The sequence below is a fragment of the Streptomyces sp. 378 genome (assembly GCF_030124145.1).
Taxonomy (GTDB): Bacteria; Actinomycetota; Actinomycetes; order Streptomycetales; family Streptomycetaceae; genus Streptomyces.
Window position 1 is genome coordinate 115,105 of record NZ_JASKMS010000006.1, and the last position, 55,921, is coordinate 171,025.

Annotated in this window: 52 protein-coding genes, 1 tRNA gene, 2 pseudogenes and 1 riboswitch (2 of these 56 running past the window's edge); of the genes and pseudogenes, 31 read left to right on the forward strand and 24 right to left on the reverse strand. The window is 72.5% G+C overall.

Features of this window, described 5'->3' with window-relative positions; translation table 11 throughout:
• The 5 genes from QNO09_RS10945 to QNO09_RS10965 form a co-directional block, all read left to right on the forward strand.
• Positions 1-279: the 3' portion of a hypothetical protein gene (locus QNO09_RS10945; RefSeq protein WP_283969923.1), read on the forward strand. 9 nt of this gene lie to the left of the window's left edge; the window shows 279 of its 288 coding nt (coding positions 10-288); the start codon falls outside the window, past its left edge; it ends in the stop codon at positions 277-279.
• A 62-nt stretch (positions 280-341) separates the two neighbouring features.
• Positions 342-1,292, forward strand: a complete 951-nt coding sequence (locus tag QNO09_RS10950; protein ID WP_283969924.1) for an N-acetylmuramoyl-L-alanine amidase — start codon at positions 342-344, stop codon at positions 1,290-1,292.
• Between the two features lie 158 nt (positions 1,293-1,450).
• Positions 1,451-2,308 carry a DUF5336 domain-containing protein gene (locus tag QNO09_RS10955; protein WP_283969925.1) on the forward strand — a complete coding sequence of 286 codons (858 nt, stop codon included), beginning with the start codon at positions 1,451-1,453 and terminating at the stop codon, positions 2,306-2,308.
• A gap of 96 nt (positions 2,309-2,404) precedes the next feature.
• On the forward strand, positions 2,405-3,415 hold the full coding sequence (locus QNO09_RS10960) for an LLM class F420-dependent oxidoreductase (protein WP_283969926.1): 1,011 nt from the start codon (positions 2,405-2,407) through the stop codon (positions 3,413-3,415).
• A gap of 46 nt (positions 3,416-3,461) precedes the next feature.
• Complete coding sequence (locus tag QNO09_RS10965; RefSeq protein WP_283969927.1) at positions 3,462-3,755, forward strand: hypothetical protein; 294 nt, start codon at positions 3,462-3,464, stop codon at positions 3,753-3,755.
• 79 nt (positions 3,756-3,834) lie between these two features.
• On the opposite strand, the gene QNO09_RS10970 is transcribed toward QNO09_RS10965, so the two are convergent.
• Genes QNO09_RS10970 through QNO09_RS10980 form a run of 3 tightly spaced genes read right to left on the reverse strand, consistent with a single transcriptional unit; the run spans position 3,835 to position 7,402 of the window.
• Complete coding sequence (locus QNO09_RS10970; protein ID WP_283969928.1) at positions 3,835-4,905, reverse strand: prenyltransferase/squalene oxidase repeat-containing protein; 1,071 nt, start codon at positions 4,903-4,905, stop codon at positions 3,835-3,837.
• Positions 4,902-5,651, reverse strand: a complete 750-nt coding sequence (locus QNO09_RS10975) for a class I SAM-dependent methyltransferase (protein WP_283969929.1) — start codon at positions 5,649-5,651, stop codon at positions 4,902-4,904. The genes QNO09_RS10970 and QNO09_RS10975 overlap by 4 nt, the downstream gene beginning before the upstream one ends.
• The gene (locus QNO09_RS10980) at positions 5,645-7,402 is read right to left on the reverse strand and encodes a glycosyltransferase family 4 protein (protein ID WP_283969930.1); all 1,758 of its coding nucleotides are present in this window, start codon (positions 7,400-7,402) and stop codon (positions 5,645-5,647) included. Before QNO09_RS10980 ends, QNO09_RS10975 begins: the two co-directional genes overlap by 7 nt.
• Positions 7,403-7,614: 212 nt before the next feature.
• Here QNO09_RS10980 and QNO09_RS10985 point away from each other — a divergent pair, with 212 nt between their 5' ends.
• Entirely contained in the window at positions 7,615-8,274 is a 660-nt protein-coding gene (locus QNO09_RS10985; RefSeq protein ID WP_283969931.1) for a TetR family transcriptional regulator, read from the forward strand.
• 291 nt (positions 8,275-8,565) lie between these two features.
• Here QNO09_RS10985 and QNO09_RS10990 read toward each other — a convergent pair whose 3' ends face one another.
• Positions 8,566-8,799 carry a ferredoxin gene (locus tag QNO09_RS10990; protein ID WP_283969932.1) on the reverse strand — a complete coding sequence of 78 codons (234 nt, stop codon included), beginning with the start codon at positions 8,797-8,799 and terminating at the stop codon, positions 8,566-8,568.
• A gap of 2 nt (positions 8,800-8,801) precedes the next feature.
• Complete coding sequence (locus QNO09_RS10995) at positions 8,802-10,253, reverse strand: aldehyde dehydrogenase (protein ID WP_283969933.1); 1,452 nt, start codon at positions 10,251-10,253, stop codon at positions 8,802-8,804.
• A 159-nt stretch (positions 10,254-10,412) separates the two neighbouring features.
• Between QNO09_RS10995 and QNO09_RS11000 the strand changes: the two genes are divergently transcribed.
• Both QNO09_RS11000 and QNO09_RS11005 read left to right on the forward strand, forming a co-directional pair.
• A complete protein-coding gene (locus tag QNO09_RS11000; RefSeq protein ID WP_283969934.1) occupies positions 10,413-11,438 on the forward strand; it encodes a Strvi_7410 family MBL fold metallo-hydrolase in 1,026 nt (341 codons plus the stop codon).
• 220 nt (positions 11,439-11,658) lie between these two features.
• Positions 11,659-12,564 carry a Sco1979 family transcriptional regulator gene (locus QNO09_RS11005; RefSeq protein WP_283969935.1) on the forward strand — a complete coding sequence of 302 codons (906 nt, stop codon included), beginning with the start codon at positions 11,659-11,661 and terminating at the stop codon, positions 12,562-12,564.
• Between the two features lie 3 nt (positions 12,565-12,567).
• Here QNO09_RS11005 and QNO09_RS11010 read toward each other — a convergent pair whose 3' ends face one another.
• Positions 12,568-13,383, reverse strand: a complete 816-nt coding sequence (locus QNO09_RS11010) for an SAM-dependent methyltransferase (RefSeq protein WP_283969936.1) — start codon at positions 13,381-13,383, stop codon at positions 12,568-12,570.
• Positions 13,384-13,829: 446 nt separating this feature from the next.
• Positions 13,830-13,918, forward strand: a riboswitch (adenosylcobalamin-variant (AdoCbl-variant) riboswitch).
• A 122-nt stretch (positions 13,919-14,040) separates the two neighbouring features.
• On the opposite strand from QNO09_RS11010, the gene QNO09_RS11015 reads away from it, so the two are divergent.
• The 5 genes from QNO09_RS11015 to QNO09_RS11035 are packed head-to-tail and all read left to right on the forward strand — an operon-like array spanning position 14,041 to position 19,489.
• Positions 14,041-15,252: an SCO2321 family membrane protein gene (locus QNO09_RS11015; protein WP_283969937.1), complete on the forward strand. Its 1,212-nt coding sequence runs from the start codon at positions 14,041-14,043 to the stop codon at positions 15,250-15,252.
• Positions 15,249-15,884 (forward strand): SCO2322 family protein, encoded by a 636-nt coding sequence (locus QNO09_RS11020; protein ID WP_283969938.1) that lies wholly within the window; start codon positions 15,249-15,251, stop codon positions 15,882-15,884. The genes QNO09_RS11015 and QNO09_RS11020 overlap by 4 nt, the downstream gene beginning before the upstream one ends.
• Complete coding sequence (locus QNO09_RS11025; RefSeq protein ID WP_283969939.1) at positions 15,877-16,968, forward strand: energy-coupling factor transporter transmembrane component T; 1,092 nt, start codon at positions 15,877-15,879, stop codon at positions 16,966-16,968. Before QNO09_RS11020 ends, QNO09_RS11025 begins: the two co-directional genes overlap by 8 nt.
• Positions 16,965-18,632, forward strand: a complete 1,668-nt coding sequence (locus tag QNO09_RS11030; protein WP_283969940.1) for an ABC transporter ATP-binding protein — start codon at positions 16,965-16,967, stop codon at positions 18,630-18,632. Before QNO09_RS11025 ends, QNO09_RS11030 begins: the two co-directional genes overlap by 4 nt.
• The gene (locus tag QNO09_RS11035) at positions 18,629-19,489 is read left to right on the forward strand and encodes an ECF transporter S component (RefSeq protein WP_283969941.1); all 861 of its coding nucleotides are present in this window, start codon (positions 18,629-18,631) and stop codon (positions 19,487-19,489) included. The genes QNO09_RS11030 and QNO09_RS11035 overlap by 4 nt, the downstream gene beginning before the upstream one ends.
• A 274-nt stretch (positions 19,490-19,763) precedes the next feature.
• Here QNO09_RS11035 and QNO09_RS11040 read toward each other — a convergent pair whose 3' ends face one another.
• Positions 19,764-20,999 carry a cytochrome P450 gene (locus QNO09_RS11040; RefSeq protein WP_283969942.1) on the reverse strand — a complete coding sequence of 412 codons (1,236 nt, stop codon included), beginning with the start codon at positions 20,997-20,999 and terminating at the stop codon, positions 19,764-19,766.
• A 218-nt stretch (positions 21,000-21,217) separates the two neighbouring features.
• Here QNO09_RS11040 and QNO09_RS11045 point away from each other — a divergent pair, with 218 nt between their 5' ends.
• Complete coding sequence (locus tag QNO09_RS11045; RefSeq protein ID WP_283969943.1) at positions 21,218-22,387, forward strand: steroid 3-ketoacyl-CoA thiolase; 1,170 nt, start codon at positions 21,218-21,220, stop codon at positions 22,385-22,387.
• On the opposite strand, the gene QNO09_RS11050 is transcribed toward QNO09_RS11045, so the two are convergent.
• Complete coding sequence (locus tag QNO09_RS11050; RefSeq protein WP_349636964.1) at positions 22,371-22,472, reverse strand: DUF397 domain-containing protein; 102 nt, start codon at positions 22,470-22,472, stop codon at positions 22,371-22,373. The two genes, QNO09_RS11045 and QNO09_RS11050, sit on opposite strands and share 17 nt — an antisense overlap.
• 43 nt (positions 22,473-22,515) lie before the next feature.
• Positions 22,516-22,839: a hypothetical protein gene (locus tag QNO09_RS11055; protein ID WP_283969944.1), complete on the reverse strand. Its 324-nt coding sequence runs from the start codon at positions 22,837-22,839 to the stop codon at positions 22,516-22,518.
• Positions 22,840-22,937: 98 nt separating this feature from the next.
• Between QNO09_RS11055 and QNO09_RS11060 the strand changes: the two genes are divergently transcribed.
• Positions 22,938-23,609, forward strand: a complete 672-nt coding sequence (locus tag QNO09_RS11060; RefSeq protein WP_283969945.1) for an O-methyltransferase — start codon at positions 22,938-22,940, stop codon at positions 23,607-23,609.
• 9 nt (positions 23,610-23,618) lie between these two features.
• On the opposite strand, the gene QNO09_RS11065 is transcribed toward QNO09_RS11060, so the two are convergent.
• Complete coding sequence (locus QNO09_RS11065) at positions 23,619-24,011, reverse strand: FHA domain-containing protein (protein ID WP_283969946.1); 393 nt, start codon at positions 24,009-24,011, stop codon at positions 23,619-23,621.
• A 98-nt stretch (positions 24,012-24,109) separates the two neighbouring features.
• On the opposite strand from QNO09_RS11065, the pseudogene QNO09_RS11070 reads away from it, so the two are divergent.
• Positions 24,110-24,553, forward strand: a pseudogene (locus tag QNO09_RS11070) (DnaJ family domain-containing protein).
• An 18-nt stretch (positions 24,554-24,571) separates the two neighbouring features.
• On the opposite strand, the gene QNO09_RS11075 reads toward QNO09_RS11070, so the two are convergent.
• Together QNO09_RS11075 and QNO09_RS11080 are read right to left on the reverse strand one after the other, a co-directional pair.
• Positions 24,572-25,222, reverse strand: a complete 651-nt coding sequence (locus QNO09_RS11075; RefSeq protein WP_283969947.1) for a hypothetical protein — start codon at positions 25,220-25,222, stop codon at positions 24,572-24,574.
• Between the two features lie 4 nt (positions 25,223-25,226).
• Positions 25,227-25,934: a hypothetical protein gene (locus tag QNO09_RS11080; RefSeq protein WP_283969948.1), complete on the reverse strand. Its 708-nt coding sequence runs from the start codon at positions 25,932-25,934 to the stop codon at positions 25,227-25,229.
• Positions 25,935-26,104: 170 nt separating this feature from the next.
• On the opposite strand from QNO09_RS11080, the gene QNO09_RS11085 reads away from it, so the two are divergent.
• Entirely contained in the window at positions 26,105-26,596 is a 492-nt protein-coding gene (locus tag QNO09_RS11085; RefSeq protein WP_283969949.1) for a GNAT family N-acetyltransferase, read from the forward strand.
• 2 nt (positions 26,597-26,598) lie between these two features.
• Here the strand turns inward: QNO09_RS11085 and QNO09_RS11090 are convergent, their stop codons facing one another.
• Positions 26,599-28,650 carry an MDR family MFS transporter gene (locus QNO09_RS11090; protein ID WP_283969950.1) on the reverse strand — a complete coding sequence of 684 codons (2,052 nt, stop codon included), beginning with the start codon at positions 28,648-28,650 and terminating at the stop codon, positions 26,599-26,601.
• 159 nt (positions 28,651-28,809) lie between these two features.
• Between QNO09_RS11090 and QNO09_RS11095 the strand changes: the two genes are divergently transcribed.
• Both QNO09_RS11095 and cpt read left to right on the forward strand, forming a co-directional pair.
• On the forward strand, positions 28,810-30,456 hold the full coding sequence (locus tag QNO09_RS11095) for a peptidoglycan-binding protein (protein ID WP_283969951.1): 1,647 nt from the start codon (positions 28,810-28,812) through the stop codon (positions 30,454-30,456).
• Between the two features lie 27 nt (positions 30,457-30,483).
• Positions 30,484-31,038, forward strand: a complete 555-nt coding sequence (gene cpt, locus QNO09_RS11100; protein WP_283969952.1) for a chloramphenicol phosphotransferase CPT — start codon at positions 30,484-30,486, stop codon at positions 31,036-31,038.
• 172 nt (positions 31,039-31,210) lie between these two features.
• Here cpt and QNO09_RS11105 read toward each other — a convergent pair whose 3' ends face one another.
• Complete coding sequence (locus QNO09_RS11105; protein WP_283969953.1) at positions 31,211-31,870, reverse strand: HAD-IA family hydrolase; 660 nt, start codon at positions 31,868-31,870, stop codon at positions 31,211-31,213.
• 208 nt (positions 31,871-32,078) lie between these two features.
• Positions 32,079-32,660: a TMEM165/GDT1 family protein gene (locus QNO09_RS11110; RefSeq protein ID WP_283969954.1), complete on the reverse strand. Its 582-nt coding sequence runs from the start codon at positions 32,658-32,660 to the stop codon at positions 32,079-32,081.
• 391 nt (positions 32,661-33,051) lie between these two features.
• On the opposite strand from QNO09_RS11110, the gene QNO09_RS11115 reads away from it, so the two are divergent.
• From QNO09_RS11115 to QNO09_RS11140, 6 genes are all read left to right on the forward strand, one after another.
• On the forward strand, positions 33,052-33,696 hold the full coding sequence (locus tag QNO09_RS11115) for an HNH endonuclease family protein (protein ID WP_283969955.1): 645 nt from the start codon (positions 33,052-33,054) through the stop codon (positions 33,694-33,696).
• A 74-nt stretch (positions 33,697-33,770) separates the two neighbouring features.
• Positions 33,771-35,408 carry an alkaline phosphatase D family protein gene (locus QNO09_RS11120; protein WP_283969956.1) on the forward strand — a complete coding sequence of 546 codons (1,638 nt, stop codon included), beginning with the start codon at positions 33,771-33,773 and terminating at the stop codon, positions 35,406-35,408.
• Positions 35,409-35,699: 291 nt separating this feature from the next.
• The gene (locus QNO09_RS11125) at positions 35,700-37,592 is read left to right on the forward strand and encodes an FAD/NAD(P)-binding protein (protein ID WP_283970103.1); all 1,893 of its coding nucleotides are present in this window, start codon (positions 35,700-35,702) and stop codon (positions 37,590-37,592) included.
• 83 nt (positions 37,593-37,675) lie between these two features.
• Positions 37,676-38,128 (forward strand): DoxX family protein, encoded by a 453-nt coding sequence (locus tag QNO09_RS11130; RefSeq protein ID WP_283969957.1) that lies wholly within the window; start codon positions 37,676-37,678, stop codon positions 38,126-38,128.
• Between the two features lie 286 nt (positions 38,129-38,414).
• Positions 38,415-39,011, forward strand: coding sequence for a DedA family protein (locus QNO09_RS11135; RefSeq protein ID WP_283969958.1), 597 nt, complete (start codon positions 38,415-38,417; stop codon positions 39,009-39,011).
• Between the two features lie 130 nt (positions 39,012-39,141).
• Positions 39,142-40,428 (forward strand): phosphatase PAP2 family protein, encoded by a 1,287-nt coding sequence (locus QNO09_RS11140; protein ID WP_283969959.1) that lies wholly within the window; start codon positions 39,142-39,144, stop codon positions 40,426-40,428.
• Positions 40,429-40,452: 24 nt separating this feature from the next.
• Here the strand turns inward: QNO09_RS11140 and QNO09_RS11145 are convergent, their stop codons facing one another.
• Positions 40,453-40,683: a DUF2277 domain-containing protein gene (locus QNO09_RS11145; RefSeq protein WP_283969960.1), complete on the reverse strand. Its 231-nt coding sequence runs from the start codon at positions 40,681-40,683 to the stop codon at positions 40,453-40,455.
• 102 nt (positions 40,684-40,785) lie between these two features.
• Here QNO09_RS11145 and QNO09_RS11150 point away from each other — a divergent pair, with 102 nt between their 5' ends.
• A complete protein-coding gene (locus QNO09_RS11150; protein ID WP_283969961.1) occupies positions 40,786-41,682 on the forward strand; it encodes a ketopantoate reductase family protein in 897 nt (298 codons plus the stop codon).
• A 51-nt stretch (positions 41,683-41,733) separates the two neighbouring features.
• The gene (locus tag QNO09_RS11155; protein WP_283969962.1) at positions 41,734-42,087 is read left to right on the forward strand and encodes a DUF8825 domain-containing protein; all 354 of its coding nucleotides are present in this window, start codon (positions 41,734-41,736) and stop codon (positions 42,085-42,087) included.
• A gap of 12 nt (positions 42,088-42,099) precedes the next feature.
• Here QNO09_RS11155 and QNO09_RS11160 read toward each other — a convergent pair.
• A pseudogene (locus tag QNO09_RS11160) lies at positions 42,100-42,746 on the reverse strand (DUF305 domain-containing protein).
• A gap of 167 nt (positions 42,747-42,913) precedes the next feature.
• A tRNA-Val gene (locus QNO09_RS11165) sits at positions 42,914-42,985 on the reverse strand.
• Positions 42,986-43,195: 210 nt separating this feature from the next.
• On the opposite strand from QNO09_RS11165, the gene QNO09_RS11170 reads away from it, so the two are divergent.
• Positions 43,196-43,969: a DUF4097 family beta strand repeat-containing protein gene (locus QNO09_RS11170; protein ID WP_283969963.1), complete on the forward strand. Its 774-nt coding sequence runs from the start codon at positions 43,196-43,198 to the stop codon at positions 43,967-43,969.
• Positions 43,970-44,043: 74 nt separating this feature from the next.
• On the forward strand, positions 44,044-45,444 hold the full coding sequence (locus QNO09_RS11175) for a coiled-coil domain-containing protein (protein ID WP_283969964.1): 1,401 nt from the start codon (positions 44,044-44,046) through the stop codon (positions 45,442-45,444).
• Between the two features lie 19 nt (positions 45,445-45,463).
• Here QNO09_RS11175 and QNO09_RS11180 read toward each other — a convergent pair whose 3' ends face one another.
• The 3 genes from QNO09_RS11180 to QNO09_RS11190 form a co-directional block, all read right to left on the reverse strand.
• The gene (locus QNO09_RS11180) at positions 45,464-46,618 is read right to left on the reverse strand and encodes an amidase domain-containing protein (protein WP_283969965.1); all 1,155 of its coding nucleotides are present in this window, start codon (positions 46,616-46,618) and stop codon (positions 45,464-45,466) included.
• Positions 46,619-46,740: 122 nt separating this feature from the next.
• Positions 46,741-48,018: a polysaccharide deacetylase family protein gene (locus QNO09_RS11185; RefSeq protein WP_283969966.1), complete on the reverse strand. Its 1,278-nt coding sequence runs from the start codon at positions 48,016-48,018 to the stop codon at positions 46,741-46,743.
• Between the two features lie 54 nt (positions 48,019-48,072).
• Positions 48,073-50,229, reverse strand: a complete 2,157-nt coding sequence (locus QNO09_RS11190) for a transglycosylase domain-containing protein (protein WP_283970104.1) — start codon at positions 50,227-50,229, stop codon at positions 48,073-48,075.
• A gap of 242 nt (positions 50,230-50,471) precedes the next feature.
• Between QNO09_RS11190 and QNO09_RS11195 the strand changes: the two genes are divergently transcribed.
• Both QNO09_RS11195 and QNO09_RS11200 read left to right on the forward strand, forming a co-directional pair.
• Positions 50,472-50,684: an FmdB family zinc ribbon protein gene (locus QNO09_RS11195; protein ID WP_283969967.1), complete on the forward strand. Its 213-nt coding sequence runs from the start codon at positions 50,472-50,474 to the stop codon at positions 50,682-50,684.
• 56 nt (positions 50,685-50,740) lie between these two features.
• Positions 50,741-51,523: a DedA family protein gene (locus QNO09_RS11200; RefSeq protein ID WP_283969968.1), complete on the forward strand. Its 783-nt coding sequence runs from the start codon at positions 50,741-50,743 to the stop codon at positions 51,521-51,523.
• Here QNO09_RS11200 and QNO09_RS11205 read toward each other — a convergent pair.
• The 3 genes from QNO09_RS11205 to QNO09_RS11215 all read right to left on the reverse strand — a co-directional run.
• A complete protein-coding gene (locus tag QNO09_RS11205; protein ID WP_283969969.1) occupies positions 51,444-52,253 on the reverse strand; it encodes an HAD family hydrolase in 810 nt (269 codons plus the stop codon). The two genes, QNO09_RS11200 and QNO09_RS11205, sit on opposite strands and share 80 nt — an antisense overlap.
• Positions 52,253-54,844 (reverse strand): phosphoribosyltransferase, encoded by a 2,592-nt coding sequence (locus QNO09_RS11210; protein ID WP_283969970.1) that lies wholly within the window; start codon positions 54,842-54,844, stop codon positions 52,253-52,255. Before QNO09_RS11210 ends, QNO09_RS11205 begins: the two co-directional genes overlap by 1 nt.
• Positions 54,845-54,912: 68 nt before the next feature.
• Positions 54,913-55,921, reverse strand: partial view of an HpcH/HpaI aldolase/citrate lyase family protein gene (locus tag QNO09_RS11215; RefSeq protein WP_283969971.1) — the 3' portion only. 158 nt of this gene lie beyond the right edge of the window; 1,009 of the gene's 1,167 nt are visible here — the last part of the coding sequence; its start codon lies off the right edge, out of view; it ends in the stop codon at positions 54,913-54,915.

Sequence of the window (55,921 nt, forward strand, 5' to 3'; positions counted from 1 at the left end):
ACCTTCGCAGAGCTCGTGGAGAAGCAGCGCGCGGCGGACGAGGCGTACGCGCGCGTGCGTCACCTCCAGGACGCGTACGGGCCGCCCACCCAGACCCAGTGGAGCGACCAGCAGACCACCACGTGGGAGACGGCCTGGCGCGCCTGGCGCGACCTGGCCCGGGACGTCCAGGCGGCGGTGACCGGGTACGCGAGGCAGGAGGGCACACCGCGTCCCGAGGTCGAGTCCCGGGTGAAGGAGGCGGTACGGCACGGGGACGCCGACGGGAACGGGGCGTAGCCACCGCTGCGTCGGACCGTCCTCGGCCCCCGGCCCCGCTGACGGCCGCTAGGGTGACAGGCGTGTCGTACGTAGGCCCGGACTTCGAACCCCCCCAGCCCCGCCGCAACCGCCGCGGCCCCCTGACCGTGGCGCTCGCCGCGCTGGCGCCGGGGGCGCTGCTCGGCTGGCTGGTGTACGAGACGGTGGGAGGCTCGGGGGACGACGGCGGTTCGGGTCGGGCGGCCGTTCGGTCCTCGCCGCCCACCGCGTCGAGCGCGCCCTCCGACGACGCCAAGGAGCCGGGCCCCTCCCCCGAGCCCACGGCCCCGTCCTCGGCCGCCGCGCCCGCCGCCTCCGGCCCGCTCAAGGGCAAGGTCGTGGTCATCGACCCGGGGCACAACCCGGACAACTTCCAGCACGCGTCCGACATCAACCGCAAGGTGGACATCGGAACGAACTGGAAGGAGTGCGACACCACGGGCACGTCCACCAACGACGGTTACACCGAGGCCGCGTTCACGCTGGACGTGGCGCACCGGATGCGCACCCTGCTGGAGAAGCAGGGCGCCACGGTGAAACTGACCCAGGACGGCGACCGGCCGTACGGGCCGTGCGTGGACGAGCGGGCCCGGATCGGCAACCGGGCGAAGGCCGATGCCGTGGTCTCGATCCACGCGGACGGCTCGGGTGCGGGCAACCGCGGCTTCCACGTGATCCTGCCCGGCGCGGTCGAGGCGGGCGCCGCGGACACCGGGGCGATCGTCGGTCCCTCCCGCGATCTCGGCCAGGCTGTCGCGGGCCGCTTCGTGGCCGTCACCGGCAGCGCGCCCTCCAACTACCTCGGCGACGGCGGCGGTCTCGTCACGCGTAAGGACCTGGGCGGTCTCAATCTGTCAACGGTTCCCAAGGTGTTCATCGAGTGCGGCAACATGCGCGATAGCAAGGACGCGGCGTTGCTCACCAGCGGCGCGTGGCGACAGAAGGCGGCGCAAGGAATCTCCGAGGGAATCGTGAGTTTCCTGCGCGGGTAGTCCGAGGCCGGCAGATCCCGGCGGACACCCTGATCGGGCGGACGATAGGGTCCTCCTTACGATGAGGGGCCACCCCCGCGCTTCACACCGAGTCCGGACGGCGGCATGGTGTCAGCGACGCCTCTACCGACGATGAGACGACCTACGAAGGACCTGAAGTGAATATCCGCTCCCTCACTCGGGGCGACGGCGTGGTGATCGGAGCAGCGGTATTGCTGTTGATCGCGTCGTTCCTCGACCTCTACTCGTTCGACAATGTCCCGGACAGCGTCGACCTCCCCAGCCTGTGGGGCAGCGGCCCGGTCCTGTTCAGCGTCGTGCTGGCCGGGATCATCGGCGCGGCGCTCGTCGTCGTCTCCCGCGGCCTGCCGCAGGCCCCGAAGGTCGCGGGCATCGAACTCGGCCAGTTCGGCGCCGCCTTCACGGTGTTCGCCGCGTGGAGCGCGCTGGGCAACATCTTCGATGTGCCCGGTGGCTTCGACAACATCGGTGACAACGCGAGCGACGGCGCACCGAGCCCCGGCATCGGCATGATCCTCGCCCTCGTCGCCACGCTGCTGATGGCCGCCGCCGCCCTCGCCACCCCTCTCGTCCCCGCCCTCAAGGGGGCCCTGCTCCCGGCCCCGCGTCCGGCCTCCCCGCAGCCCTACGGCGCCCAGCCTCCCGGTGGTTACGGCTACCCGGGCGCGCAGCAGCCCGGCGGCTACGGCCACCCGCAGCCGGGGCAGCCACAGCCGGGGCAGGCGCAGCAGCCCGGGCAGCCGTTCGGCGGACAGCCCCAGCCGCAGCAGGCCCAGGCCCCGCAGCCGCCGGCCGGGGACTTCTCCCCGTTCTGGTTCGCGGTGCCGGTGCCGCGACCGCTGTTCCCGGAGGACGGTTCGCCGACGCCGATCGCCGAACTCGCCCCGGGTACCTGGTACCTGGCGGTCGAGCAGCGCGGAGCGGCCCTGATCGCCCAGACGCAGGACGGCCGCCGCGGTGTCCTCCAGGACACGTCGGGCATCCAGCGCGGCTGAGTCTCCCGGCCTCGCACGGCCCCTCGCCCTTCCGGGCGGGGGGCCGTTGTCGTACAGTCGGCGTCCGGTCAGCTGACATTCCGTCAGGAGGCAGGCATGCGGCTCGGTCTCGCGCTCGGCTACTGGGGCCGCGGCCCGTCCCCCGACCATGTGCGTCTGGCCCAGGAGGCGGAGCGGCTCGGCTACGGCTCCGTCTGGACGGCGGAGTCCTGGGGGTCGGACGCCTTCGCCCCGCTCACCTGGATCGCGGCCCACACCTCCCGGATCCGCCTGGGCACCGCGGTCGCGCAGATGGCGGCCCGGTCACCGGTGACGACGGCGATGCACGCCCTCACCCTGGACCACCTCTCCGGCGGCCGCGTGATGCTGGGCCTCGGGCTTTCGGGCCCACAGGTCGTCGAGGGCTGGTACGGCCGCCCGTTCCCCGCCTCCCCGCTCACCGCCACCCGTGAGTACGTCGACGTCGTGCGGCAGGTGCTGCGCCGCGAGGCCCCCGTCGAACTGGCCGGCCGCTTCCACTCCCACCCCTACCGGGGCCCGGACGCCACGGGCCTCGGCAAACCCCTCAAGTCGATCACCCACCCGCTGCGCGCCGGGCTGCCCGTCCTGCTCGGCGCGGAGGGGCCGAAGAACGTCGCCCAGACGACCCGGATCGCCGACGGCTGGCTGCCGCTGTACTGGTCCCCGACCCGCCCGGAGGTCTACGGCCCGGCCCTGACCGAGCTGCCCGAGGGCTTCGTGGTCGCGCCGATGGCCCGGGCCCGGGTCTGCGACGACGTCGCCGAAGGCCTGCTGCCCGTCAAGGCGATGCTCGGCTTCTACATCGGCGGGATGGGCCACGCGGCCCGCAACTTCCACGCCGACCTGATGGCCCGCATGGGCTACGAGGCCGAGGCCCGCCGCATCCAGGAACTGTTCCTCTCCGGCCGCCGGGAGGAGGCCGTGCTGGCGGTCCCCGACGCCTTCGCCGACGAGATCTCCCTGGTCGGTCCGCGCGAACGGATCGCTCGGCGTCTGGAGTTGTGGCGCGAGGGCCCGGTGACGGACCTGCTGCTGCTCAGCCCCGACCTTCCCACCCTGCGGGTCCTGGCGGAGTTGAACTCCTGAGCGAATCCACGGGTTTCATCCGGGGTTCGAGGGCAATCCGGAAAGTATGTCCCCTCGATATCGCAACGGTGCGAATCAGGCCGGCACGATCGTCGCGGTCGTGGCCGACATCATGGCCCTCATCCTGGGCCTGTGGATTCTGATGTACCTGCTGGAAGCCAACCCCGGCAACTCGTTCGTCCAGTTCATCCACGACGCGGCCCGCTGGCTCGCCGGCTGGTCGCACGACCTGTTCACGTTCGACGAGGCGTGGGCCCGAGTGGTCTGCGGCTACGGCCTGGCAGCGGTGGTGTACCTGTTCATCGGCCACGCCATCGCCAATCGAGTGCACCGGCACTGAGGCCCCCAGGGGCGCGGGTGACTGCGCGACGAGTCGCATCCGGCCCGCGCCCGCCACTGGGCACCGGCCACCCGGGCTCTCAGGCGCAGCAGTCCGTGTCCAGCCCGCTGGGCAACTCCTCGCCCCCGAAGACCTGGCAGGTGGCCTCGTGCCCGCCCAGCGCGGCCACGGCCAGCAACAGCGACCCCGCCGTCCATGTGGTCAGCTCCCGCGGCCAGACGGCGTCGTCGTCGAAGACGTATCCCGTCCAGTACAGCCCGCTCTCCGGATCGCGCAGGTGCCGGATCGACTGGAGGATCTCCAGCGCACGGTCCGATTCCCCCATCGCCCACAGCGCCAGGGCCAGTTCGGCGGACTCACCGCCCGTGACCCACGGGTTGGGGTCCACGCACCGCACCCCCAGCCCGGGGACGACGAACCGGTCCCAGTGCTCCTCGATGCGGGCCTTGGCCGCCGCACCGGTCAGCGCACCGCCGAGCACCGGGTAGTACCAGTCCATCGAGTAGCGGTTCTTGTCGAGGAACCGCTCGGGGTGGTGGCCTATGGCGTGCCGCAGCGCACCGGCCGCCAACTCCCAGTCGGGTTGCGGCTCTTCCCGCTGCTCGGCGATGGCCAGCGCGCAGCGCAGCGCGTGGTGGATGGAGGAGCTGCCCGTCAGCAGGGCGTCCGTGGTCTGCGTCCCGTCGTCGTCGCGCCGCCAGCCGATCTGCCCGCCCGGCTGCTGGAGACGCAGCACGAACTCCATCGCCGCGTACACCGTCGGCCACATCCGGTCCAGGAACGCGTCGTCGCCGGTGGACAGGTAGTGGTGCCAGACGCCCACGGCTATGTAGGCGACGAAGTTGGTCTCCCGGCCCCGGTCGGTGACCGCGTCGAACTCGCCGTCGGTGTAGGCCGCGTACCAGGAGCCGTCCTCGTTCTGGTGCCGGGCCAGCCACAGGTAGGCGCGCTCGGCGGCCTCGTGCTCGTCGGCCGTGTCGAGGGCCATGGCCGCCTCGACGTGGTCCCACGGGTCGAGGTGGTGCCCCCTGAACCAGGGGATCGCCCCGTCCTCGCGTTGCACGGCGAGGATGCCGGCGACGGTCGCGGCGGCCTGCCCTGCGGTGAGGACCCCGGGCAGGACCAGATGTTCCGTCCGGGGAGTGGTCACGTGGCGTCCGCCCCGGTGCCGGCCAGGCTCGGCAGGTGCGGCTTGGTCGCGTACGCCACGAAGCTCTTGCCGATCAGCGGGTTCAGCGCCTGCTCGGCGACCCGGGTGGCGAGCGGCTTCTTCATGATGTCCCAGACGAGCAGTTTGTGGTACGCGCGCACCGGCAGCGCCTTGTCGTTGTCGACGCCGAACGCGCACTTGAGCCACCAGTAGGGCGAGTGCAGGGCGTGCGCGTGGTGCGTGCCGTAGGGCTTGAGGCCGGCCTCGCGGATCTTCTCCAGCAGTTCGTCCGCCTTGTAGATGCGGATGTGGCCGCCCTCGACCTCGTGGTAGGCGTCGGAGAGGCTCCAGCAGACCTTCTCGGGGCCGTAGCGCGGGACGGTGACGGCGATGCGCCCGCCGGGCTTGAGCACCCGGACCATCTCCGCGAGGACGCCCTTGTCGTCCGGGATGTGCTCCATCACCTCGGAGATGATCACGACGTCGAAGGACTCGTCGGGGAAGGGCAGCGCGAGGGCGTCGCCCTCCATGGCCGTGGCGGTGGCGCCCTCGGGGGCCTCGCCGGCCTCCTTCATCGCCGCGAACCACCGGGCGACCTCGCGGATCTCCTCGGCGTTCTGGTCCAGCGCCACGACCTGTGCGCCCCGCCGGTAACACTCGAACGCGTGCCGCCCGGCCCCACAGCCGAGATCCAGGACACGGTCACCCGGGGCGAGCGGGAACCGGGAGAAGTCGACGGTCAGCACGTGGCCCTGCTTTCGGAGTTGACGCCTTCTACATCTGTGGGAGCCGCGGATCCGGCACCGGCCGCGGCCACCGGTGCGACACTCGCCGAGGCGACGGTTGCGGCCGGGGTGTCGGCCTCCGCCGGGCCGCCGACCGCCGCGGCGGTGGCGGAGCCGGTACCGCCCGGCTCGGCCCCGGTCGGGGCCGTGCGGCGATCGGACGCCCCGGACGCGGAACGGACCGCTCCCGGCGTGGAGCGGGCGTCTCCGGTCGCGGAACGGGTCTCTCCCGGCGCGGAACGGCCGGGGACCCGGTGCGCGGAGCGGGTGTCTCCCGACACGGAACGGGTGTCTCCCGACACGGAACGGCCGAGGACCCGGCGCGCGGAGCGGGTGTCTTCCGTCGCGGAACGGGCGTCTCCCGTCGCTGGGCGGCCGGAGGCCGCGGAGGTCGCGCGATCACCGTCGCTCCCGGCCCGGGCGATGGCCTCGCGGTAGCGGGCCACCGTGCCCTCGGCGGCCCTGGCCCAGGTGAAGTGCCGCAGCACCCGCTCGCGCCCGGCCGCGCCGAGCCGTGCGCGCAGGTCCGCGTCGCCCAGCAGCCGGCCGAGGCCCGCGGCCAGCGCGCCCGCGTCGCCGGGCGGCACCGCCAGGCACGTCTCCCCGTCGCGGCCGGCGACCTCGGGGAGGGCACCACCGGTCGTGGCGAGCAGCGGCGTCCCGGTGGCCATGGCCTCCGCGGCCGGCAGCGAGAAGCCCTCGTAGAGCGACGGCACGCACGCGACCTGCGCCGAGCGCACGAGGTCGACGAGTTCCGCGTCGGAGATGCCCTTGACGAACTCCACGGCCCCGGCGAGGCCGTAGCGCTCCATCGCCTGGGCGACCGGCCCTTCGGCGGGCCGCTTGCCGACGACGACGAGATGGGCGCCGGGGTGCTCGGTCCGTACCTTGGCCAGCGCCTCGACGAGATGCACCAGGCCCTTGAGCGGCACGTCCGCGCTGGACGTCGTCACGATCCGGCCCGGCACGACCGGCACCGACGGATCCGGCGAGAACAGGTCGGTGTCGGCGCCGATGTGGACCACGTGGACGCGGTCCCGCCGGACACCGAGGTGGTCGACGATCTCCTGCTGCGAGGTGCCGGAGACGGTGAGCACGGACGGCAGGCGGCGCGCGACGCGCTTCTGCATGCGGGTGAAGGCGTACCAGCGCCGCACCGAGGCGCGCCGCTTCCAGCCGTCCGCCGCGTCCAGCTCCAACTGCCGGTCGACGGTGATGGGGTGGTGGATGGTCGTCACCAGAGGTGCGCCGACATCGCCCAGCAGGCCGTAGCCGAGGGTCTGGTTGTCGTGCACGACGTCGAACTCGCCGCGGCGGGCGCGCAGATGGCGGCGGGCGCGCAGCGAGAACGTCAGGGGTTCGGGGAAGCCGCCCGTCCACATCGTCGCGACTTCGAGCGCGTCGATCCAGTCGCGGTACTCGCCGCGCCCCGGTGTGCGGAAAGGATCCGGCTGACGGTACAGGTCGAGGCTGGGCAGCTCGGTGAGGCTCAGCCCGTCGTAGCCCTCGTCGAGCACGGGGTACGGCTGGGCGCCGATGACCTCGACCCGGTGCCCGAGGCGGGCCAGTTCGCGCGAGAGGTGCCGGACGTAGACGCCCTGGCCGCCGCAGAACGGGTTCCCTTTATAGGTGAGGAGCGCGATGTCGAGCGGTCGCAAGCCGTCGGCAGCGGGGTCCTCCGGGGCCCCGGCCTCCCTGGCCTCAGCGGTCACTCCGAGCCCCCTTCTCCCTGCACTGTCCCGCGAGATTACGCCGGGACGCTAATCTAGAACAAGTTCCAGACTTGATCGTTCGGAGGCTCCGAATCTACCGGCAGGTAAGGGCGCTGTGACCAGTGGATCAGGTGATTCACGCCACGGCCGGTGCCGTGCCATGCTGTGTGATCACTCGTCCTCACGGACGGTCACGGAACGGGATTCGAACCATGCCCGCAGAAGCCAAGGTGAGCGCCAAGGTGAACAAGCCGGCCAAGGTGGAAGCCAGAGCGGCGGCGCCCGCCTCCGCCCCCCTCACGGAGCGGCAGGAGGCCCGTCGGCGCCGCATCCTGCACACGAGCGCGCAACTGGCCAGCAGGGGCGGCTTCGACGCCGTGCAGATGCGGGAGGTCGCCGAGTCCTCGCAGGTGGCCCTCGGCACGCTGTACCGCTATTTCCCGTCCAAGATCCACCTCCTGGTCGCCACGATGCAGGACCAGTTGGAGCACATGCACGGCACCCTGCGGAAGAAGCCCCCGCAGGGCGAGACGGCGGCCGAGCGGGTCGCGGAGACACTGATGCGGGCTTTCCGGGCGCTGCAGCGCGAGCCGCATCTGGCCGATGCCATGGTCCGGGCCCTGACCTTCGCGGACCGCAGTGTGAGCCCGGAGGTCGACCAGGTCTCCCGGCAGACGACGGCGATCATCCTGGACGCGATGGGCCAGGAGAACCCGACTCCGGAGCAGCTCTCGGCGGTCCGGGTCATCGAGCACACCTGGCACTCCGCGCTGATCACCTGGCTGTCGGGACGCGCCTCGATCGCCCAGGTGAAGATCGACATCGAGACGGTGTGCCGCCTGATCGACCTGACGGCACCGAGCGCCCCGTAAGCCCCGGTAAGCCCCGGTAAGCCCCCGGACACGACGAGGACCTACGAGACGGGTTCCCTTCGCCGGCATGGTCCGGATCAGGTGATGGGGGTCGCCTCGGGGCGCCGGCCTTTCGGCCCGGCTCCCTTCGGCCTCTCAGCCCTACCGTCGCAGTCGGCACCCGCGGAAGCCGAGGCTTCCTGCCGACGTCGGCCACTCCGGTCGGACTCCCTCACTCGCCTCGTAGGCCGATTTCCAGAATAGAAGACCGCATAAGGGAATGAAACCCCTCCCATCGTGATTTTTCGGGCGCTATTCCTCCGGCGGGAACACCGCCTCCCCGCCGTCCCGCAGTGTGATCGTGATCGCCTCCGTGGGACAGCTCTCCGCGGCTTCCAGCACCCGCTCGTTCGCGTCCGTGTCCGGGGCGAGGGGACGGGACTGGCGGGCGGCGTCCAGGCGGAAGCCGTCCGGTGCGTGGTGGAGGCACTGCGCGGAGCCGATGCACAGGGAGCGGTCGACCTCGATGTGCCAGCGGTCGCCCATCGCTATGCCTGCGCCGGGAGGTGGATCATCTTGTGCTCCAGATACTCGCCGTACCCCTCGGGCCCGAACTCCCGCCCCAGGCCCGAGTTCTTGTAGCCGCCGAACGGGCCGAGCATGTCCAGGCTGAAGGTGTTGACCGAGTACGTGCCCGTGCGCACCCGGCGGGCGATGTCGATGCCGTGCTCGACGTCGGCGGTCCAGACGCTGCCGCTCAGGCCGTAGTCCGAGTCGTTCGCGATCCTCACGGCGTCGGACTCGTCGTCGTAGGGCAGCAGGCAGATCACGGGGCCGAAGATCTCCTCGCGGGCGATGCGCATGGAGTTGTCGACGTCGCCGAAGAGGGTCGGCTCGACGTACCAGCCGCGGTCGAGGCCGGCCGGGCGTCCGCCGCCGGTGAGGATCTTGGCGCCCTCCTCCTGCCCGATGCGGATGTAGTCGAGGTTGCGCTGCTGCTGCCGCCGGGCCACCAGCGGGCCCACCTGGGTGGCCGGGTCCAGCGGGTCGCCGACCGTCAGGGCGCCCGCCGCGGCGGCGAGGGCGTCGGCGAACTCGTCGTAGCGGGAGCGCGGCAGCAGGACGCGGGTCTGGGCGACACAGGCCTGCCCGTTGTTCATCCAGGCCGCGGGGGCGATGCCCGCCACGGCCGTCTCGACGTCGGCGTCGGGCAGGACGACGGCCGCGGACTTGCCGCCCAGTTCGAGCGTCACCCGCGTGAGGTTGCGGGCGGCCACCTCCATCACGCGCTTGCCGGCCGCGACCGACCCGGTGAAGGACACCTTGTCGACGTTGGGGTGCCCGACCAGGTACTCGCTGACGTCCCGGTCGGCGGGCAGGATGGACAGCACGCCCTCCGGAAGCCCGGCCTCGCGGGCGATCTCGCCGAGCAGGTAGGCGTCGAGCGGGGACTCGGGGGAGGGCTTGAGCACGACCGTGCAGCCGGTGAGCAGCGCCGGGGCGAGCTTGGCGGCGGCGACGAACTGCGGGACGTTCCAGGGCACCACGGCGGCCACGACCCCGACCGGCTCGCGGCGCACGAGGATCCTGCCCAGCACGCCGTCGCGCCGCTCCTCATGGGTGAAGTTCCGGGCGACGGTGATCGCCGCGTCCCAGACCATCACCGCGCCGAGCGCCTGGGCGAGGACGCTCCAGGAGTACGGCGAGCCGTTCTGGGCGGAGATCAGGCGGGCGATCTCGTCGTGCCGGACGGCGATGGCGTCCTTGATCCGGCCCACGACCTCGATCCGCTCGTCGAGGCTCATGCGCGGCCAGGGCCCCTCGTCGAACGCCCGCCGCGCCGCCGCCACGGCCCGGTCCACATCCGCCGTCGAGGCGTGCGGGACGCGTCCGATGACCTCCTCGGTGTGCGGGGAGATCACCTCGATGACGTCCCGCCCCAGGGGGTCGGTCAACTCCCCACCGATGAACAGCTGTCCGTGTTCCACGAGCTCGGTCATGGCCGACTGCCTCCCCGGGAGCGTGCTCTGACGGTGCATCAGATATGCCCACTGATACCAGCCCCGCCCCGAGGAGTCCACGGACCGCACACCGCCGGGGCGCCTCCCATGGAAACTCGTTCTAGTTATAGTGACGGGGAGCCGGCGACGGGGGAGCCCATGACACAGGTGACCGACCACGGCGGAGGCGTCCGGTCCCTCCGGGTGCCGATCCCGGACAACCCGCTCGGCCACACGCTGGTGTACGTCGTCGACACCGACCGCGGCCCGGTGCTGATCGACACCGGCTGGGACGACCCGGAGTCCTGGGACACCCTCGCGGGGGGCCTCACGGAGTGCGGCACCTCGGTCGCCGAGATCCACGGCGTGGTCGTCACCCACCACCACCCCGACCACCACGGCCTGTCCGGCCGGGTCCGGGAGGCGTCGGGCGCGTGGATCGCGATGCACGCGGCGGACACCGCGGTCGTACGGCGGACCCGAGAGGCCCGTCCCGAGCACTGGTTCTCGTACATGGCGGCCAAGCTCGCCGCGGCCGGCGCCCCCGAGGAGCACATCGCCCCGCTGCGGGCGCCCCGTCCGCGCGCCCTGCCCGGCCTCTCCCCCGCCCTGCCCGACCGCGACATCGTCCCCGGCGAACTCCTGGAGCTGCCCGGCCGCCGCCTGCGCGCCATCTGGACCCCGGGGCACACACCGGGCCACGTCTGCCTCCATCTGGAGGAGAATCATCCGGCCCAGCTCCCGGGCCGGGGGCGGCTGTTCTCCGGCGACCACCTGCTCCCCGAGATCACCCCGCACATCGGCCTCTACGAGGACCCGGACGACACGACCGTGACCGACCCCCTCGGCGACTACCTCGACTCCCTGGAACGCGTCGGCCGGCTGGCCCCCGCCGAGGTCCTCCCGGCCCACCAGCACGCCTTCTCCGACGCCGCGGCCCGCGTCCACGAGTTGCTCACCCACCACGAGTCCCGCCTGACCGACCTGCTGACCCTCCTCGCCGAGCCCCTCACCCCCTGGCGGCTCGCCGAGCGCATGGAGTGGAACCGCCCCTGGGAGCGGATCCCCTACGGCTCCCGCACCATCGCCGTATCGGAGGCGGAGGCCCATCTGCGCCGGCTGGTGAAGCTGGGGCGGGCGGAGGCGGTGCCGGGGAGCGATCCGGTGACGTACGTGGCGGTGTGACGGCCACGCGGGGACAGCGCACCGCACGGCGCGAAACACGTCGCCGGACGGCTCGCCCGGATGCTACGAGACACCCATGGACCCCAGGGAACACCTCCTCCCCGAACACGCCCGCGAGCACCACCCCGGGCCCGAACATGCCTGAGGCACGCGGCACTTGACGTCCGGGGCGTCCCCCTAGGATGGTCGGACGCAACGCACCGCACCGGGAGAGATGCCCATGGGCACCGAAGAGGCCGCACGCACGTCGACCGGCGGCGGGACCCTGGAGGGCGGGTGCGCCGGGCCCATGGTGCCGCGTCTGGCGCTGGGCGCCCGGCTGCGGGGACTGCGCGAGGAGCGGGGCATCGGCCGGGTGGACGCGGGCCATGTCATCCGCGCCTCCGCCTCCAAGATCAGCCGGATGGAGGCCGGTCGCCACGGTTTCAAACTGCGTGACGTCGCCGATCTGCTCACCCTCTACGGCGTCACGGACGAAGCCGAGCGCGCCACCCTGCTGGCACTGGCCGAGCAGGCCAACGCCCCCGCCTGGTGGCGGCACTACAGCGATGTGGTGCCCGCCTCGATGCAGACCTACCTCGGGGCCGAGCAGGCGGCGAGTCTCATCCGCTGTTTCCAGGTCCAGCGCGTCCCCGGCCTGTTGCAGACCGCCGACTACGCCCGGGCGGCCGTCCGGCTCGTCCACCCGGACGCCGGTGCGGCGGAGATCGACCGCCGGGTCGCGTTGCGGATGGCCCGCCGGCGGATCCTGCACCGGCAGCCGCCGACCCAGCTGTGGGCCGTGATCGACGAGGCGGCGCTGCGCCGCCCGGTGGGCGGTATCCGTGTCATGCGGGACCAGCTCAGGCATCTCATCGAGATCTGCCGGCTCCCGCACGTGACGGTGCAGATCCTGCCGTTCGCCGTCGCCGCTCACGCCGCGGAGGGCGGCCCGATCACCATTCTGCGGCTGCCCGGCGGGCAGTTGCCCGACATGGTCTACCTCGAACAGCTCACCACCGCCCTCTACCCCGACCGGCCGGCCGACATCGAGTGCTACTGGGACGCCATGAACCGGCTGGTGGTCGAAGCCGAGTCGCCGGACGAGACTCCCACCCTCCTGCACCGCATCCTCCAGGAGACCTGAGGGTCAGCGCTTGAGGGCGACACCACCGTACTGGTGCACCTCCGCGGGCAGACCCAGGGCCGCGGCGTCGGGGCGCCAGCGCGAGCAGGACGCCACGCCCGGTTCGAGCAGTTCCAGACCGTCGAAGTAGCGCTCGATCTGCTCGGGGCTGCGCAGGATGTACGGGATCGAACCGCCGTCGTTGTACTGCTGGATGGCCCGGACGTACTCCTCGCTGGTGTCGGTGGAGTCGTACTGCACCAGGTAGCTGCCGGAGGGCAGGGCGTCCACCAGCCGGCGCACGATCGAGCGGGCCTCGGCGTGGTCCTCGATGTGGCCCAGGATGCCCATCAGCATGAGGGCGACGGGCCGGTCGAAGTCGAGGGTCTTCCCGGCTTCCCGGACGATGGTGTCCGGCTCGCGCAGGTCCGCGTCGACGTAGTTGGTGACGCCCTCCGTCGTACTGGTCAGCAGGGCCCGGGCGTGGGCCAGCACCAGCGGGTCGTTGTCGACGTAGACGATCCGGCTCTCCGGGGCCACCCGCTGGGCGATCTGATGGGTGTTGTCCACGTTGGGCAGCCCGGTGCCGATGTCCAGGAACTGGCGGATGCCCTCCTCGCCGGCCAGGTGGCGCACGGCCCGGGCGAGGAAGTAGCGGGCGGCGCGGGCCCCGGTCTCGATGCCGGGGAAGATCTCGCGGAACGCGTCACCGGCCACCCGGTCGACCTCGTAGTTGTCCCTGCCGCCCAGCCAGTAGTTCCAGATCCGGGCCGAGTGCGGTACCGAGGTGTCGATCTTGGGGAACGGCTCCTGCTCGGCGTTCTCCACCTGGTCGGTCATGGACGCTCCTGGCGTGTGAGGTCGGGACACCCCACGTTAACCGGTCTGCGCCGTGAAGAGGATCAACTCCTCTGCGGAGCCGAGGAGTTCGACCTCCACCCGGCTCATCACCGGACCGGCACCCCGCCTGCGCACGGCCCCACCCAGGACCGGTCGTGTGAGGGGCGCCGGGCGGGCGGTGAGCATGGCACCGCCGGGCGTGGAGAGGAAGCTGAAGCCGCCCCACCCCTCCGGTACGGGGAGATCACCTCGCCCACCCGGCGCCTCCGGCGCCGCGGGACGAAGTCACGCCCCACCGGCGCACCGGTCGGCACGGGACCCGTGCCGCCGCGCGGGCCGGTGTCCCCCGGGCGTCCCGAGGGGCAGCCCGCCGTGTGACCCGGGCTCCCTCCCGGCCCCCTCGGCCCGATTCCTACGTGCGGGTACAGTAAGCGGGTCGTCATCACGCCGTACGGGGGGAAGCCGGTGCAATTCCGGCGCTGACCCGCAACCGTAAGCCGCCGCCCAGGCGGTGAGCCGGATCGCCCCGTACGGTTCGTGACCGGCTCACGTGCCCGGCAGACCGCCGGTGCACGGCACCGTCGAGGTATACGGAGCCGAGCCGCCGGGGTGTCCCGTGCTGCCCGGCTCCCCCACAGGGAGAGGCACCCGCCGATCATGAACGTCCGCCGCAGCGCCGCGGTCCTGGCCGCCGTCGCCGTGATCGGCGCCGCAACCCCGGCCGCCGCCGCCCCGTCCCCGTCGCCGTCCCAGGCGTTCCCCTCCGCCCTGTACGGCGACTCGGACCCGAAGTTCGACGGCGTCTGGCGCCAGTCGCTCGCGCTGCTCGCGCAGGACACGGTGGGGGTGAAGCCGGCCGCGAAGTCCGTGCAGTGGCTGGTGCGCCAGCAGTGCGAGAACGGCTCCTTCGCCTCGTACCGCCCCGACCCCGCCACCGCGTGCGACGCCAAGACCATGCTCGACACCAACGCCACGTCCGCCGCCGTGCAGGCCCTCGCCGCCCTCGGCGGGCACGACGACGTCACCGGCAAGGCCGTCGGCTGGCTGAAGTCCGTGCAGAACGAGGACGGCGGCTGGGGCTACGCGCCCGGCGGGGCCAGCGACACCAACTCGACGTCGGTCGTCATAGGCGCGCTCGCCGCCGCGGGCGAGAAGCCGGACCGGGTGGAGAAGGACGGCGAGTCTCCCTACGACGCCCTGCTGAAGCTCGCGCTGCCCTGCGGCGGGGACGGCGACGGCGCGTTCGCGTTCCAGCCGGACAAGAAGGGCGAGCTCGCCGCCAACGCCGACGCCACGGCGGCCGGTGTGCTCGGGGCGCTGGGCCGGGGCATGGTCGTCAAGCCCGCCAAGAAGTCCGACGCGACCTGCGAGAAGGCCACCACGCCCGAGCAGGCGGCGGCGAACGGCGCGGGCTATCTCACCGCCGCCCTCGCCGAGGACGACCACCACCTCATGTCCGCCCTGGCGGGTGCCGAGCCCCAGCCCGACTTCGGCAACACCGCCGACGCGGTCGTCGCGCTCGCCGCCCGGGGGGACACCGGGCCGGCGGAGAAGTCCGTGCGGTGGCTGGAACAGAACTCCGCCTCCTGGGCCGCGCAGAGCGGTCCGGCCGCCTACGCCCAGCTGATCTTCGCCGCCCACGCGACGGGCACCAACCCCCGCGACTTCGGCGGCGCGGACCTCGTGAAGAAGCTCAACGCGACGGGCCCGGCCCCGCAGACGGACGGGAAGACCAAGGCCTCGGACGAAGAGAAGGACTCCGGCTCGGACGGCTTCTTCGGGGTCTGGTGGTACGTCGGCGTCTGCCTCGTCGCCGGGATCGGCATCGGCTTCCTGTTCACCGGCCGCAAGAAGCAGCGGCAGCTGTGATCCGCCGGGCCGTCCCGCTCCTGCTGGCCTCGCTCCTGCTGTGCGCGGGCGCGGGTCAGGCGCAGGCCGCCGGGTACCGGTACTGGTCGTTCTGGGAGCGCGACGCCGGCCGCTGGGTCTACGCCACCCAGGGCCCGTCCCTGGTCCGCCCCTCCGACGGCGACGTCCAGGGCTTCCGCTTCGCGGTGAGCGAGGACTCCGCGAGCGCGGTCCGGCCGCGCGGCACGGCCGACTTCGCGACGATCTGCGCGAAGACGCCCGCGCGGGACGGCAGGAAGCGAGTGGCCCTGGTCATCGACTTCGGCACACCGTCGGACGCCCCCGGGGGCGCGTCCCCGCCCCCCGCCCGCACGGCCTGCGCCCGGGTCTCCCCCGACGCGACGACGGCCGAGGCCCTGGCCGCGGTGGCCAAGCCGCTGCGCTACGACACCAACGCCCTGCTGTGCGCGATCTCGGGCTATCCGGAGAAGGGCTGCGGCGAACAGGTCTCCCCGAAGCAGCGGCAACAGAAGCCCGCGGCGGGGAAGGACTCCCCGCCGGACGGCGGGCCGTCCTTGGGCCTGGTCGCGGGCATCGCGCTGGTGGTGCTCCTGGGCGGGGCGGCGACCTGGCAGGTACGACGGCGTGGGTAGCAGCACCCGGCACCGGTACCGGGCTCAGCTGCACCCCGGTGCCTGGTGGCTCTGGTCCCTTTCCCTCGGCACCGCGGCCACCCGCACCACCAACCCCCTGCTCCTCGCCCTCCTCATCATGGTCTCCGCCTACGTCGTGGCGACCCGCCGCCCCGACACCCCCTGGTCCCGCTCCTACGGCGCCTTCGTCAAACTCGCCCTCGCCGTGATCCTCATCCGACTGCTCTTCGCGACCGTCCTCGGCTCGCCGATCCCCGGCACGCACACCCTCCTCACCCTCCCCGAACTCCCTCTCCCCGCCTGGGCCCAGGGCATCCGCCTCGGCGGCGAGGTGACCGCGGAGGCCCTCACCTTCGCCCTGTACGACGGTCTGAGGCTGGCCACCCTCCTCATCTGCGTCGGCGCCGCGAACGCCCTCGCCAACCCCTCCCGCCTCCTCAAGTCCCTCCCGGGCGCCCTGTACGAGGTGGGTGTCGCGGTCGTCGTCGCCCTCACCTTCGCCCCGAACCTCATCGCCGACGTCCGGCGCCTGCGGGCCGCCCGCCGGCTGCGCGGCCGCCCGGACCAGGGCATCCGGGGCCTGGTGCAGGTGGGCCTGCCGGTCCTGGAGGGCGCGCTGGAGCGTTCCGTCGCCCTCGCCGCCGCGATGGACGCCCGCGGCTACGGCCGTACCGCGCAGGTCCCGCCCGCCGTCCGCCGTACCACCGCCGCGCTCACCCTCGGCGGGCTGCTGGGCGTCTGCGCGGGCACGTACGGCCTCCTCACGGCCGACGGCGCCGGCTACGGCTTCCCCGTGCTCCTGGCGGGTGTCGCCGCCGCCCTCGCGGGGCTCAAGCTCGGCGGACGCCGCTCGCCGCGCACCCGTTACCGCCCGGACCGCTGGGACGTGCGTGCCGGGCTGGTCGTGGCCTCCGGCGTCGCGGTCGCGGCCCTGCTCGCCCTCGCCGCGTCGCGCGACCCCGCGGCGCTGCACCCCGGCGTGGTGCCCCTGGTCGCCCCCATCCTGCCCCTGTGGCCGGCCGCTGCCGTACTCCTCGGTCTGCTGCCCGCTGTCGTCGCCCCCGATCCGAAGGAGCCGTCGTGATCCGCTTCGAGGATGTCTCCGTGACGTACGACGGGGCCGCCGAACCCACCGTGCGGGGCATCGACTTCGAGGTCCCGGAGGGCGAACTGGTCCTGCTGGCCGGTCCGTCCGGCGTGGGCAAGTCCACCGTCCTGGGCGCGGTCAGCGGGCTCGTCCCGCACTTCACCGGTGGCACCCTGCGCGGCCGGGTCACGGTCGCCGGCCGCGACACCCGCACGCACAAGCCGCGCGAACTGGCCGACGTCGTGGGCACGGTCGGCCAGGACCCGCTCTCCCACTTCGTCACCGACACCGTCGAGGACGAACTCGCCTACGGCATGGAGTCGCTGGGCCTCGCCCCGGAGGTGATGCGCCGCCGCGTCGAGGAGACCCTCGACCTGCTGGGCCTCGCCGGTCTGCGCGACCGCCCGATCGCCACGCTCTCCGGCGGGCAGCAGCAGCGCGTCGCGATCGGCTCGGTCCTCACCCCGCACCCGGGCGTCCTCGTCCTGGACGAGCCGACCTCCGCGCTGGACCCGGCGGCCGCCGAGGAGGTGCTGGCCGTCCTCCAGCGGCTCGTGCACGACCTCGGCACGACGGTCCTCATGGCCGAGCACCGCCTGGAACGCGTCATCCAGTACGCCGACCAGGTCGTGCTGCTGCCGAGCCCGGGGGCCGCCCCCGTGGTGGGCCGCCCGGCCGAGGTGATGGCCGTGTCGCCGGTGTACCCGCCGGTGGTCGCCCTGGGCCGCCTGGCGGGCTGGTCCCCGTTGCCGCTGACGGTCCGCGACGCCCGCCGCAAGGCGGGAGATCTGAAGCGACAGCTGGAGAACGCCCCCGAGGAACGCGGGGAACCGCGCGACCAGCCACGGACACCCCGCACCCGCCGGCACTCCGCACCCCCCACCCCGCCCCCCACCCCCCTGGGCGAAGTCCAAGCCCTCTCGGTGACCCGCTCCCGCGTCCGGGCCCTGCGCCACATCGACCTCACCATCACCCCCGGTGAGACCATCGCCCTCATGGGCCGCAACGGCGCCGGCAAATCCACCCTCCTCAACTCCCTGGTCGGCCTCATCACCCCCACCTCCGGAACCGTCCGGCTCGGCGAAGCCACCCCTCACCGCACAGTCCCCAAGGACCTCGTGCGAAAGGTCGGCCTCGTCCCCCAGGAACCCCGCGACCTGCTCTACGCCGACACCGTCGCCGCCGAGTGCACGGCGGCCGACCAGGACGCGGGAGCGACACCCGGCACCTGCCGTGCCCTGGTCAGCGAGCTCCTGCCCGGCGTCACCGACGACACCCATCCCCGGGACCTCTCGGAAGGGCAGCGGCTCGCGCTCGCCCTGGCCGTCGTGCTGACCGCCCGGCCGCCGCTGCTCCTGCTGGACGAGCCGACCCGGGGCCTGGACTACGCGGCGAAGACCCGGCTGGTCGCGGTGCTGCGGTCCCTGGCCGCCGAGGGGCACGCCATCGTGCTGGCCACGCACGACGTGGAACTGGCGGCGGAGCTCGCCCACCGGGTGGTGCTGCTCGCGGACGGCGAGGTGATCGCGGACGGCCCGACGGCGGACATCGTGGTCTCCTCCCCGTCCTTCGCCCCGCAGGTCACCAAGATCCTGGCGCCCCAGCACTGGCTCACCGTCGCCCAGGTCCGCTCCGCCCTCCCTCCCGTGGCCACCTCATGAACACGCAACGGCAGGCCAGAGCCGTCCGCCTCGGCCCCCGTTCCCTCGCCGCGCTGGTCCTGGTCAGTGCCGTGGGGATCGCCGGTTTCGGCTGGCCCTTCCTCACCCCGCCCACCTCACGGCTCAGCGCGCACGCGCAGGACGCGCCCTGGCTCTTCGCGGGCCTGCTGGTGCTGCTCGTGGCGGTGGTGGCGGCGGCGATATCGGAGTCGGGCCTCGGCCCGAAGGCGGTCGCGATGCTCGGCGTGCTGGCCGCCGCCGGGGCGGCCCTGCGGCCGATCGGCGCCGGTACCGCCGGTATCGAGCCGATGTTCTTCCTGATGGTGCTGAGCGGCCGGGTGCTCGGCCCGGGCTTCGGATTCGTCCTCGGTTCGGTGACGATGTTCGCGTCCGCGCTGCTCACCGGCGGGGTCGGGCCGTGGCTGCCGTTCCAGATGCTGGCGATGGGCTGGTTCGCGATGGGCGCGGGTCTGCTACCCGGCCCGGACCGGCTGCGCGACCGGGGAGAGCTCGCGATGCTCGCCGGCTACGGCTTCCTCGCCGCGTTCGCCTACGGCACGGTGATGAACCTGGCGGGCTGGCCCTTCATGAGCGCCCTCGCCTCGAACGTGGCCTTCGACCCGCACGCGCCCGTCGCCGTGAACCTGGCCCGCTTCGTCGCGTACTGCGTCGCCACGTCGCTCGGCTGGGACCTGGGCCGGGCCGTCGTCACGGTCGTCCTGACACTCGTCCTCGGCCCCGCGGTGCTCAGGGCGCTGCGCCGGGCCACGCGCCGGGCCGCCTTCGAGACCCCGGTCTCGTTCGAGACCCCGGTCACGTCCGAGGCCCCGGTCACGTCCGAGGCCGCCGGGAAGTGAGGCTGCCCACGTGACCCGGGTCATGTACGAGGCGGGGCCGTAGCGACAAGCCCCGGTCACGGGGGCTGACCTGCGCCGCGGTGCTGCCCCACCTAGTAGGAGGGGCCTTTGCGCGCACCCGGCGGCGGCTGCTTCCGTGGACGACCGCTGCCCGCCGCCCCCGCACGGCCCGCGGAGCGGCTGGTGGTGAACCAGGCCCACCCCACCGACCGAAGGCGGCGGCCCCCTGATCCCCGGGGCCGTCGCCTTCGCCCTGCCCGGGTCCCCCGGGACCTCAGCCCGTGCTGACCGGCAGTTCCTTCACCCCGTTGATCCACGCCGACCGCAGCCGCCGCGGATCGCCGACCAGTTTCAGGCCGGGCATCGCGTCGGCGATCGCGTTGAAGATGAGGTTGATCTCCAGCACGGCGAGGGACTTGCCCAAGCAGTAGTGGGGGCCGCCGCCGCCGAAGCCGAGGTGCGGGTTGGGGTCGCGGGTGACGTCGAAGGTGTCCGGGTCGTCGAAGGCCTCCGGGTCGTGGTTGGCCGAGGCGTAGAACAGTCCGAGCCGGTCGCCCTCGCGGATGCGCTTGCCGCCGAGTTCGGTGTCCTGGGTGGCCGTGCGCTGGAAGGCGGCGACGGGGGTCGCCCAGCGCACGATCTCCTCCGCCGCCGTGTCCGGGCGGTCGCTCTTGTACAGCTCCCACTGCCCGGGGTGGGTGAGGAAGGCGTGCATGCCGTGGGTGATGGCGTTGCGGGTGGTCTCGTTGCCCGCGACGGCCAGCATGAGCACGAAGAAGCCGAACTCGTCGGAGCTGAGGTTGCCCTCGTCCTCGGCCGCGACGAGCTGCGTGACGATGTCGTGGGCCGGGCACCGCTTGCGGTCGACGGCCATGTTCATCGCGTAGGCGATGATCTCCGTGGCCGACTCGGCGCCGACCTCCTCGGTGATGGCGTACTCGGGATCGTCGTACGCGATCATCTTGTTGGACCAGTCGAAGATCTTGTCCCGGTCCTCCTGGGGGACGCCCATCAGCTCGGCGATCGCCTGGAGGGGCAGTTCGCAGGCGACCTGGGTGACGAAGTCGAACGGCCCGGTGTGTGCGCGCGCTGCCTCGACGATGGAGTGGGCCCGGTTGCGCAGCCGCTCCTCCAGCGCCCGGATGGCCCGGGGGGTGAACCCGCGCTGCACGATCTGCCGGACCCGGGTGTGCTCCGGCGGGTCCATGTTCAGCAGGATCAGCCGCTGGGCGTCGATCGAGTCGCGCTCGATGTGCTCGTTGAAGCGGATGATCGCCGTGTTGAGGGACGACGAGAACAACTCGGGGTGCGTGGAGACGTACTTGACGTCGGCGTGCCGGGTGACGGCCCAGTAGCCCTCGTCCTGGAAGCCGGCGAGACCGGCCGGCTGCGGCACCCAGCAGACCGGTTCGGCCCGGCGCAGCTCGGCGAACTCCGGCAGGGGCACACGGTGGTGCAGCAGATCGGGGTCGGTGAAGTCGAACCCGTCGGGCAGCGCGGGACAGGGCATGGGCGGCTCCCACCACTCGTACCGACTCTGAGGTCTGACGGCCCATCAGCTGTGCGGAGTTGCGGCGACGGTAGTAACGGGTTCTACAAGTAGCAAGGGGCAGGGCCACTCCAATTGCCCGCACGACCCTTGCGGTCGACGAGCGGGCATCAGCACACTACTTGCAGAACTAGAACGCGTACTAGTTCCGCTGAGCCTCCCGGAGAGGACCCGCACCCATGGCTGCCGAACCCGTGATCGTCGAAGCCGTACGCACCCCCATCGGCAAGCGCGGCGGCGCGCTCGCCCATCTGCACCCCGCCTACCTCCTGGGCGAGACCTACCGCGAACTCCTGGGCCGCACCGGCATCCCCGCCGACTGCGTCGAGCAGATCGTCGGCGGCACGGTCACCCACGCCGGCGAGCAGTCCATGAACCCCGCGCGCACGGCCTGGCTGACCATGGGGCTGCCGTACGAGACGGCCGCGACGACGGTCGACGCGCAGTGCGGGTCCAGCCAGCAGGCCTCGCACATGGTGGCCAACATGGTCGCGGCGGGCGTGATCGACGTCGGCATCTCGTGCGGGGTGGAGTCCATGTCGCGGGTGCCGCTGGGGTCGGGCTCGAAGCACGGGCCGGGCAAGCCGTTCCCCGACGAGTGGAACGTGGACCTGCCCAACCAGTTCGAGGCGGCCGAGCGCATCGCCCGCCACCGCGGTCTGACCCGCGAGGACGTCGACGCCCTGGGCCTCACCTCCCAGCAGCGGGCCGCGCACGCCTGGGCGGAGGAGCGCTTCAAACGGGAGACGTTCGCGGTCCAGGTCCCCACGACCGAGGAGGAGCAGCACGCCGGGCAGGGCATGTGGCGCCTGGTCGACAAGGACGAGGGGCTGCGCGACACGACGGCGGAGGCCCTGGCCTCCCTGAAGCCGATCATGCCCACGGCGGTGCACACGGCCGGCAACTCCTCGCAGATCTCCGACGGGGCGGCGGCGATCATGTGGGCGTCGAAGCGGACGACCCGGGCGTTGAAGCTGCGGCCCCGGGCCCGCATCGTGGCCCAGGCGCTGGTGGGTTCCGACCCCCACTTCCACCTCGACGGCCCGATCGACGCGACCAGGGCGGTGCTGGGCAAGGCGGGGATGTCCCTCAGGGACATCGACGTGGTGGAGATCAACGAGGCGTTCGCGTCCGTGGTGCTGAGCTGGGCACGGGTCTTCGACCAGGACCTGTCGAAGGTGAACGTCAACGGCGGCGCCATCGCGCTCGGGCACCCGGTGGGAGCGACCGGGGCCCGGCTCATCACGACGGCCCTGCACGAACTGGAGCGCGCGGACAAGGAGTTCGCGCTGATCACCATGTGCGCGGGAGGCGGTTTGGCCACCGGCACGATCATTCAGCGGTTGTAGCCGTCCAGTTGACGAAGGTGGTGAACGTGGCGGGATCGAGGGTGAGGATCGGTCCCGCCGGGGTCTTGCTGTCGCGTATGGCAATGGCAGCAGACGCTTCGGCGACCTCTACACAATCACCGCCCTGGTCACCGCTTGCTGGTCTGGCCGAGCCACAGGGTGTTGCGGAGGGGCAGGGACAGCATGAGCAGGCTGGTCGCGACGGGGGCGGCCAGCAGGGCGGTTCGGCGGCTGACCGGCTGGGGCAGTGCGCGGGCGGCGGTCAGACCGAGGGCGACGACGAGCAGCAGCGTGCCGAAGGTCCAGCCCCAGCCGAGGGCCTGTTCGGCCGAACGGGGGCGTGACAGCGACGGCCGGCCGCGGCCGTGATCGGCGGTTTCGCGGTGTGGCGCATGGCGGAGTCGGCGGGTCGCCCGCTGCCCGGCTCGGCCCCCTCGGTGGCGGGCCGACACGCCGGATGACATCCCGCTGACAGCGGCCCGCGCACCAACTATCTTCGTCAGCGCCAGTAGTTAGGGACGCTAACTATGCTGACGAAAGGTAGAGGCGCATGAGCGAGTCGCACGTCTGGGGCGAGGTCGACGCCTACTTCACCGCCCACCTCGCCCCGGACGACGAAGCCCTGGCGGCCGCCCTGCGGGACAGCGACGCCGCCGGGCTTCCGCACATCAACGTCTCCGGGAACCAGGGCAAGCTCCTCCAGCTCCTCGCCCAGGTCCAGGGCGCGCGCCACATCCTGGAGATCGGCACCCTCGGCGGCTACAGCACCATCTGGCTGGGCCGCGCCCTGCCCGCCGACGGGCGGCTGGTCTCCCTGGAGTACGACCCCCTGCACGCCGAGGTCGCCGTCCGCAACATCGCCCGCGCCGGCCTGGACAAGCTGGTCGAGGTGCGGGTGGGCCCGGCCCTGGAGTCGCTGCCCAAGCTGGCGGACGAGAATCCGCCCCCGTTCGATCTGGTCTTCATCGACGCCGACAAGGCCAGCAACCCGCACTACGTGGAGTGGGCGATCAAGCTCGCCCGCACGGGCAGCCTGATCGTCCTGGACAACGTCGTGCGCGGCGGCCGGGTCGTCGACGCGGACAGCACCGCCCCGGACGTGACGGGCACCCGCGCGGCCATCGAGCTGATCGCCGGCCACCCGCGGCTGAGCGGCACGGCGATCCAGACGGTGGGCATGAAGGGCTACGACGGGTTCGCGCTGGCGCGCGTGCTGGCGTGAGCCGCGCCCTCACGCCTCGTGGTAGAAGCCCACGTTGACGCTGCGCGGGGCGGTGCGGTCCTGGACGATGATCTCGCCGCTGCCGCCCCTGGGCAGCGGGACGGTGCCGCCGTAGGCGAGCGGCTGGACGTACTCCCGCATGACCAGCCGCACCTCGGCGGACGGGTCGGGCTGGGAGCCGCGCAGCCAGGTGACCTGCCAGGTCCCCTCCGGACCGCACAGGAACTCCAGGTGGACGCGGGAGACGAACAGCCAGTCGTCCGGCGTGCTCAGCCGGCACACGGACTTGTCGCGGCCCACCCGCAGCACCGCGCCCGCCTCGCTGGGCGCCTCGGCCATGACCATGCCGGCCGTGGCACCCGCCTCCGCCTCCGCGACGGTGGCCATGGTGAGTTCGAGCACGTGCGCTCCTCCTGAGAACATCCCGGGTGGGCCTACCGGGCCCATCGCCCGCCGCATGATAGAACGCCAGGCCGCGCGGTGTCCGGCACAATGGCCTCATGACCGAGCGAAAGCCACCTGGCGTCGACTTCGAGATGGGGGTCCCCCCGCTCGAACGTAGTTGAGAGTGGGGGAGGGTCGACAAGCAGATTCGTGACGCGGAGGCGCGCGGGGAGTTCGACCGGCTGCCCGGAGCGGGCGCACCCCTCCCACGTGACATCGAGACCACCTACGACGAACTGTGGTGGGTCAAGCGGAAGTTGGCCCGCGAGGGCTTCTCCGTGCTTCCCCCGGCGCTGGCGCTGCGCAAGGAGGCGGAGGACGCGCTGGAGGCGGCGCTCGCGGCCCCCTCGGAGCGGATCGTGCGGAAGATCATCGGCGAGATCAACGACAAGGTCCGCGCCATGATGTTCAAGCCGCCGCCCGGCCCCCCGCTGGGAAAGAAGCCGTACGACGTCGAGGACGTCGTACGGCGGTGGCGGGAGCGCCGGGCGGACCGGTGACCGGGGGTTCCCCCCGGCTCACACGTGCAGCAGCCGTTCGGCCAGCTCGCGATAGTCCTTCAGGGCCAGCCGGAGCTGTTCGGTGTCGGCGGACGACACGGACCTGCTCTCGCCGCCCTCGACGGACTGCCAGGAATGGCGCAGGGTGCGCCGGCGCTGCGTGACGGCCTCGGTGAACCGGGCCGCTATCTCCTCCAGCACGTGGTCGGCCTCCTCGACGGCGGCCCGGGGCCCGTCGACGAATCCGGCGACGGCGTGCTGCAACTGCGAGCCGAGCTTGTCGCACTCCTCGTGGGCCAGGAGGCGGGAGCGGCTCTTCGCGGCACCGGCCTTGTCCGTGCCGGTGCCCACACCGGTACCCATGCCGGTGCCCGTGTCGGTGCCCATGCCGTTGCCGTGGTCGCCGCGGCGGCCGTCGGTGCCGTCGTGCCGGTCGGCGCCCGGCACATCCCTGCCGTGCGCCGCGGCGCGGTCGGCGTCGGTGCCGTGCGTGACACCACGGTCCGCGTCCGGGTCACGGCCGGTGCCGCGGTCCGCGTCCAGGTCCCGGGCCGTGTCGTGGCCCGTGCCCGGTGCGGTCGGGTGGCGGTCGGTGCCCGGAGCGCTCTCGCCGCGGGCGTCCGGGGCGGGCGGCGTATGGTTGCCGGGCGGGCGGGTCATGTCGGACATTGCCTCAACTCTCCTTCGCCTGACGTCGGTTCATCGCCCACGGCAGATGGCCGCCGCGGGTCGGAGCCTTGCGGCCGCCGTTCGATCCGGCACGGTGGTGCCCGTCGTGCCGTCCCTCCTCGTGGCGTCCGCCGGACGGACCGCCGTCGTGGCGGGCCGGCTTCACCAGCTCCTCGAACAGGGCGCGGGCCGCCACCATGGCCTCACGCATGTCTTCCGTACCCTGGCCGCCGTCGCGGGCGTCCTCCGCGCGCAGATGCGCCGCGCGGTGCACGCGCCGGTAGCCGTCCACGTGGTGGGCGTGGTGCACCGACAGCGCGGCCAGCTGTTCCTCGTACTGCCCGCCGTCCGGGAAGCCCCGGGCACCGGCGACCTCGGCGAGCAGCCGGTCCGCCTCGGCGACGGCCTCGCGCGGCGAGTCGACGAACCGCTCCTGGGCGGCCGTCCAGCGCGCCTCGTACTGCTCGCGCTGTGCCGGTTCCAGCGACCGCTCGCGCAGGTCGCCGTGGCGCTGCACGCGCTCGGTCAGCTCGCGCTCGGCCGCTGTGGCGTCACCGTCGTGCCGGGCCACGGCCCGGTCGTACTCGGGTCCGAAGCGCCGCTTCAGGTTCGGGCCACGCCGAGGCCCGCGGGCGCGCAGGGTCATGACGGCCGCGATGATGACGACGACCGCCGCGATCACTATCAGAGCGATGATCAGGCCAGTGGACATGAGTGCCTTCCGGGTTCTCGGCCCAACCGGCTCTCCTCGCGAGCCGGTTCGCTCGTCGGGTTGCCCCAAACCCCGTATCCAAACGGCGCCCGTGCGCAACCGGGGCGCGAACACACGGCCGGAACTATTCGATTGCGTGTCCCGTGGGGCGCCTGTGAAGAATGCGGTTCATGACCTGGACCGTGACGCCGGAACCGTACGACTCCCCCGTCGCCGCCGCTCTCTGGCGGGCGTACTACACCGAGGTCAGCGACCGCTGGTACCTGCTGCACGAAGGACGCCGCACCGACCCGGCCGAGCTGGAACGGGAGATCGCCACCCGGCCCGGTGCCGATCTCGCGCCGCCGCGGGGAGTGTTGCTGATCGCCCGGTACGGCGGCGAGCCGGCGGGCAGCGCCGGCGTGCGGCTCCTGGACGGCACGACCGCCGAGCTCACCCGGGTGTTCCTGCACCCGTCGATGCGCGGCAGGGGCGGCGCCCCGCTCCTGGTCGGGGCCGCCGAGGACGCCGCACGCGCACTCGGCGCCGCCCGGATGATCCTCGACACCCGCGGCGATCTCGTCGAGGCCCGCGGTCTGTACGCCCGCCTCGGCTACCGGGAGACGGCACCGCACAATGACGACCCGTACGCCGAGCACTGGTTCCGCAAGGACCTGGCCTGATCTCAGGCCGTCTCCCGCCCGGGGCGCGCGCCGTTCGGCCGCTCGCGCCGCGATCCGCACAGTTCGCCGTTCATCTCCCGCACGAGGTCCACCAGATCGGTCGGCCGGTCCGGCCCCCACCAGTCGCCGAGCAGCTCGGCGAGGGACTCCTCGCGGGCCGCGGCCAGCCGGTCGGCGACCCCGCGGCCCGCGTGGGTCAGGACCATGTCGACGCCCCGGCGCACGGCGAGGCGGCGCTCCTCGGCCTGCCGGGCGGCCTCCATGACGACCGTCAGGGGCACGGGCATCGTGTCCGCGAGCACGCCCGGCTCCACCGAGCCGTAGCGCCGCATCCGCAGCAGCAGCCAGCTCGTCGCGGGCAGCAGGTCGTAGCCCGCCCGGGCGGTGATCTTCCGGTAGACCTCGCGCCGCCCCGCGCGGGTGCCGAGCACCGACAGCGCGCGGCACACCTCGTCGTACGAGGAGCGTTCGACCGGGTTGGTGGCCAGGGTCTCGGTGACGTCGGGGGCGGTGACCGAGCCGCGCAGCCGGTCCTCCTTCAGGAACCAGGCCAGCACGAAGCCGAGGAGCGCGACCGGGGCGGCGTACAGGAAGACGTCCGTGATGGAGACGGCGTAGGCGTGCAGGGCCGGCGGGCGCAGGCCGGGCGGCAGGGCGGCGATGCCACGCGGGTCGGCCTCCAGCGCGTCGACCGAGACGCCGGCCGGGAGCCGGGTGCCCTGGAAGGCGTCCGTGAGCCGTTCGCCGAGCCGGCCCGCGAAGACCGTACCGAAGACGGCGACACCGAACGAGGCGCCGATGGAGCGGAAGAAGGTCGCGCCGGAGGTCGCCACGCCCAGGTCCTCGTAGGGGACGGCGTTCTGCACGATGAGCACCAGGACCTGCATCACCAGGCCGAGACCGAGCCCGAAGACGAAGAAGAAGCCGCTCAACTCGGCGGTGGAGCTGTGCTCGTCGAGCTGGTGGAGCAGGAGCAGCCCGAGCGTGGTGATGCCGGTGCCGGCGATCGGGAACACCTTCCAGCGGCCGGTGCGGCTGACGATCTGCCCGGAGGCCGTCGAGGCCAGCAGCAGGCCCAGCACCATCGGCAGCATGTGCACACCGGACATGGTCGGGCTGACGCCCTGCACGACCTGGAGGAAGGTCGGCAGGTAGGTCATGGCGCCGAACATCGCGAACCCGACCACGAAGCTGATCACGGCGGAGAGGGTGAAGGTGCGCACGCGGAACAGCTTCAGCGGCAGCACGGGTTCGGCGGCCCGCCGCTCGACGGCCACGAAGGCGACGGCGAGGACGACGCCCAGGACCGCGAGGCCGACGATCCGCCACGACCCCCACGGCCAGGTCGTACCGCCGAGTGAGGCGACCAGCACCAGGCAGGTGGCGACGGCGGCGATGAGGAAGGTGCCGAGGTAGTCGATGACATGCCGGCGCGCCGTGCGCGGGATGTGCAGGACGGCCGCGATCACGGCTAGCGCGACGACGCCGACGGGCAGGTTGACGTAGAAGACCCAGCGCCAGCTCAGGTGCTGCGTGAACAGCCCGCCGAGCAGCGGTCCGAGCACACTGGTCGCGCCGAAGACGGCACCGAACAGCCCCTGGTAGCGGCCCCGTTCACGCGGCGGCACCAGATCGCCGACGATCGCCATCGACAGCACGATCAGCCCGCCCCCGCCGAGCCCTTGGAGGGCCCGGAACGCGATCAGCTGGCCCATGTCCTGGGCCGTGCCGCACAGCGCCGACCCGATCAGGAAGATCACGATCGCCGTCTGGAAGAGCCTCTTGCGCCCGTACTGGTCGCCGAGTTTGCCCCACAGGGGGGTGGCGGCCGTCGCGGCCAGCAGATACGCGGTGACCACCCAGGACAGGTGATCCAGACCGCCGAGATCGCTGACGATCGTGGGCAGCGCGGTCGACACGATGGTCTGGTCGAGGGCGGCGAGCAGCATGCCGAGGAGCAGCGCGCCGATGGAGACCAGGACGTTCCCGGCCACCTGCTCCTGAGCTGTGGCGTTCTGGGGCGACAGTGTGGCGGCGTTCCCGTCACCGGCCATGAGACCTCCTGGGACTCCTGTGACGTTCTCCATCGTGACCGCTGTGACCGGTTATGGCCCGCCGGGCCCCTGTGGAAGCTGTGATTCCGGGGGCACGTCGACCGCACCGTGGAGAAGATCTGGATAATCTCTGGAGTTCGCGAGGGGAGGGAGGAACGCGTGGAACCGCCGAACGGCCACCCGTGCCCGGAGTGCGGCGCACCCAGACAGCGGGACAACACCCCCGCCTGCGCCTGCACCCACCGCGCCGCACAGGCCCTCCGCGACGCCCGCACCGCCCAGGCGGCGGCAGCGGAGGATTTCGACCCCCTGAGGATCCGCCCGTACGTGGAGATCGACGGCGGGCGGCCCGCCGCACGGGACGAGGCCGCCTCCCGTACATCCGGTGAGGGACAGCCCCCCTCGGCCGCCGAGACACCGACGCCCGCACGCCCGGCGGGACCGAGGGCGACGTCCGAGGACACCCCGCCCACCGCGCCCCCGGCGGGCTCACCCGCGACGACCCCGCACGCCTCCCGTCCGGACGCCGCCGCTCCCCCGCAGGCCCGCGACGACGCGCTCCGGCGGCCGGACACCGGCGCCACACGGACACCGCACGCCGAGGCCCCCGGCCCCACAGCCGCGCGCACCCCGGCCCGGGCGGCGACGGAGACTGGTGCTCGGCCCCTGCACCCGGGCGCCCCACCCATACCCGAAGACACCCACCCCCAGCCGGAAACCGACACCCAGGCCCCCCGGTCCGCGACCGCCGACACCCCGGCCCGGGCGACGACGCACACCGGCACGCGACCCCCGCACCCGGACACCCCACGCACACCCGAAGACACCCACCCCCAGCCGGAAACCGGCCCCACGCGAGCCACCCACGCCCAGCCCCCCGGGCCCGCGGCCGCCGGCACACCGGGTCAGGCCGCGGCAGCGGACACCGCGACGAGGTTTCCGAGCACCGAGGCCTCGCCCGCCGGGAGCGCCGCTCAGGCGGCCTCACCCGCCGACGCCACCATGTCCCTGCGCCCGGTCGCCCCGGACACGACGGCCGTGCTGCCGGCCGCTCCCGCCGCCTCGACGCTTGCGACGCCCCTGACCCCTGCCGCGACCGAGCCGAGCGTCACCGACCTGGGCATGTTCGACGGCACGGTGGGGAGAGAGGGTGGCGCGCCGGAGGAGGGCCGGTCGGGCAGGCATCGGCCGCGTCGGCGCAGCACCCTCCTGATCGCCGCCGCCGGTGCCTGCGTCGCCGTCGTCACGGCGGCCGGGTACGCGACCGGGCTGTTCTCCTACGAGAGCCCGTCCCGGGACACCGCCCTGCCGGACGGCACCCGGGCGGGCGTGCCGGACGTCCCGTCGAGCAGCGCGGCCACCACGACCCCGAGGGGCAGCGCGTCGGCGGCTCCACCGGCAGCCGCCGCACCGGGCCCTTCGCCGTCCCGCAGCGGGAGCCCGTCCGCCTCCCCGTCGCCGTCCGCACCGAGCGCCTCGGCGAGCCCGTCGCAGTCGCCCTCCCCGTCGGGACCGCAGACGTCCGCCCCCGCGACCGGCCCCGAGCAGGCGCCCCCGGACAGCGGCCGCCAGAAGGCCGGCCCCACCGTCCTGCGCCTGGGCGACCGCGGCCCGGAGGTGACCGAACTCCAGCTGCGACTGCGCCAGTTGTACCTCTACGGCGACGACACCGACGGCACCTTCGACGACCGGCTCCAGGACGCGGTCCGCACCTACCAGTGGTCACGCGGCATCCAGGTGGACGACCTCGGCGTCTACGACCGGGAGACCAGGGCGAGGCTGGAGTCGGAAACCCGGGAGCCATGACCGGTCCGGCCGCCGTACGGTGACGCCATGACCACTCAGGTGATCGTTCTCAACGGCGGTTCGAGCTCGGGCAAGTCCGGGATCGTCCGGTGCCTGCAAGACGTCCTGCCCGGTCCGTGGCTGGCCTTCGGCGTCGACTCGTTCGTGGAGGCGCTGCCCGCGAAGCTGCGGGACTCCGACGGCGGGATCACCTTCACGGCGGACGGCGGTGTGAGCGTGGGCGCGGAGTTCCGGGCCCTGGACGCGGCCTGGACGGAGGGCATCGCCGCCATGGCCCGCGCCGGGGCCGGGATCATCGTCGACGACGTCTTCCTCGGCGGCCCGGCCTCCCGGCAGCGGTGGGAGAAGGCGCTGTCCGGACTCACCGTGCTGTGGGTCGGCGTCCGGTGCGACGGCGAGGTCGCCGCGGGCCGTGAGATCGCCCGAGGAGACCGGGTCCGCGGCATGGCAGCGTCCCAGGCCCGCGTCGTGCATGAGGGCCTGAGCTACGACGTGGAGGTCGACACGACGCACACCGAGTCCCTCCGGTGCGCGCACACCATCGCCGCCCGCGTCAGGGAGACGGTAGCCCCGCCCGGGTGACGCGCGTCCCCTCGCCACCGGGACGACCCGAACAGCCGAGGCGACCGAACAACCGAGGCGAGGCCCCGAACAGCCGAGACGGTGCCCGAACAGCCGAGGCGACCGATCAGCCGAGGCGAGGCACGACCAGCCGAGGCAACCGATCAGCCGAAGCGACTCGATCAGTCGGGGTTCAGCCGATGTGCAGGCGGATCGTTCCGTCCGCCGCGGCCTCCACGCGCACCTTCGTGAGGTCCTCGACCACCACGTCCGGCTCGTGGAACGCGGCCCGGGGCCCGATCCCGACGACCGTCATGCCGGCGGCGCGCCCCGCCGCTATCCCGGCCCCGGAGTCCTCGAAGACGACACAGTCCGCGGGGGCGATCCCCAGCTCGGCGGCGCCCTTCAGGAAACCCTCCGGGTCGGGCTTGCTCGCCCCGACGGACTCCGCGGTCACCCGCAGCTCGGGCAGGTCCAGCCCCGCCGCCGCCATCCGCGCGGTCGAGAGCGGCACATCGGCGGAGGTCACCAGCGCGTGCGGCAGCCCCCGCAGCGAGGCCAGGAACTCCGGCGCGCCGGGGATCGCGACGACACCGTCCGTGTCGGCCGTCTCCTCGGCGAGCATCCGGGCGTTGTCGGCGTGGTTGTGCTCCATCGGCCGGTCGGGCAGCAGCAGCGCCATGGAGGCGTAGCCCTGCCGGCCGTGGACGACCTTCATGACCTCGTCCCCGTCGAGCCCGTGACGCTCGGCCCAGCGCCGCCAGACACGTTCGACCGAGGCGTCGGAGTTGACGAGGGTGCCGTCCATGTCCAGCAGGAGGGCGCGGGCGGTGAGCACGGCGGTGGCCGTCATCGGCAGCTCCAAGGCTCGGGGCGCGTACCAGCGCGGGAGGGGGCGGACGACGGGTCGCGACCGCGGGTCCCCGGGAGGGACAAGGCGGCCCCGCCCGCCGGTCAGGGAAAACGGGCGGAGGCCACTTTGTTTCTCTACGGTACAAAACAAGTCCGCCTTCGCGCCAGGGGCCCCCGCGGACGTTCACCCGCCGTTCAGCTCGCCCGGCTCAGCCGGTCACGGCCTCCCACAGGCTCCAGACCCCGAGCGCCAGCATCACCAGCGCCGCGATCTGGGTGATCAGCCGCAGCGGCACCTTCTTCATCAGCGCCTTGCCGCCGACGATGCCGAGCCCGGCCACGGCCCACAGCGCGAGCACCGCTCCCAGGCCGACGGAGAGCGGGTCGTCGTAGCGGGCGGCCAGGTTCGCGGTCATGATCTGGGTGAGATCGCCGAACTCGGCGACCAGGATGAGCATGAAACCGGCACCGGAGACCTTCCAGAAGGACTGGTTCTCCGGCTTGCGGACCTCTTCCTCGTCCTCACCCTTCCTCAGCAGCAGCACCGCGGCCCCGCCCAGGAAGAGCACGCCCGTGAGGGCCTGCACGATCTGCTGCGGCAGCAGCGTCAGCACACTGCCGGCGGCGACGGCGAGCACGACGTGCAGCGCGAAGGCGGCGCCGACCCCGGCGAAGACGTAGGAGGCGCGGTAGCGGGTGCCGAGGACGAGGCCGGCGAGGGCGGTCTTGTCCGGCAGTTCCGCCAGGAAGACGACGCCGAAGACGACGGCCGTCACGGTCAGGCTGATCAAGGGTTCCTCAATCGGTCGGGGCTGCCCCGCCGAGAGTGCTGGACCTTCGCACACGACACCTCGGCACGGCAGCGCACTCGGCGCCCGCGCCGGGGGGCACGGGCGTGCACTGCTTTGCCGAAGGTCTCGCTGGCGGGTCCTGGCAAGGACCGGCCTCCGGGCGCCGGCTCAGGCGAGCTGAGCAGTATGTCGACGGTCCGGCGAAGAGCTACTCCCCTTCTGCGCCGTCCATGCTACGCGACGCCCCCGGCGTGAAAACTTTCGGCCGGAACCTTGTCATGTCATGGACGCGTCATTAACTTCTCACCGGGCGCACACCTGTGCGCAACACGGCACCGCGAGTATTCCCCTCGCTCGCACGCCAACACCCCCTTCTCCCCAGGGAGTCCGCATGCCCAGGTTCTACGCGCGTCGACGGCTGAGCGTGGCCGCGGCGGCCACCGCCCTCATATCCTCCGTGGCCCTCTTCAACGCCCCCACGGCCTCCGCCGCCCTCCCCACCCCCGTGAGCGGCGCCACCGCCCGCTCCTACCTCGCCACCCTCACCGTGACGGCCGAGGACCGCACCGGCTACGACCGCGACCTCTTCCCGCACTGGATCACCCAGTCCGGCGCCTGCAACACCCGCGAGGTCGTCCTCAAGCGCGACGGCTCGAACGTCCAGCAGAACTCCTCCTGCGCCGCCACCAGCGGCAGTTGGTACTCCCCCTACGACGGCGCCACCTGGACCGCCGCCTCCGACGTCGACATCGACCACCTGATCCCGCTGGCCGAGGCCTGGGACTCCGGCGCCGACTCCTGGACGACGTCCCGCCGCCAGTCGTTCGCCAACGACCTCACCCGCCCGCAGCTCATCGCGGTCACCGACAACGTCAACCAGTCCAAGGGCGACCAGGACCCGGCCACCTGGATGCCCTCCCGGACGGCGTACCGCTGCACCTACGTCCGGGCCTGGGTGCAGGTGAAGTACTACTACGACCTCTCGGTCGACTCGGCCGAGAAGTCCGCGCTGCAGAACCACCTGGCGAGCTGCTGACACGCTGATTCGCGCCGACCTTCCCGCTGACCTCCGTCGTTCCGTACCGTACGGGGCGACGGAAGGGGAACGACATGAGCGCACTGCGCCTCGGACCGCTGCTGAGGTACACCGACGGCTCGTCCGCGACCGTGTGGGTCGAGACGAGCCGTCCGTGCGCCGCCGAGGTGCGCTGCGCCGACGGCGCAGGCGGCACGGCCCGCAGCTTCCAGATCGCGGGCCACCACTACGCGCTGGTCCCGGTGACCGGCCTCACGGCCGGCACGACCACGACGTACGAGGTGTTCCTCGACGGCACACAGGTGTGGCCGCCGCCCGGCTCCCCCTTCCCGCCCTCGGCGATCCACACGCCGGGGCCGGAGGACGCCCTCGACGTGGCCTTCGGCTCCTGCCGCTGGGCCTCCCCGCCGGCGGGCGGCGACGACCCCGTCGGCCCGGACGCCCTGGACGCCCTCGCCACCCGCCTCACGGCCGACCCGGAGGGCGAGCGGCCGCACGTCCTGCTGCTGCTCGGCGACCAGGTCTACGCCGACGAGACCTCCGACTCCACGCAACGCTGGCTGGCGGGCCGCCGCGACCTGAAGGAGGGGCCGGGCAACGGAGTCGCGGACTACGAGGAATACACCCACCTCTACTACGAGTCATGGCTCGACCCGCGCATCCGCTGGCTGCTGTCCACCGTGCCCAGCTTCATGATCTTCGATGACCACGACGTCATCGACGACTGGAACACCTCCGCCGCCTGGCTCGCCGACATGCGCTCCACCGACTGGTGGCAGGAGCGGCTGCTGAGCGGCCTGATGTCGTACTGGGTCCACCAGCACCTCGGGAACCTCTCCCTCCAGGAGCTGGCGGCCGACCCGGTGTACGAGGCGGTGTGCGAGGCCTCCGACGGCACCGACGTGCTGCGCGCCTTCGCCGCCCGGGCCGACGCCGACGCCGCCTCGGTCCGCTGGAGCTACCGGCGCGACTTCGGGCGCGTACGCCTGGTGATGGTGGACAGCCGGGCCGCCCGGGTCCTGGTCGAGGACGAGCGCGCGATGCTCGACCCGGGCGAGGACGCCTGGCTGCGCGAGCAGGTCCGGGACACCCCCGAGGCGTACGACCACCTGCTGATCGGCACCTCGCTGCCCTGGCTGCTGCCGCATCTGGTGCACGACGCCGAGGGGTGGAACGCGGCGCTGTGCGGCGGAGAGCGGGGCGCCCGGTGGGCGCGGTTCGGTGAGAAGGTGCGGCGCGCCGCCGACCTGGAGCACTGGTCGGCGTTCCCCGAGTCCTTCGCGGGGCTGGCGGAGCTGATCGCCGAGGCGGGCTCGGGGCGGGACGCCCCGGCGACGGTGTGCGTGCTGTCCGGCGATGTGCACCACGCCTACATCGCCGAGCCCTCGTGGCCGGGCTCCGGTCCGGACGCCCGGGTGATGCAGCTGGTGTGCTCGCCCGTCCACAACTCGGTCCCGCTGTCGATGCGTCTGGCGTTCCGCATCGGCTGGAGCGCGATGGCCCGGGGCCTCGGCCGCGGTCTCGCCCGGCACGCCCGCCTCCCGGACCCGCCGGTCAGCTGGCGCAAGACGGGCGGCCCCTGGTTCGGCAACCAGCTCATGACGCTGACCCTGCGCGGCCGTTCGGCGCGGCTGCGGCTGGAGCACGCCAAGGCCCGGCAGGGGGCGGGGCCGAGCCTGACGACACTCCTGGACACCGAACTCGCACCCTGACACCCTGACGCACCTGTTCGACCTGATTGCCTCCGCTGTGTTCGGCGATGTCCGGTGATGGTCGGCGATGTCCGTGATGCTAGTGAGGCATACCACAGCGACCGTCAATCCTTCCCCACGAACCCTGGTCACCGCTCCCGGCGACGGCATGATGAGGCGGACCGTCCGCTTCCTGCCCGGCGGACCGCCGACACGCGCCCCACACGCCCGGGAGTACCACCCTTGCCTGCGTCGCCCGAGGAAACCGAGGAATCCGTACCGGCCGAGGGCTCCGCGGGGGCCGCGAGACCCGTGGATGTCTCCGTCGCCCTGGTGGGCGCCGGACCGCGCGGCACCAGCGTCCTGGAACGCCTGTGCGCCTCCGCCCCGGAACTCCTGGCGCCGGGGGCCCGGCTGACGGTCCATGTGGTCGACCCGGCTCCGCCCGGCCCCGGCCGCGTGTGGCGCACCGACCAGTCGCCCGAGCTGCTGATGAACACCGTGGCCTGCCAGGTGACCCTGTTCACCGACGACAGCGTGGACTGCTCGGGGCCGGTCCGCCCGGGGCCGAGCCTGTACGAGTGGGCGGGCGGCGGCCTGGGCCCGGACGAGTACCCGGCCAGGGCCGACTACGGCCGTTATCTGGAGTGGGTGTTCGCCGAGGTCGTGCGGCAAGCGCCGCCGGGTGTACGGGTCGAGACCCACCGGGCCCGTGCGGTACGGCTCGACGACACCCCCGGCGACCGCCAGAGCCTCACCCTCGACGACGGCCGCGCCCTGACCGGCCTGTCCGCGGTCGTCCTGACCCAGGGACACCTGCCGGCGGCCGCCGGCCCCGAGCTGCGGCGCCTGGCGGCCCACGCCGCACACCACGGTCTGCGCCACGTCCCACCCGCCAACCCGGCCGACGTCGACCTGTCCTCCATACCCCCGGGCGAGCCCGTCCTGCTGCGCGGCCTCGGTCTCAACTTCTTCGACCACACGGCTCTGCTGACGACCGGCCGGGGAGGCCGTTTCCTCCGGGACGCCGAAGGGCTGCGCTACCTCCCCTCCGGCCGTGAGCCGCGGCTCTTCGCCGGTTCGCGGCGCGGCGTCCCCTACCAGGCGCGCGGCGACAACGCGAAGGGGCCGTACGGCCGGCACGTCCCGCTGGCCCTCACCCCGGAGGTGATCGCGGGCTTCCGCAAGCGCGCCGACTCCGGGGAGGCACCCGATTTCCTCACGGAGATATGGCCGTTGGTGGCGAAGGAGGTGGAGGCGGTCTACTACGCCGCGCTGCTGAGGCGGGCCGGGGCACGCGCGGGGCGGGAGCGGGAGTTCACCGACCGCTTCCTCGCCCTCCCGCACGGCGATCCCCTGGAGGCGGCGTCCCTGCTGGACGCGTTCGGGGTGCCGGAGGCCGACCGCTGGTGCTGGGAGCGGATCTCGCGCCCGTACAGCGGCCGGGAGTTCGCCCATGCCGGTGAGTGGCGCGACTGGCTCCTGTCGTATCTGCGCGAGGACGCGGCACAGGCCGCCCTGGGCAATGTGCACGGCCCGTCGAAGGCGGCTCTCGACGTGCTGCGCGACCTGCGCAACGAGCTCCGGCTGATCGTCGACCACGGCGGTCTCGCCGGCGCCTCCCGCCGGGACCACCTGGACCGCTGGTACACACCGCTGAACGCGTTCCTGTCCATCGGCCCGCCGCGGCGCCGCATCGAGGAACTCGCGGCCCTGGTGGAGGCGGGGGTGGTGCGGGTGCTCGGGCCGCGGCTGCGGGTGTCGGACGAGGACGGGGCCTGGGCGGCGCACTCCCCCGACGTACCGGGCTCGGCCGCCCGTGTGTCGACGCTCATAGAGGCCCGACTGCCCGAACCCGACCTGCGGCGCACCGCCGACGACCTGCTGGCCGGCCTGCTGCGGAGCGGGCGGTGCCGCCCGCACACCGTGGACGGTTACGAGACGGGCGGGTTGGATGTCACCCCGCGCCCCTATCGGCTGATGGATCGTCAAGGAATTGCACACAAAAGGCTGTTCGCGTTCGGAGTGCCGACAGAAGGCGTGCACTGGGTCACTGCCGCGGGAGCCCGCCCAGGGGTGGATTCGGTCACTCTTTCGGACGCGGATGCGGTGGCCAGAGCCGTTCTACGTGCGGCTGGACCAGGAACGGGGCCCCAGCGGGAGGCGCAACGGTGGCCAAATGTTGAACTTGAAAGCATCAATTAGGCACACCTAACGTGGGTTACTCCGCGGTATCCGTCCCCGACCGGCCTCTCCATGGCCGGCCAACCGAAGGAGAAACCCCCCTCATGACCGCTCGCCTCAACGGCGCCCAGCCGTATGCGCTCGGCCTGTTCCGGATCGTCGTCGGTCTGCTGTTCGCCTGCCACGGCGCCGTCGCGCTCTTCGGCGTCCTCGGCGGCGTGGACGGCAAGGGCGGCACCGCCGCGACCGGCGCCTGGCCGAACTGGTACGCGGCCGTCATCGAACTCGTCGGGGGCGTCCTGGTCCTGCTGGGCCTCGGCACCCGCATAGCGGCGTTCATCTCCTCCGGCGCGATGGCCTACGCGTACTTCAAGGTCCACCAGCCCGAGGCCCTGTGGCCGATCCAGAACAGCGGCGAGGGCGCGGCCATGTACTGCTGGGCCATGTTCCTGCTGATCTTCACGGGGTCCGGCGCGTTCGGCCTGGACCGGCTGCTGACCAGGCGGACCGCGACGCAGGAACAGCGCTCCGCGGGGCAGACCCCGGTGGCCGCCTGAGCCACCCGGCCGTCCGGACACACCAGCGGCGCCTTCCCCCCGGGGGGAAGGCGCCGCTCCGTCCACACCGGCCGTCGATCCGGGCGACGGTGACGACCGGCGCGCATCCCGTGACAATCGGGGCGATCCGTGACGAGGTGAACAGTACGCACCGAACGTATGAGCCCCCCGTGAACCGCCCGTCACACCCCGGGCGTACGCTCTATGGCTGTCATGGCCACTCCTGCCGCTCCCCCCGCGCCACCGCGGCACGGTCTGGCCCACGGGGGAATCACGGGGAGTTGCGGTGCTGGAGCAAGTGGGGCTGCTGGTCGCCAGCCCATGGATCTACGCGGCGGTGGCCGTGTCCGTCCTGCTCGACGTGTTCCTGCCGGTGCTGCCCAGCGGCGTGCTGGTGATCATGGCGGCCACGGCCGCGGCGGCGGGCACCGCGACCGACGTGCCCGACGTCCTCGCCCTGACCCTCTGCGCGGCCACCGCCTCCGTCCTGGGTGACCTGGTGGCCTACCGGCTCGCCTGGCGCGGCGGCGCCCGGCTGGACCGGGCGATCTCCCGCTCCCGGCGTCTGACCACCGCGCAGGAGCGTCTCGGAGCGGCCCTCGCCCAAGGCGGTGGCGCCCTCGTCGTCCTCGCCCGCTTCGCTCCCGCCGGCCGCTCGGTGGTCTCCCTCGGCGCGGGCGCCGCCCACCGCCGCGCCCGCGACTTCCTGCCCTGGTCGGCCCTGGCCGGTCTCACCTGGGCCGCCTACAGCGTCGCCCTCGGCTACTTCGGCGCCCACTGGCTGGGCGCGAGCTGGGCGGCGACGGCGGTGTCGGTGGGGGCCCTGTTCGGCGCCGGAGCAGGGGCGGCGTATGTGATGCGGCGCGAGCCGCGGACCTCGTAGCCCTCGCTGCGACCGACCACCACGACCACTCAGAGACCTGGAAGCGGCTGAGACATTGACCACCACGGCGTCCCGGGAAACCTCTCGCACCAGACGGATCACGCTCGCCGCGCGACGGCACCCCCGGGCGATGCTGTGGATCACGGCCGGCGTGATCACTCTCGGTTTCCTGATCGCGCTCCAGGTCGTGGCGCACCACCTCGGCATACCGGGGCCGATCACCACGCAGGCCCGCGAGGTGATCCACGCGCCCAAGTCCGGGTTCCTCCTGTACGCCAGCATGGCGCTGATGATGGTGGTGCTCACCTGGCGGCAACGGCTCACGGCCCTCGGCACCGCGATCGGCATCGACCTCGTCTTCCTGCTGGTCCGCTGGGCGACCGGCACCCTTCCCGTCGAAGGCCACCCGTTCGGCAACGGCGCGCTGTGGGTGATCCTGGGCTGTGCGGTCATCGCTCTCACCCGCCGCACCGGCCCCGAACGCGTCCTGATGCTGAAGGGTGTGGGGCTCGGTCTGCTGCTGGTGACCGGCCGCAAGACCGGTGACACCTGGCTGCTGATCACCTCGGAGACCCGCCCGATCACACTCGACCCGTACATCGCCATGGCCGATCACGCGCTGGGCAACCCGTCGTGGCTTGCGGGCCGGCTCCTCGAGGCGAGCGGCCCGATCGGCGAGCACGCCCTCGACTACGTCTACGCCCAGCTCGCGGTGGCCGCGGTCTGTGTGGCGCTGTACCAATTGCGCGACGTGGCGGCCGAACAGCGCTTCCCGCGCCACCACCTGGTGCGCACCTTCCTGCTGATCGGCCTGCTCGGACCGGCCATCTACATGATCTACCCCGTGGTCGGTCCGATCTTCGCCTACGGCCCCGAGGGCGGGCACTGGGCGGCCGCCGACCTGTGGCCGAACACCCTGCCGCCGATCATCGCCCCGTACGAGCTGCCGTTCGACGAGATCACCCCGCGCAACTGCATGCCCAGCCTGCACACGGCATGGGCCACCACGATCTTCATCCACTCCCGCACGGGACCGCGCGCGCTGCGCCTCGCCGGCACGTTCTGGCTGATCGCCACCCTCGCCGCCACCCTGGGCTTCGGCTGGCACTACGGCGTGGACCTCGTCGCCGGCGTGGTGTTCGCGTACACGGTCGAGGCCGCGCTGCGCACGTACGACCTCGGCTGGGACCGCGCGGGTACGTGGCTGATCGCCTACGGGACGATCGTCTTCGCGGCGCTGCTGGCGTCCTACCGCTTCCTGCCGTTGGAGATGGCCGCGTACCCGTGGCTCGCCGGCCCCCTCCTGCTGCTGGCGATGGCCTCGGTGGTCTACGGCTACCGGCGGACCACCGCACTGTGGGAAGCGAAGGCCGCACCCGTGCCGCAAGCGGAACCGCGGCCCGAACTGGCGGTCTGAGACCCCCAGACCACGAGCCGGGTGCTAGCCCGCTTTCCTGGCCGCGGCCCCGCGGACCTCGAGACCGTCCAGCAACTCGGCCGTGGCCCGCGCGACGGCCTCCACGGCGCGGTCGAACACCTCCTGGTTGTGAGCGGCGGGGGCGCGGAAGCCCGAGACCTTCCGCACGTACTGCAGGGCGGCGGCGCGCACGTCCGCCTCGGTGGCCTCTTCGGGCATCGCGGGCGGACGCAGCGTCTTGATACTCCGGCACATGCCCCCAGTCTCACCCCTCCGGCCCTCCTACGACAGCGATACCTGCCAGGATCGCTCCCAGGCGGCCACCGTCCCGGGGCCGACCGACGAGAGGAACTCCTCGTGGCGAACCAACTCACCGTGGCCGTCCTGGGCCCGGGCGGCGTGGGCGGCCTGCTCGCCGCCCTGCTCTCCCGCACCGGACACCGCGTGATCTGCCTGTCCGGCGAGAAGACCGCCGAGGTCCTGCGCGCCGACGGCCTCCAGGTCCGCAGCGCCCGCTTCGGCGGCTTCACCGCCCGCGTCGAGGCCGACACCGAACTGCGGGAACCGGTCGACGCGTGCCTGGTCACCGTCAAGCACACCGCCCTCGACGCCGCACTGGCGCGGGTGCCCGCACCGGTGCTGTCCGACGGCCTTCTCGTGCCGTTCCTGAACGGTGTGGAACACCCGGCGGCCCTGCGCGCCCGCTACCGTCCCGACCGCGTCGCCCCCGCCGTCATCCGCGTCGAGTCGACCCGCGTGGCCCCGGGCGTCGTCGAACACGACAGCCCTTTCGCGGAGATCGACCTGACCGGCACGGACGTGCCCCGGGCCCGCCTCGACGCCCTCGCCGAGGCCCTCGCCGCAGCCGGTCCGGCCACCCGTGTGCTGGAGGACGAGACGGCGGCCCTGTGGGCGAAGATGTCGTTCCTGGCGCCGTTCGCCCTGCTGACCACCCGCTACGGCCTCCCTCTCGGCGAGGTCCGCACCCGCCACCGCGACGAGCTGACGGCCCTGGTGGAGGAGACCGCCGCGATCAGCCGCGCGTGCGGCGGCCCGGCGGACCCGGCCCAGGCCCTCACCCGCTACGACGCCTTCCCGCCGTCGACGAAGTCCTCGATGCAGCGCGACGCCGAGGCCGGCCGGCCCCTCGAACTGGACGCCATCGGCGGCGCGTTGCTCCGCGCGGCCGAGCGGCACGGGATCCCGGCTCCGGTGGTGGCCCGGGTGGTGGGCGAGGTACAACCGTCCTCCTGAACCACGGGAAGGAACTCGCCTGCCAAATTCGAACAGGCGTATCATTGGGTCGTGGCTACGACCTATGACTTTCCGAGTGACCTCCTGGCCGGTCAGGAGGAACTCCATCAGGTCCGGGCCGAGCTCTCGGCCCTGCTGAAGCGGCTTCCCTGGTCGGTGGAGCCGCTGGACGGTTTCAGCGACGACAACGGCTGGCGCAAGGTGGAACGCCCCGCCTCGCCCGGCTGGACCGCCGACGAACAGGCCGAAGTGGAGAAACTCCGGCGGCGGGAGCACGAACTCGCGGTGCTCGTGAGCACCCACCGCTACTGGTCCGAACTCACCGGCCCCGAGCGGGTGGCGGCCCGCTCGGGGCTGAAGCACGCGCACGAGGTCCCGCCGGAGGAGACCGGCGGAACATCCTGACGCCCGAGGGGATCAGCCCTTGCCGCCCAGCATGCCGTTCATCTCACGGATCTCGGCCTGCCGGGCGGTGACGATGTCGTCGGCCATGGCCTGGGCGGGGCCGTAGCGGCCCTTGTGCTGCTCGGTCCGGGCCATCTCCACGGCCCCTCGTGGTGCTCGACCATCAGGGTCAGGAACTGGACGTCGAAGGCCTTGCCCGTCAGCCGCTCCAGCGCGACCCTGTCCTGCTCGCCCATCATGCCGGGCCTACCGGAGTGGCCCGAGCCGGAGCGATCCACGCCGCCACCCGTGGACGCGGGAGCGTCCGCGCCCCAGGTCTTCAGCCAGCCGGTCATGGTCCGGATCTCCGGATCCCGCGCCTTCTCGATCCGCCCGGCGAGATCCTTGACCGCCCCGGAGGTGGCCCGGCCACGGCCCAGCCGCGCCATCTCCAGCGCCTGCCGGTGGTGCGGGATCATGCCCTGCGCGAAGGCGATGTCCTGGGGGTTGTGGGCGCCGGTGGAGGACCGGGTCCCGATGGGACCGCGGCTTCCGGCGTCGCCGTTGCCGACGGCCCGGTCGGCGCCGTCATCGCCACAGGCCGCGAGGACGACCGCCGCGGCCCCCGTCGCCGCCACCAGGGCGGTCCGGCGCGCCAGGGTACGAATGCTGCTGCTCATGCGTGAACTCCTGCCTGCCGAAGAACGGCCTCGCCCCCGGCTACGGCAAGGACGGCGAGCTCCTCGCCGACGCGAACTACCGACCGCCCCCGGCGCTTGGCGCCGGGCATGTCACAAGGAAGGCCCCCAGGAAGTCCTGGGGGCCTCTCGGCTGCTGCTCGGTACCGTGGGCGCGGACGGTTTCGAACCGCCGACATCCTGCTTGTAAGGCAGGCGCTCTACCCCTGAGCTACGCACCCGGCTCCCGGACCACGCGTCCAGGACGAGTCGACAGCCTACATTGCCCGGGGCACGGTCCCGCAAACCCGTATCGCGGGACCCCGAGGTCCCGCACCTGGGGTTAACCCCACCCCCGATCCGGGAGTGGCCCGGATCCCCCGGTGGGCCCCGGATCCATACGGTCGTAGAGCGCACCGCAGCGCCTGCCGTCCGTCCAGGGGGAGACCGTCATGACCGCACTCACCGCCACCGCCCGCGCCACCGCCCTCGCCGGTGCCGTCGTCGTGCTCGTCGCCGGTCTCAGCGCCTGCGGGGCGTCCGCCGGGGACGACACGGACCCCGACCACCGGTCCTTCGGCCTCCAGGGCCGCACCCTCACCGTCGACTCCGACGACTCGGCCCTGGAGATCGTCGCCGACGGCGACAACGCGGCGGGCAGGATCGAGGTCACCCGCTGGTTCAAGGGGTCGGTCGTCGTCGGCGAGGAGCCCGAGGTCACCTGGGACATGCGGGACGACCGCCTGGTGCTGCGGCTGAAGTGCTCCGGCGTCGTCGCCGACTGCTCGGCCAAGCACCGCATCGAGGTGCCCCGCGGCATCACCGTGAAGGTGCGGGACGGCGACGGCAGCGTCCGCGCCCGGGGATTCCGCGACCCCCTGGACATCCGCACCGGCGACGGCTCCGTCCGCGTCACCGACACCACCGGCCCCCTGGAGCTGCGCACCGGTGACGGGTCCATCCGGGCGAACGTCTCCTCCCGCGAGGTCCGCACCCACACCGGCGACGGCTCGGTCCGCCTCGAACTCGGTGTCGTACCGGACCGGGTGGAGTCCCGCAGCGGCGACGGCTCCGTGACCATCGCACTGCCCCGGGCCACGTACCGCGTGACCACCGAGACCGGCGACGGCGGCGTCGATGTGTCCGTGCCCCGCAGCGAGAGCAGCTCCCATGTGGTCTCCGCTCACACCGGTGACGGGAAAGTGACGGTGCGAACGGCGAACTGACCGGCCCGTGTGTTCGTCCTCTACGGGTGGGAGAATGACACCGGGCAGGGTGGACCACAGCACGGGAGAGGGATGTGACGGCGACACCAGCGCAGCCGTACTCGCCGTCGGTGTCGCGCGCGCATCGTCCGCGCCGCCGCGACCGCCGCACTCCCGGCCCGCTCCGCGACACGCTCGCTCTGACGATGCTGCCGCTGCTGGCCGCGCTGGCCCTGCCCGCCGCCTTCGCGGGCGGGGGCACCCGGCGCTGGTTCGGCGGCCGGGCCGAGAACCAGCGGGCCGAGGCCCAGGCCGCGAAGGACGCCGCCGCGGCGGCCTTCTACGAGCTGGACACCGCCCAGCGCGACCTGCGCATCTCGATCGAGACGATCACCGCCGTCGACGACTCCCCCGCCGCCCGACGCGTCGTCGCCGACTTCGACGCCCTCGGCCGGCGCATCGACGAGGCCAGCCACCGGTACATCAACGCCGTCGACGCCCACGATCTCGACCGCGACGACCTGGAGGCCTCCGCCGCCTCCCGCGCCCGCGGCGAGCTGACCGCCGCCAAGGAGGAACTCGGCCGGGTCAAGCAGGAGCTCGACCGCTTCACCGACGGCCTCGGCCCCCTCCTCGGCAAGGCCGAGACGCAATTGGCCCGTCTCGCCCCCGCGGTCGAACGCGCCCGGCAGGCCCTGCTCGCCGCCTCCAACGCCCTCGACGCCGTCCGGGCCTCGGGCCTGAAGGCGGACGACCTCGCCGCCCGGCTCGCCGCCCTCTCCCCGGAGCTCACCAAGCTGAACCAGGGCGCCGGGCAGCACGGTGTGCCGCAGACCCTGGAGCGGGCCGAGCGGGTCACCCGCGAGGCCGAGGCGGTCCGTGTGGAGGCCGAGCGGCTGCCGGACCGTGCCGCAGAGATCGACCGCCGGCTGGTCTCCCTGCGCACCCGCGCCCAGGCCCTCACCACCCGCTCCGAGCAGGTCGAACCGACTCTGAGCGAACTCCGCCGCCGCTTCACCGCGGCCTGCTGGCAGGACCTGCAGCACGTCCCCGACTCCGCCGCGGAGAACGTCCGCCGGGCCGAGACCAGACTGGCCGAGGCGCACACCGCCCGCGGCGAGCAGCGCTGGGCCGACGCCACCGCCCTGCTGTCGACCGTACGGGCCCTGCTGAACAGCACCGACGAGGCCGTCTCGGCCGCCGGCGACCGGCTGCACCGGCTGAACGCCGTGCAGAAGGACGCCCAGCAGGAGATCGAGCGCACCCGCTTCGCCATCCGCGACGCCCAGCGGCTCGCCATGGCCGGCCGCAACACCCCCGACCCGCGCCACGCCCGCCCCCTGGACGACGCCGTGTCCCGCCTGGACCGCGCCATCGCCCTCCTGGAGGAGCGTCACCCCGACTACTGGCACTTCCTCACGGAGACGGAGGCGGTCCGCCGGACGGTGGCCCGCGTGGTCTCCGGGATCCGCGAGGAACGAGGGGCCGGGCACTGAGCCCGGCCCCGGTCCGGTCTCAGGTGCGGTAGGCGTAGTAGTACGCGTTCGGGTACGACGCGACGAGGCTCGCCACCGACCTGCGGAAGGTGTTGTTGGAGTGGTAGGTCACGTACGGCACACCACCGCTCTTGTACGTGACGATCATCGTGTGGTCCTTGGACCCGTCCCGGTCGAAGTCCAGCTGGAGGACGTCACCGACCTCGAGCTGGAAGACGTTGGCGAGGGGCTTGGTCCGCTTGGAGTTCTGGGCGAACCAGGACCATTCGTTGACGCCGATGAACGAGTGCGACTGGATGTCGGCGTTGCCGAACCACCTGGTGTAGTCGTACACGTAGCCGGGGACGTGCTTCCAGCCGCCCGCCTTCAGGGACTGGCTGACGAAGTTGGTGCAGTCGCCGCCCGCGCCGCGGCCGCCGAAGTCCGGGTAGTCCTTGTTGTAGGCGTTCCAGTGCTTCTCGGCGTAGGCCGCCATGGCCTTGTAGTCGTACGTCGTGCCGGTCTTCGGAGCGGCGGCCGGGTTGCGGGTGGTCGCCGCGCGCGGGGCGTTCGGCATGGTGTCGGCGGCGGTGGTCGCCTTGACGGGGGCGGGCTGGGAGAGCGTGTTCACCGCGAGACCGCCCTGGTCGGCGTCGCGGATGCCCGTCAGCTGCCAGTCGCCGTGCCGGTCGGCCTTGAAGGTCAGCTCGTGCCGGGCCTGGAATCCGGTGGTCTTCGGCGCGTCGTCACGGGCCCGGGCGTAGGTCAGGGTCGTGGTCTCGGTGACCTCCGCCTTGGCCGTGCGGCCCGTCACCCGCGTGGCGTTCAGGGTGACGGTGGTGCTGGCGCCGCGGTACCTCTCGCCGGCCTTCGCCAGCTTCTGCTTGCGCTGCCCCAGCGCGGACCGGGTGGCGTCCTCGGTGCGGGCCGTGCCCGAGGACAGCTCGACGTCGTCGGAGAAGCCGTCGGTCAGCGGCTTGTCCGCGTCGGCCTGCCCGCCGTCGACCAGCGCGTTGGTGCGGTCGGTGAAGACCGCGTCCGCCAGCCGCTGGAAGGTGGCCCTGGTCCGCGCGTCCACCGTCGGGTCGTCGCTGACCGCCGCGCCCGCGCTCCAGTTGGGCAGCAGGGCGGCTCCGGCGACGACCGAGGTCGCCGCGGCCCCGAGTATCGTGACGCGACGGCGCGTTCCGCTCAATTTCCTTGATTTCACTCGTGTTTCCCCTCTTGCCCCGGCCGAAGGGTTACCGGGGTAGGAGATTTTTGCATGAAGTGTGCGGCCTCTGTGAAGGGCGTTGCGCCTGTTACTTTCGGACCTGATCACTTCACTACCGTCGACCAGTCGGGCGACTGTGCCGGGTCCAGGCCGCGCAGTCGTTGCAGGGTCCCGGGCTCCTGCACGTCGAGCCAGTCGGCCAGTTCCCTGAAGGACACGCATTTGACGTCCTTCTTGGTGCACATGTTCTTGATGACCCGGTCGACGGCCCGCATGTAGATGCCGCCGTTCCAGTCCTCGAAGTGGTTGCCGATGAACAGCGGGGCCCGGCTGCCGTAGTACACGCGGTTGAAGCCGGACATGTAGGAGGCGACGGTCTGCTCCTCCCACTCGGGGTACTTCGCCGGGTCGCCTTCGGTCTCACCCTCGGACTGGTTGTAGAGAAAGTTGAAGTCCATCGACAGGCCCTGGTACTTGCCACCCTCGTAAGGGAGCATCTGCAGCGGGAAGTCCCATATGCCGTTCTTCTTGCGGGGCCATATCTGGAAGTCGCCCGCGGAGCTGGCGTCGTAGCGCCACTTGTAGCTCTTGGCGGCCTTCAGCAGGTTCTCCTGGCCCTCCAGACAGGGCGCCCGGCCGCCGGTGACCTCCTTCCTGAGGTCGAACGGCAGCGGGTCGATGTCCGTGAAGCCGGTGTTGGTCTTCCACTTCTCGACGAAGTCGTAGAACTGGTCGATCTCGCTCTTCCACTCCGCGACACTCCAGTCGCCGCCGCCCTTCTTGCCGCAGAAGTGGCCGTTGAAGTGGGTGCCGATCTCGTTCCCGTCCTGCCACGCCTTGCCGAGCTGCTCCAGCGTGGTGCGGATGTGCTCGTCGGTGGCGAAGCTGATCGCCGCCGAGCCCTTGGAGTGCTGGGGCGGGGCGTAGAGGTCCTTCTTGCTCTTGGGCAGGAGGTAGATGCCCGTGAGGAAGAAGGTCATGTGGACGTCGTACTCCTTCGCCAGCTCCCGGTAGTGCGAGAAGAGTCCGTCGTCGCCCTGCAGCGCACCGTCCCAGGAGAAGACGACGAACTGGGGCGGCTTCTCACCCGGTTTGAGCGGCACCGGCTTCAACTGACCCTTCGGGGGGCCGGTGTAGGAGGTGGAGCCGTCCCCCAGGACCTTCGTCCGGCCGTCCCACTCGGGTTCCCGGTCCGCCTTCGCCGAGGGCTCCGCGCCGGCCCCGGAGGAGGCGGTCGGGGCGGTGGTGTCCGAGGGGGCCAGGGCCAGATAGGCCGCGACCAGCGACGCGACGACGAGGATGGCCGCCAGGGTCAGCACCCTCGGGGACGCGGTGCGGCGGGGTGCGCGGGGTCGGCGGCGGCGGCCGGACGGCGGATTCATGCGCGACTCATTCTCCGAGGGGGTGGGGGGTACGGGTCGGTGCCGGGGCGGGGGTCATCCGATGCCGCGGGCACCGGACCAGATGCGGTACGGGACGCTGTCGTCGAGGGAGCCCGCGATCCCCTTCAACGGCAGGGGTTCGAGGCTCTTGGCGAGGTCGATGCGGTAGGCCACCACGGCCGTCGACACGGAGTCGGCCGTGCCGACGTACCAGGCGGCCGTGTCGTTCTGCGTGGTGCCGGCCTTCCCGGCCACCGCGGTGGTCGTGGCCACCCCCGGACGGGCGGTGCGGAAGGCGTCCGTGAGGGCGGACTGGACCGCCGCGGCCACGTGCGCCTTCACCGCACGGCGGGAGGCGGGTTTCGTCAGCATGACCTCGGTGCCGTTGCGGGTGATCCGGGCCACCGAGTACGGCTCGACGTGCGTGCCGGCGGCGGCGAACGTGGCGTATCCGCTGGCCATGCGGATGGCGCTGGGCGTGGCACTGCCCAGCGACATCGCGGGCACCTGCGGTCCGAAGCTGGAGGAGAGCAGGCCTGCCCGCTGGGCGGTCTCCCGCACCTTGTCCAGGCCGGTGTCCATGCCGAGCTGCATGAACGGCGTGTTCACCGACAGGGCGAGCGCCCGGCTCAGGCTGATGTGGCCGTAGGACTTCTTGCCGTCGTTGTGGGAGGTGACCTGCTTGCCGCCACGGTCCCAGTAGGGGCCCTCGGGGGTCCTGACGGCGATGCCGTCGTCCCCGTCGTACAGCGTCTGCGGGGTGACCTCGGTCGCGGGGCCCTCCCGGGTCTTGTGCACGCCGTGCTCCAAGGCGGCGGCGTAGACGAACGGCAGGAAGGCCGAACCGGCGGGCACGGTGGTCGCGTTGGACTCGTTGTAGCCCTGGGTACGGTGGTCGGGGCCGCCGTGCATGGCGAGGATCCGGCCGTCGGTGGCCACCGAGGCGGCGCCGAAGTGCAGGGACTTCGCCTTGGCCGGGTCCTCTTTCCGCGCCTGCTTGCGGGCCTTGGACACGGCGTCGGTGAGCGCGCTCTCCTGCTTGCGGTCGAAGGTCGTGTAGATCTGGTAGCCGCCGAAGTCGAATTCCTTGTCCGAGATGTGCGCCGCCTTCTTGGCGTACTGGGCGGCCAGTTCCAGGAGATAGTCGCTCTGCTTGCCGGTGTCGAACCCGGGCGCCCGCTCCAGCGGCTCGGGGAACGCCTTGTACCGGGCCCGCTCGGCCTTCGACAGGGTGCCGATGTCGACCATGCGGTCGAGGATCCAGGTCCAGCGCTCCACCGCCCGGGCGCGGTTGGCCTGGCTCAGGGCCGGGTCATAGAGTCCCGCGCCCTTGAGGAGGGAGGAGAGGAAGGCGGCCTCGCTGACGTTGAGTTCGCCGACGTCCTTGCCGTAGTAGGCCTGGGCGGCGCGCTGGATGCCGTAGGTGCCGCGGCCGAACCAGCTCGTGTTGAGGTAGCCCTCGAGTATGTCGTCCTTGCTCATCCTGTTGTCGAGCTTGAGGGCGATCATGGCCTCGGTGAACTTGCGGCGTACGGACCGGTCCTGGCTGAGGTAGACGTTCTTGACGTACTGCTGGGTGATGGTGGAGCCGCCCTGGGTGTCTCCCCGGCCGACCGTGCGCCACAGGGCGCGGGTGAGGCCGGTGACGGATATGCCGGGGTCGCTGTAGAAGCTCGCGTTCTCCGCCGCCAGCACCGCGTCGCGGACGTCCTCGGGTATGTCCTTCAGCGGCATCGCCTGCCGCCGCACCCAGCCGGTGCGGGCCATGGGCGTCCCGTCGGACCAGAAGTAGACGTTGTCCTGCTGTGTGGCATACGAGTTGAGGTTCTCGGGGATGTCGGTGGCGGCGTAGGCGGAGCCCAGGAGGACGAACGTCAGGCCGGTGAGCGTCAGCGCGGCACCGAGCCACTGCCGCAGTGAGGGCGCCCAGCGGCGCCAGCCGGTGCGGTCGGCGTGCGGGTAACGGGGCCGCAGTCGGCGGGCGCCGGCGGCGAGGCGGGTGGCCGGCCGCGCCAACGCCGGGGGTGCGGGGGGAAGACGGGACAGGAGGGAGGGCCGGGGGGCTCTGCGCCGACGGCGCGACCGGCCGGGACCACTCCCGTCGGGAGTCGCACCGGACGATGTGTTCGCCTGGTCGGTCGCGGCCACCTCGACGACGCGCAACAGCATGGTCTCGTCCGCGTTCATGGAACCCGGGACCTTCAACTGCATGGTCTCGTCCGGTTCCTGCCCAGCCTTGGACACGACTGCGTCTCCCTCCCCCTCAGGTGGTGCTCCGCGCGGAAGGACTCGGCTGCCTGGGTCAACGACAGCGAGTCCTCACCATCCCCCGCTTGTACGGCTCCTCGCGGCATTCGAAAAGCTATCAGCGGCTTTTACAGTTCCTCCACACCGGTACGGCAGGAGTGATCTCAAAGAGCGTGACTTCCGTCGGTGCGGATTACTCTGTCCCCATGCCTCGCTACGAGTACCGCTGCCGGACCTGCGGCGACACCTTCGAACTCAGCCGTCCCATGGCGGAGTCCTCCGACCCCGCGGCCTGCCCCTCCGGTCACGACGACACGGTGAAGCTCCTCTCCACGGTCGCGGTCGGCGGCTCGGCCTCCGCCCCGGCACCCGGCTCGGGTGGCGGTGGCGGCTGCTGCGGTGGCGGCTGCTGCGGCTGACGCCCCTCCTCGGTTTCCTCAGGAGTTCTTCAGCTTCGGTTTCCTAGCGTGGTGGCATGACAGCCATCGCAGCGGACGCCGGACCGCAATGGGTCAACGACCTGATGGACGCGCTGGGCGCGCCGGGTGCCGGTCTCGCCATCGCCCTGGAGAACCTGTTCCCGCCGCTGCCCAGCGAGGTGATCCTGCCCCTCGCCGGGTTCGCCGCGAGCAGCGGCCGCATGAGCCTGCTCGCGGTCCTGCTGTGGACGACGGCGGGCTCGGTGATCGGCGCGCTCGCCCTGTACGGGGTCGGTGCGCTGCTCGGCCGTGACCGGACGGTGGCGATCGCGTCCCGGCTGCCGCTGGTGAAGGTCTCGGACATCGAGAAGACCGAAGCGTGGTTCCTGAAGCACGGCACCAAGGCCGTGTTCTTCGGCCGGATGATCCCGATCTTCCGCAGCCTGATCTCCGTGCCGGCGGGCGTGGAGCGCATGCGTCTGCCGGTGTTCCTGGGGCTGACCACCCTGGGCAGCGCGATCTGGAACACGGTGTTCGTGCTCGCGGGCTACTTCCTCGGCGCCAACTGGCACCAGGTGTCGGGCATCGTCTCGGCCTACTCCAAGGTGGTCCTGGCCGTGGCGGCGCTGGCGGTGGTGGTCTTCGCCGGAGCCCGGCTCCTGCAACGCCCCAAGACCAAGCGCCCCGAAGGGGCACGGGCAACCGCGCGATCGGCCACGACGAGGCCGCACCCGTACGACGACCAGGACACCCGGGTGCTCAGGCTCCCCGCACTGCCCCCAGAAGCTCCCGCAGGATCCGCTCCCCGGCCAGAACGCCCCGCTCGGGAAGCGCCCTGAGCGCGGGAGCCGTCCAGCCGGTGTCGGCCAGCTCACCGTGGCCGGGGCGCCAGCCCCGGTCGGCCGCGAGGAGCAGGTCGGCGTCGAGCAGGGAGTCGCCGGCGGCGAGGGTGAGCTCGGCGCCGGTCCGGCGAGCGACCTCGCGCATCGCCGCGCTCTTGGTGAGCGGCTTGGGGACGGCGTAGATCTTGCGGCCCTGGAGGGACACCGTCCAGCCGCGGTTCTCCGCCCACACCCCCAGTTCCTTCACCCAGTCCTCGTCGAGCAGCTCCCGCTCGACGACGAGGTAGGCGAACAGGTCGTCGGCGACGCGGTGCTTGCGCACCCACACCGGGTCGGCGGCGCGCAGCAGGTGTTCCTGCACCTCCGCCAGGGGCGCGCACTGGTCGGCCAGCCGGGCGGTGACCCGGGCGTGCCAGTCGGGGTCGGAGACGCCGTCCACCAGGAGGTGGCCGCCGTTGGCGCAGATGGCGTACGTGGGCTGGGGACCCGGCAGGTTGATGCGCTGGTACTGCTTGCGCGTCCGGGTCGTCGTCGGCACGAACACGGCCGCGTCGCCCAGGTCGGTGAGGAGCTGGGCCGCCGTCTCCGTCATGTACGACAACGGCTTGCTCTCGTGCACCTCCACACAGAGCAACCGGGGTGCCCGCGCGTCCGGCATGGTCAGCGCGAGAGCGGCGGACGAGTAGATCAGGGTGCGGTCGAGGTCGCTCGCGACGAGTGCGGGCATCAGAGGGTCACCGCCTTGCCGTCGGCGCCGGTCGCGCCCCGGGTGTACTTGGGGTGGATGAGGCCGACGCAGGTGTAGGGCAGTGCGTCGATCTCCTCGACGGGCACGCCGCGCTGCTCGGCCAGCAGGCGCACATGGTCGAGGTCGCTGCCCGCACCGGCACGCGCCAGGACCTTCCAGGGCACGCGGCGCAGCATGACCCGGGTGGTCTCGCCGACGCCGGGCTTGACGAGGTTCACGTCGTGGATGCCGTACTCCTCGCTGATGCGCTCCACCGCGGCCCAGCCCTCCCAGGTGGGCGAGCGGTCGGTCGCGAGCAGGTCCTTGGCCTGGGCGCAGGCCGCGTCCGTGACCTCGGGGAAGCGGGCGGACACGGCGTCCAGGAAGGTCACCGAGACGTCGGTGCCGGCGAGTTCGCGGTAGAACTTCGCGCCGTGGAAGTCGTGCGGGCCCACCAGGTCCGCGCGCAGCACGGTCCGCGAGATCAGGCCGGAGACGGTGGAGTTAAGGCAGGCCGAGGGGATGAGGAAGTCCTCTCGGGTGCCGTAGGTGCGTACGCAGGAGCCCGGGTCGGCCAGGACGGCGATCTCGGGGCTGAAGCCGCCGATGCCGTCGGTCTTCTCGAACTCCTCCAGTGCCTGGGCGAGTTCGCGGGTGATGGCGCCCTTTCCGGTCCAGCCGTCGACGAAGACGACGTCCCGCGGGTCGTGGTGCCCGGCGAGCCAGCGCAGCGCGTTGGCGTCGATGCCGCGGCCGCGGACGATCGACACGGCGTAGTGCGGCAGGTCGAGGCCGTGCCGGTGCTGCGCCCAGCGGCGCATGAGGACGCCGACGGGGGTGCCCGCGCGGGCCAGGGAGACCAGGACCGGACGCGGGGACCGCTCGGCGAGGACCGTCTCCGTGACCACGCCGACCGCCTGGGCGATACGGGCCGCCGAGGTGTCCAGGGCGGCGTGGAACAGCTCCTGGTACTGCTCGCTCGGCTGGTACTCCACGGGCAGTGACTCCGCGTAGTGGGCACCGCCGCTCTGGATCGCCTCCTCGCGCTCCTCGGTCGGCGCCTCCAGCGTCACGTCCGAGAGGTCCTGGAGCAGCCAGCCGACCTCCTCGGGGGCGTACGAGGAGAAGGCGGGGCCGCGGAGGGGCTCGGGCAGCATGGAGGGCCTTTCGGGGGCGTGCGGGGCCTCGGGGGCGTACGACGGTACGACGGCGAGGAGGACCTGCGGGGTGTGCGCGGCGAGCCGGGCCAGCAGGCCGTCCGGCGCGTGCAGCCGGGGGGTGTCGGCGGCCGAGTCGACGACGGCGACGACGGCGTCGAAGCCGGCGCCGGCGATGTTGTACGCGTATCGCTCGCCGGAGCCGTCGGCGGGGTTGTCGTGGGCGGGGAAGACCAGGCGGGTGCGTATCGCGTAGCCGGGGTCGTCGACCGCGAGGACGGGCGAGCGGGTGGTGGTGGAGTAGCGGACCTCGACGTCGGTGGTCCGCTCCAGCTCGCGGGCGAGCCGGAGGGGGGCGTACATCAGCTCTTCGAAGCCGAGGACGTGCACGCGGCGTGCGTCGGCGGGCAGCGCGTCCGCCAGGCGGCGGGCCATCGCGGGGAGGGCGTCCTCAAGGCGCTCGCGATGCGCGGGGGTGAACCCGTGCCGGCCGCCGTCCGGCAGGTCGGCGGGCCAGCGCAGGTCCACGCGGGTGACGTGGGGGTCGGTACCGTCGCCGTCCGGGTGCGGGCCGGTGAGGGCTGATCGCGCGGTTCCCCGCGCCCCTCGAGGGCGTTGCCCGGGGTGCGCCGGGGACTGCCCGACCGGCCACGACGGTGCCGCACCCGCCGACGAGTCCCGCGCCGCGCTCTCCGGCTCGTACCGGGCCACCAGCTCCTGCCCCTTCTCCAGCACCCCCTCGGGCAGCCGTACGGTCCCCGAAGCCGCCGTGACCAGGTCGACGCGGGCACCGATCTCGCGGGCGAACTCCTCCAGCCGGCCGGCATCGGCCGCGGACCGCATGTCCACCAGCGCCACCACGACGTACCGCCGCCGCGGATACCGCTCGTGCAGATCCCGGACGGTGTTCAGCACCGTGTTGCCGGTGGAGAACTCGTCGTCGACCAGGACCAGCGGCCCGTCGCCGGTGAGCAGCGTGGGGTCCTCGGGCAGCAGCAGGTGCGAGGTCGCGTGGGAGTGGGACTCCTCGAAGCCGCCGGCCGGGGTGAGACCGTCGACCGGGCGGCGGGTGGAGTGCAGGTAGGGGGCGGGGCCCAGCCCGTCGGCCACGGAGTGGCCGAGGCCGGTCGCGGTCTCCGCGTAGCCGAGGACGACGGCCCTGCGGGCCTCGTCGGCGCCCAGCAGGTCACGTACCCGGCGGCCGAGCTCGAACCCGTGGTCGTACACGACGGACGGCGACTGCGGCACGTGTTTGCCCAGCACGTTCGACACCAGCAGGTGGGCCCGCTTGGGGTTGCGGCGCAGCGCCAGCCCCAGCAGGCCGGTCAGCCGGTCGTCGCCGACGAGCTCGACGCCGAGCCTCTCGGCGACCCAGCTGCCGGACCAGACGCGGTCGGCCTCGTCGCGCACCTCATGGTGCTCCCCCTGGTTCACTGCCTTCTCCGCCTTCTCCGCCTTCTCGGTCTTCTCTGTCCACCCCGTGCATCCCTTGCGTCGTGACGTCAGCCCGGCAATCCCGCCGCCAGCAGTTCCACGAAGCCGATGTCCTGGTTCGCCACGCCGAAGACCTCGGCCCGCAGCAGGGTCCGCTCGGCCCAGGCCCGGTGCGGCTTCACCTCGTTCATCTTGTTCGTGTAGGCCGACCTCATCACACCCCCGCCGCCGCGCTCGGGGCGCAGGATGTCCTGGGCGTCGGAGAACTCCTCGTGGCTGACGACCGACAGGGCGTGCACCGGCAGGACATGCGAGGGGTGGATGCAGGTCTTGCCCAGCAGGCCGTTGGCCTGGTCCAGGGAGATCTCCCTCAGCAGGCCGTCCATGGCGTGCTCGATCAGCTTCTCGCGCAGTTCCGCGGCCTGCACCTCCAGGAAGGGGCTCTGGCGCAGCAACGGCTTGAACATGCGCTCCTGGACCCGGAAGTACTCCCACACCGGCCCGGTCACGGTGAAGCCGGTCCCGTCGGCGCGGCCCAGCATGTTCACCACGTCCTCGATGACGGAGGCGACGATCTGCACGTCGTAGGCTGTCATGTCGGGGCCTCTGCGCAGTCCGTAGGAAGAGCAGAAGTCCGTCACTCCCAGGCGCAGGGCCAGCACGCGCTCGCGGTACTTGTCGATCGCCCGGGAGATGCCTTCCAGGGTCTCCACGCGGGATTCGCGGTACAGCAGCTCCGGGGACTCCAGCACGGGCATGGCGAAAAGGCGACGGCCGCTTTCGGCCTCGGCGGCGACCAGGGCTTCGAGGAAGGGCATGCCGCGTTCCTCGGTGAACTTGGGCAGGACGAACCCGGACAGCAGCCGCGCGGCGGGCCCGAAGCGTCGTACGAGGTCGGGTATCTGCCCGGGGGCGCGGACCCGGATGAACAGCAGCGGCAGGTCGGCGTCCGGGAGGTCGTCGAGGGCCGCGAACTGGCGGACGAGGTTCTCCTCGCCGGGGCCGACGTCGGCGTCGTCGATCGAGTCCTCCAGGCACAGCACCATCGAGACCACGCCGCGACCGGCCTGCTTGAGG

Excerpts from the sequence above, each read along its gene's own strand:
- QNO09_RS11185 (WP_283969966.1), bottom strand. The coding sequence starts at position 48,018 with ATGAATCCGCCGTCCGGCCGCCGCCGCCGACCCCGCGCACCCCGCCGC.
- QNO09_RS11005 (WP_283969935.1), top strand. The coding sequence starts at position 11,659 with ATGGGCACCGAAGAGGCCGCACGCACGTCGACCGGCGGCGGGACCCTG.
- QNO09_RS11115 (WP_283969955.1), top strand. The coding sequence starts at position 33,052 with ATGCCCAGGTTCTACGCGCGTCGACGGCTGAGCGTGGCCGCGGCGGCC.
- QNO09_RS11080 (WP_283969948.1), bottom strand. The coding sequence starts at position 25,934 with ATGTCCACTGGCCTGATCATCGCTCTGATAGTGATCGCGGCGGTCGTC.
- QNO09_RS11085 (WP_283969949.1), top strand. The coding sequence starts at position 26,105 with ATGACCTGGACCGTGACGCCGGAACCGTACGACTCCCCCGTCGCCGCC.
- QNO09_RS11120 (WP_283969956.1), top strand. The coding sequence starts at position 33,771 with ATGAGCGCACTGCGCCTCGGACCGCTGCTGAGGTACACCGACGGCTCG.
- QNO09_RS11075 (WP_283969947.1), bottom strand. The coding sequence starts at position 25,222 with ATGTCCGACATGACCCGCCCGCCCGGCAACCATACGCCGCCCGCCCCG.
- QNO09_RS10960 (WP_283969926.1), top strand. The coding sequence starts at position 2,405 with ATGCGGCTCGGTCTCGCGCTCGGCTACTGGGGCCGCGGCCCGTCCCCC.
- QNO09_RS11130 (WP_283969957.1), top strand. The coding sequence starts at position 37,676 with ATGACCGCTCGCCTCAACGGCGCCCAGCCGTATGCGCTCGGCCTGTTC.
- QNO09_RS11205 (WP_283969969.1), bottom strand. The coding sequence starts at position 52,253 with ATGCCCGCACTCGTCGCGAGCGACCTCGACCGCACCCTGATCTACTCG.
- QNO09_RS11000 (WP_283969934.1), top strand. The coding sequence starts at position 10,413 with ATGACACAGGTGACCGACCACGGCGGAGGCGTCCGGTCCCTCCGGGTG.
- QNO09_RS11170 (WP_283969963.1), top strand. The coding sequence starts at position 43,196 with ATGACCGCACTCACCGCCACCGCCCGCGCCACCGCCCTCGCCGGTGCC.
- QNO09_RS11010 (WP_283969936.1), bottom strand. The coding sequence starts at position 13,383 with ATGACCGACCAGGTGGAGAACGCCGAGCAGGAGCCGTTCCCCAAGATC.
- QNO09_RS10990 (WP_283969932.1), bottom strand. The coding sequence starts at position 8,799 with ATGGGCGACCGCTGGCACATCGAGGTCGACCGCTCCCTGTGCATCGGC.
- QNO09_RS11190 (WP_283970104.1), bottom strand. The coding sequence starts at position 50,229 with ATGCAGTTGAAGGTCCCGGGTTCCATGAACGCGGACGAGACCATGCTG.
- QNO09_RS11045 (WP_283969943.1), top strand. The coding sequence starts at position 21,218 with ATGGCTGCCGAACCCGTGATCGTCGAAGCCGTACGCACCCCCATCGGC.
- QNO09_RS10985 (WP_283969931.1), top strand. The coding sequence starts at position 7,615 with ATGCCCGCAGAAGCCAAGGTGAGCGCCAAGGTGAACAAGCCGGCCAAG.
- QNO09_RS10965 (WP_283969927.1), top strand. The coding sequence starts at position 3,462 with ATGTCCCCTCGATATCGCAACGGTGCGAATCAGGCCGGCACGATCGTC.
- QNO09_RS11090 (WP_283969950.1), bottom strand. The coding sequence starts at position 28,650 with ATGGCCGGTGACGGGAACGCCGCCACACTGTCGCCCCAGAACGCCACA.
- QNO09_RS11195 (WP_283969967.1), top strand. The coding sequence starts at position 50,472 with ATGCCTCGCTACGAGTACCGCTGCCGGACCTGCGGCGACACCTTCGAA.
- QNO09_RS11145 (WP_283969960.1), bottom strand. The coding sequence starts at position 40,683 with ATGTGCCGGAGTATCAAGACGCTGCGTCCGCCCGCGATGCCCGAAGAG.
- QNO09_RS11035 (WP_283969941.1), top strand. The coding sequence starts at position 18,629 with ATGAACACGCAACGGCAGGCCAGAGCCGTCCGCCTCGGCCCCCGTTCC.
- QNO09_RS10995 (WP_283969933.1), bottom strand. The coding sequence starts at position 10,253 with ATGACCGAGCTCGTGGAACACGGACAGCTGTTCATCGGTGGGGAGTTG.
- QNO09_RS11015 (WP_283969937.1), top strand. The coding sequence starts at position 14,041 with ATGAACGTCCGCCGCAGCGCCGCGGTCCTGGCCGCCGTCGCCGTGATC.
- cpt (WP_283969952.1), top strand. The coding sequence starts at position 30,484 with ATGACCACTCAGGTGATCGTTCTCAACGGCGGTTCGAGCTCGGGCAAG.
- QNO09_RS11200 (WP_283969968.1), top strand. The coding sequence starts at position 50,741 with ATGACAGCCATCGCAGCGGACGCCGGACCGCAATGGGTCAACGACCTG.
- QNO09_RS11140 (WP_283969959.1), top strand. The coding sequence starts at position 39,142 with ATGCTGTGGATCACGGCCGGCGTGATCACTCTCGGTTTCCTGATCGCG.
- QNO09_RS11060 (WP_283969945.1), top strand. The coding sequence starts at position 22,938 with ATGAGCGAGTCGCACGTCTGGGGCGAGGTCGACGCCTACTTCACCGCC.
- QNO09_RS11040 (WP_283969942.1), bottom strand. The coding sequence starts at position 20,999 with ATGCCCTGTCCCGCGCTGCCCGACGGGTTCGACTTCACCGACCCCGAT.
- QNO09_RS11105 (WP_283969953.1), bottom strand. The coding sequence starts at position 31,870 with ATGACGGCCACCGCCGTGCTCACCGCCCGCGCCCTCCTGCTGGACATG.